Origin of the sequence: Kitasatospora sp. NPDC050463 (assembly GCF_040655255.1) — a bacterium.
GTDB lineage: Bacteria > Actinomycetota > Actinomycetes > Streptomycetales > Streptomycetaceae > Kitasatospora.
Genome location: NZ_JBFAJO010000020.1, coordinates 1 through 57,671, shown reverse-complemented (window position 1 = coordinate 57,671; position 57,671 = coordinate 1). Strand labels below are relative to the sequence as shown.

Annotated in this window: 45 protein-coding genes and 1 tRNA gene (1 of these 46 running past the window's edge); 29 read left to right on the top strand and 17 right to left on the bottom strand. The window is 74.2% G+C overall.

Features of this window, described 5'->3' with window-relative positions; translation table 11 throughout:
• From AB0J08_RS15365 to AB0J08_RS15345, 5 genes are all read right to left on the bottom strand, one after another.
• On the bottom strand, positions 1-164 hold the 5' end (the start) of the coding sequence (locus AB0J08_RS15365; RefSeq protein ID WP_360632892.1) for a PHP domain-containing protein. The gene continues 697 nt to the left of window position 1, outside the view; only the first 164 of its 861 coding nucleotides appear in the window; its start codon is at positions 162-164; the stop codon falls past the left edge of the window.
• A 63-nt stretch (positions 165-227) separates the two neighbouring features.
• On the bottom strand, positions 228-866 hold the full coding sequence (locus tag AB0J08_RS15360; protein ID WP_360632889.1) for a DUF6758 family protein: 639 nt from the start codon (positions 864-866) through the stop codon (positions 228-230).
• Between the two features lie 318 nt (positions 867-1,184).
• Positions 1,185-1,331, bottom strand: a complete 147-nt coding sequence (locus AB0J08_RS15355) for a hypothetical protein (protein WP_360632886.1) — start codon at positions 1,329-1,331, stop codon at positions 1,185-1,187.
• Between the two features lie 402 nt (positions 1,332-1,733).
• Positions 1,734-2,621 carry an alpha/beta fold hydrolase gene (locus AB0J08_RS15350; RefSeq protein ID WP_360632883.1) on the bottom strand — a complete coding sequence of 296 codons (888 nt, stop codon included), beginning with the start codon at positions 2,619-2,621 and terminating at the stop codon, positions 1,734-1,736.
• A gap of 129 nt (positions 2,622-2,750) precedes the next feature.
• A complete protein-coding gene (locus AB0J08_RS15345; RefSeq protein WP_360632880.1) occupies positions 2,751-4,532 on the bottom strand; it encodes a DEAD/DEAH box helicase in 1,782 nt (593 codons plus the stop codon).
• A gap of 718 nt (positions 4,533-5,250) precedes the next feature.
• On the opposite strand from AB0J08_RS15345, the gene AB0J08_RS15340 reads away from it, so the two are divergent.
• A complete protein-coding gene (locus AB0J08_RS15340) occupies positions 5,251-5,979 on the top strand; it encodes a ferritin-like fold-containing protein (protein WP_360632877.1) in 729 nt (242 codons plus the stop codon).
• 24 nt (positions 5,980-6,003) lie between these two features.
• Here the strand turns inward: AB0J08_RS15340 and AB0J08_RS15335 are convergent, their stop codons facing one another.
• The 3 genes from AB0J08_RS15335 to AB0J08_RS15325 all read right to left on the bottom strand — a co-directional run bounded on the left by AB0J08_RS15335 (position 6,004) and on the right by AB0J08_RS15325 (position 7,475).
• Positions 6,004-6,321, bottom strand: coding sequence for a hypothetical protein (locus tag AB0J08_RS15335; RefSeq protein ID WP_360632874.1), 318 nt, complete (start codon positions 6,319-6,321; stop codon positions 6,004-6,006).
• A gap of 131 nt (positions 6,322-6,452) precedes the next feature.
• Positions 6,453-6,680 (bottom strand): DUF3107 domain-containing protein, encoded by a 228-nt coding sequence (locus AB0J08_RS15330; RefSeq protein WP_360632871.1) that lies wholly within the window; start codon positions 6,678-6,680, stop codon positions 6,453-6,455.
• 132 nt (positions 6,681-6,812) lie between these two features.
• Entirely contained in the window at positions 6,813-7,475 is a 663-nt protein-coding gene (locus tag AB0J08_RS15325; RefSeq protein WP_360632868.1) for a TetR/AcrR family transcriptional regulator, read from the bottom strand.
• A gap of 208 nt (positions 7,476-7,683) precedes the next feature.
• On the opposite strand from AB0J08_RS15325, the gene AB0J08_RS15320 reads away from it, so the two are divergent.
• The 5 genes from AB0J08_RS15320 (at position 7,684) to moeZ (ending at position 14,483) form a co-directional block, all read left to right on the top strand.
• Positions 7,684-8,607, top strand: a complete 924-nt coding sequence (locus tag AB0J08_RS15320; protein WP_360632865.1) for an alpha/beta fold hydrolase — start codon at positions 7,684-7,686, stop codon at positions 8,605-8,607.
• Positions 8,608-8,994: 387 nt separating this feature from the next.
• Entirely contained in the window at positions 8,995-10,608 is a 1,614-nt protein-coding gene (locus AB0J08_RS15315; RefSeq protein WP_360632862.1) for a DUF3492 domain-containing protein, read from the top strand.
• The gene (locus AB0J08_RS15310) at positions 10,608-11,834 is read left to right on the top strand and encodes a hypothetical protein (RefSeq protein ID WP_360632859.1); all 1,227 of its coding nucleotides are present in this window, start codon (positions 10,608-10,610) and stop codon (positions 11,832-11,834) included. Before AB0J08_RS15315 ends, AB0J08_RS15310 begins: the two co-directional genes overlap by 1 nt.
• A gap of 195 nt (positions 11,835-12,029) precedes the next feature.
• Positions 12,030-13,052, top strand: coding sequence for an NAD-dependent epimerase/dehydratase family protein (locus AB0J08_RS15305; RefSeq protein WP_360632857.1), 1,023 nt, complete (start codon positions 12,030-12,032; stop codon positions 13,050-13,052).
• Positions 13,053-13,304: 252 nt separating this feature from the next.
• Complete coding sequence (gene moeZ / locus AB0J08_RS15300; RefSeq protein WP_360632853.1) at positions 13,305-14,483, top strand: adenylyltransferase/sulfurtransferase MoeZ; 1,179 nt, start codon at positions 13,305-13,307, stop codon at positions 14,481-14,483.
• 60 nt (positions 14,484-14,543) lie between these two features.
• On the opposite strand, the gene AB0J08_RS15295 is transcribed toward moeZ, so the two are convergent.
• Positions 14,544-17,366 carry a flippase-like domain-containing protein gene (locus AB0J08_RS15295; protein WP_360632850.1) on the bottom strand — a complete coding sequence of 941 codons (2,823 nt, stop codon included), beginning with the start codon at positions 17,364-17,366 and terminating at the stop codon, positions 14,544-14,546.
• A 134-nt stretch (positions 17,367-17,500) separates the two neighbouring features.
• On the opposite strand from AB0J08_RS15295, the gene AB0J08_RS15290 reads away from it, so the two are divergent.
• From AB0J08_RS15290 to AB0J08_RS15275, 4 genes are all read left to right on the top strand, one after another.
• Positions 17,501-17,845, top strand: a complete 345-nt coding sequence (locus tag AB0J08_RS15290; RefSeq protein ID WP_360632847.1) for an MGMT family protein — start codon at positions 17,501-17,503, stop codon at positions 17,843-17,845.
• A gap of 113 nt (positions 17,846-17,958) precedes the next feature.
• A complete protein-coding gene (locus tag AB0J08_RS15285; protein ID WP_360632844.1) occupies positions 17,959-21,276 on the top strand; it encodes an ATP-dependent DNA helicase in 3,318 nt (1,105 codons plus the stop codon).
• A 77-nt stretch (positions 21,277-21,353) separates the two neighbouring features.
• The gene (locus AB0J08_RS15280; protein ID WP_360632841.1) at positions 21,354-24,617 is read left to right on the top strand and encodes an ATP-dependent DNA helicase; all 3,264 of its coding nucleotides are present in this window, start codon (positions 21,354-21,356) and stop codon (positions 24,615-24,617) included.
• A 191-nt stretch (positions 24,618-24,808) separates the two neighbouring features.
• Entirely contained in the window at positions 24,809-26,023 is a 1,215-nt protein-coding gene (locus AB0J08_RS15275) for a PP2C family protein-serine/threonine phosphatase (protein ID WP_360632838.1), read from the top strand.
• Between the two features lie 13 nt (positions 26,024-26,036).
• On the opposite strand, the gene AB0J08_RS15270 is transcribed toward AB0J08_RS15275, so the two are convergent.
• Entirely contained in the window at positions 26,037-27,008 is a 972-nt protein-coding gene (locus AB0J08_RS15270) for an endonuclease/exonuclease/phosphatase family protein (RefSeq protein ID WP_360632834.1), read from the bottom strand.
• Between the two features lie 77 nt (positions 27,009-27,085).
• On the opposite strand from AB0J08_RS15270, the gene AB0J08_RS15265 reads away from it, so the two are divergent.
• From AB0J08_RS15265 to AB0J08_RS15240, 6 genes are all read left to right on the top strand, one after another.
• Entirely contained in the window at positions 27,086-27,724 is a 639-nt protein-coding gene (locus tag AB0J08_RS15265; protein ID WP_360632831.1) for a PadR family transcriptional regulator, read from the top strand.
• 72 nt (positions 27,725-27,796) lie between these two features.
• Positions 27,797-28,570 carry an ABC transporter ATP-binding protein gene (locus tag AB0J08_RS15260; protein ID WP_360632828.1) on the top strand — a complete coding sequence of 258 codons (774 nt, stop codon included), beginning with the start codon at positions 27,797-27,799 and terminating at the stop codon, positions 28,568-28,570.
• On the top strand, positions 28,567-31,449 hold the full coding sequence (locus AB0J08_RS15255; RefSeq protein WP_360632825.1) for an FtsX-like permease family protein: 2,883 nt from the start codon (positions 28,567-28,569) through the stop codon (positions 31,447-31,449). The genes AB0J08_RS15260 and AB0J08_RS15255 overlap by 4 nt, the downstream gene beginning before the upstream one ends.
• 138 nt (positions 31,450-31,587) lie before the next feature.
• Complete coding sequence (locus tag AB0J08_RS15250) at positions 31,588-33,000, top strand: dipeptidase (protein WP_360632822.1); 1,413 nt, start codon at positions 31,588-31,590, stop codon at positions 32,998-33,000.
• An 81-nt stretch (positions 33,001-33,081) separates the two neighbouring features.
• Entirely contained in the window at positions 33,082-34,023 is a 942-nt protein-coding gene (gene nudC, locus AB0J08_RS15245) for an NAD(+) diphosphatase (protein WP_360632819.1), read from the top strand.
• Between the two features lie 278 nt (positions 34,024-34,301).
• Positions 34,302-35,144 (top strand): GntR family transcriptional regulator, encoded by an 843-nt coding sequence (locus tag AB0J08_RS15240; RefSeq protein WP_360632816.1) that lies wholly within the window; start codon positions 34,302-34,304, stop codon positions 35,142-35,144.
• Positions 35,145-35,182: 38 nt separating this feature from the next.
• On the opposite strand, the gene AB0J08_RS15235 is transcribed toward AB0J08_RS15240, so the two are convergent.
• Positions 35,183-35,440, bottom strand: coding sequence for a mycoredoxin (locus tag AB0J08_RS15235; RefSeq protein ID WP_360632813.1), 258 nt, complete (start codon positions 35,438-35,440; stop codon positions 35,183-35,185).
• A gap of 190 nt (positions 35,441-35,630) precedes the next feature.
• Between AB0J08_RS15235 and AB0J08_RS15230 the strand changes: the two genes are divergently transcribed.
• From AB0J08_RS15230 to AB0J08_RS15215, 4 genes are all read left to right on the top strand, one after another.
• Positions 35,631-37,862 carry an ATP-dependent DNA helicase UvrD2 gene (locus tag AB0J08_RS15230; RefSeq protein ID WP_360632810.1) on the top strand — a complete coding sequence of 744 codons (2,232 nt, stop codon included), beginning with the start codon at positions 35,631-35,633 and terminating at the stop codon, positions 37,860-37,862.
• A 304-nt stretch (positions 37,863-38,166) separates the two neighbouring features.
• On the top strand, positions 38,167-38,649 hold the full coding sequence (locus AB0J08_RS15225) for a hypothetical protein (protein ID WP_360632807.1): 483 nt from the start codon (positions 38,167-38,169) through the stop codon (positions 38,647-38,649).
• 219 nt (positions 38,650-38,868) lie between these two features.
• Positions 38,869-39,186 carry a WhiB family transcriptional regulator gene (locus AB0J08_RS15220; protein ID WP_360633045.1) on the top strand — a complete coding sequence of 106 codons (318 nt, stop codon included), beginning with the start codon at positions 38,869-38,871 and terminating at the stop codon, positions 39,184-39,186.
• Positions 39,183-39,581 (top strand): hypothetical protein, encoded by a 399-nt coding sequence (locus AB0J08_RS15215; protein WP_360632804.1) that lies wholly within the window; start codon positions 39,183-39,185, stop codon positions 39,579-39,581. Before AB0J08_RS15220 ends, AB0J08_RS15215 begins: the two co-directional genes overlap by 4 nt.
• Before the next feature lie 87 nt (positions 39,582-39,668).
• Here AB0J08_RS15215 and AB0J08_RS15210 read toward each other — a convergent pair whose 3' ends face one another.
• Both AB0J08_RS15210 and AB0J08_RS15205 read right to left on the bottom strand, forming a co-directional pair.
• A complete protein-coding gene (locus AB0J08_RS15210; RefSeq protein ID WP_360632801.1) occupies positions 39,669-41,042 on the bottom strand; it encodes an AarF/ABC1/UbiB kinase family protein in 1,374 nt (457 codons plus the stop codon).
• A 148-nt stretch (positions 41,043-41,190) separates the two neighbouring features.
• Positions 41,191-42,279, bottom strand: coding sequence for a ThiF family adenylyltransferase (locus AB0J08_RS15205; protein WP_360632798.1), 1,089 nt, complete (start codon positions 42,277-42,279; stop codon positions 41,191-41,193).
• Between the two features lie 255 nt (positions 42,280-42,534).
• Here AB0J08_RS15205 and AB0J08_RS15200 point away from each other — a divergent pair, with 255 nt between their 5' ends.
• On the top strand, positions 42,535-43,263 hold the full coding sequence (locus AB0J08_RS15200) for a M48 family metallopeptidase (RefSeq protein ID WP_360632795.1): 729 nt from the start codon (positions 42,535-42,537) through the stop codon (positions 43,261-43,263).
• Positions 43,264-43,454: 191 nt separating this feature from the next.
• Here AB0J08_RS15200 and AB0J08_RS15195 read toward each other — a convergent pair whose 3' ends face one another.
• The gene (locus tag AB0J08_RS15195) at positions 43,455-44,042 is read right to left on the bottom strand and encodes an NUDIX hydrolase (RefSeq protein ID WP_360632792.1); all 588 of its coding nucleotides are present in this window, start codon (positions 44,040-44,042) and stop codon (positions 43,455-43,457) included.
• Complete coding sequence (locus AB0J08_RS15190; protein WP_360632789.1) at positions 44,039-45,610, bottom strand: zinc-dependent metalloprotease; 1,572 nt, start codon at positions 45,608-45,610, stop codon at positions 44,039-44,041. Before AB0J08_RS15190 ends, AB0J08_RS15195 begins: the two co-directional genes overlap by 4 nt.
• A gap of 269 nt (positions 45,611-45,879) precedes the next feature.
• Here AB0J08_RS15190 and AB0J08_RS15185 point away from each other — a divergent pair, with 269 nt between their 5' ends.
• From AB0J08_RS15185 to AB0J08_RS15170, 4 genes are all read left to right on the top strand, one after another.
• On the top strand, positions 45,880-46,968 hold the full coding sequence (locus AB0J08_RS15185; RefSeq protein WP_360633042.1) for an NAD-dependent epimerase/dehydratase family protein: 1,089 nt from the start codon (positions 45,880-45,882) through the stop codon (positions 46,966-46,968).
• Positions 46,969-47,155: 187 nt separating this feature from the next.
• Positions 47,156-47,596, top strand: a complete 441-nt coding sequence (locus AB0J08_RS15180; protein WP_360632786.1) for a molybdenum cofactor biosynthesis protein MoaE — start codon at positions 47,156-47,158, stop codon at positions 47,594-47,596.
• A gap of 182 nt (positions 47,597-47,778) precedes the next feature.
• A complete protein-coding gene (locus AB0J08_RS15175) occupies positions 47,779-47,967 on the top strand; it encodes a hypothetical protein (RefSeq protein WP_360632783.1) in 189 nt (62 codons plus the stop codon).
• A 42-nt stretch (positions 47,968-48,009) separates the two neighbouring features.
• Positions 48,010-49,092 (top strand): PDZ domain-containing protein, encoded by a 1,083-nt coding sequence (locus AB0J08_RS15170; protein ID WP_360632780.1) that lies wholly within the window; start codon positions 48,010-48,012, stop codon positions 49,090-49,092.
• A 73-nt stretch (positions 49,093-49,165) separates the two neighbouring features.
• On the opposite strand, the gene AB0J08_RS15165 is transcribed toward AB0J08_RS15170, so the two are convergent.
• Positions 49,166-49,729, bottom strand: coding sequence for a PPA1309 family protein (locus AB0J08_RS15165; RefSeq protein WP_360632777.1), 564 nt, complete (start codon positions 49,727-49,729; stop codon positions 49,166-49,168).
• Between the two features lie 249 nt (positions 49,730-49,978).
• Here AB0J08_RS15165 and AB0J08_RS15160 point away from each other — a divergent pair, with 249 nt between their 5' ends.
• The 3 genes from AB0J08_RS15160 to AB0J08_RS15150 all read left to right on the top strand — a co-directional run bounded on the left by AB0J08_RS15160 (position 49,979) and on the right by AB0J08_RS15150 (position 55,471).
• Positions 49,979-52,975, top strand: a complete 2,997-nt coding sequence (locus tag AB0J08_RS15160; RefSeq protein WP_360632774.1) for a UPF0182 family protein — start codon at positions 49,979-49,981, stop codon at positions 52,973-52,975.
• 56 nt (positions 52,976-53,031) lie between these two features.
• Positions 53,032-53,105, top strand: a tRNA-Met gene (locus AB0J08_RS15155).
• A gap of 383 nt (positions 53,106-53,488) precedes the next feature.
• Positions 53,489-55,471 carry a tetratricopeptide repeat protein gene (locus AB0J08_RS15150; protein ID WP_360632771.1) on the top strand — a complete coding sequence of 661 codons (1,983 nt, stop codon included), beginning with the start codon at positions 53,489-53,491 and terminating at the stop codon, positions 55,469-55,471.
• A gap of 7 nt (positions 55,472-55,478) precedes the next feature.
• On the opposite strand, the gene AB0J08_RS15145 is transcribed toward AB0J08_RS15150, so the two are convergent.
• The gene (locus tag AB0J08_RS15145; protein WP_360632769.1) at positions 55,479-55,898 is read right to left on the bottom strand and encodes a Fur family transcriptional regulator; all 420 of its coding nucleotides are present in this window, start codon (positions 55,896-55,898) and stop codon (positions 55,479-55,481) included.
• A gap of 108 nt (positions 55,899-56,006) precedes the next feature.
• Between AB0J08_RS15145 and AB0J08_RS15140 the strand changes: the two genes are divergently transcribed.
• On the top strand, positions 56,007-57,485 hold the full coding sequence (locus AB0J08_RS15140) for a catalase (RefSeq protein ID WP_360632766.1): 1,479 nt from the start codon (positions 56,007-56,009) through the stop codon (positions 57,483-57,485).
• Positions 57,486-57,671 lie beyond the last annotated feature (186 nt).

The window sequence follows — 57,671 nt, the reverse complement described above, 5'->3', positions numbered from 1 at the left end:
GGCAGCGCGCGCACCGCCTCGGCGGCCTCGGCGTGGCCGGCCACCGTGTCGTGGTCGGTGAGCGCCACCACGTCCAGGCCCGCGGCGGCCGCCGCCGCGACCAGCTCGGCCGGGCTGTCGGTGCCGTCGGAGGCGTTGCTGTGGGCGTGCAGGTCGATGCGCACGGAGTCGGCTCCTGGGCTGGGCGGCGGGTGTCGCCCAGGATAGTGCGGGCGCCCGCGGGGCCGTCAGCCGAGCAGCTGGGGGGAGAGCGCACCGCAGGGCAGCAGGTCCAACTCGGCGCCGGCCTCGCGCAGGTCGGTGAGGACCAGCTCGTCGTACATCACCAGGGCCGACTGCTCCGGCCAGGCCACCGCCCAGAGCCAGAGGCCGCGGGCCTCGCCGACGAACACCGCGCGGTCGGCCGGCGCGTCCGGCACGTGGAACATCGGGGTGGGCCGCCCGGCCGCCATCAGCTTGGCGTCGGCGGGCTTGTAGAGGGAGACCGACTCGCCCGGGTCCGGGCCGGACAGGCCCGCGTACCGGGCGCCGAGCCCGACCCCGAGCTCCTCCGCGATCAGTACCAGCTCGCCGAAGCCGCCCAGTGGCGCCGGTCCGGAGCAGGCGACGGCGGTGGCCCGGGCGCCCGAGACGTCGTCGCCGACGTGCGCGATGCCGGTGTAGAGCCACCCGACCGGAAGCGGCCAGGGCAGCCAGACCGGGACCTGGGAACGGGCGACGGCGACGCCGAGCGCCTCCACGCTCGGGGGCAGTACGGGCTGCATCGGGTGCACCGCGCCGTGCCGGTCGCACTGCCAGGTGTCTGAGAACAGACCGGGGGCGCGGACCCGACCGGCGCACCTCGGGCAGCTTGGCTCGCCCCTCATAGCCGACAACGCTCCTCCCTCCGGACCGCCGCGTCAAGGACGGTCACCCGTACGGAGGGCGCGGCGGCACCTGTCGGTGGCGGACGCCCGTCCGGCGCCGGGTGGGCGCGCTGCGGGCGGTTCCCGCTAGGGGATGTCCAGCGGAGGGCGGCGGCAAACGTCGGTGCCGCCGTGCGGGGAACGGCCCCGGACGCACTGACGCCCCGTCATCGGCGATCGCGGTGACGGGGCGTCAGTGCGGTATCGGAACATCCGGATCGGACGATCCCGGCTCTTCGGCGGCGGGTGAGGGCTCCCGGTCGGAGGCGCCGCGCTGGGTCAGACGGTCGGGCACGGACGGATGAGCAGGCGCTCGCCGGTGCGGGCGGCGGCCTGGACGAGTTCGCGGACGGTTTCGGCGTCGGCGATCACGCGGTCGGTGGCGGTGCCGTGGGCGTCGTCCAGTCGGAGGATCTCGAAGCGCATGGGCCTCTCCTTTTCTTGCCCCGTCGGGCGGGGCGGTCGTGGCTGAGTGGGTATCAGCCCTTTCGCGGTCTGCCGGTTCGAACGGTCGACGATCTGCTCAGGCAAAGGGGTCCCCCCTGCTTGCCAAGTGCGTCTGGTACCTCGTGAACCACTGTGTCGTGGTGCTGCTTCCGGGTCGTTGCCCGTCCGTAAAGTCCAGGTTTCGGCGGATTGTCGCCAGCGTCGGCAGTGACGATGATTCCCGGACAGAATCAAATATTACCGCAACTAACGACTTCTGTCCTGTGTGATCCGCCACGCGGGGCATGGTCGCGCGGCCGCGGTGCGGTCTCAGAGGGCGTACGGGGGGCGTACGGGGCGGGACAGGGATGGGGCGGGGCGGCCGCGCGGGGCGGGCCGGGCTCAGCCCCAGAAGTCCGCCAGGGCCTCGGCGGTGGCGGCCGGCCGCTCGGCGTTGGGGGAGTGGCCGGCGTCCTCGATCACCACGCGGCGGGCGCCGAGGCGCTCGGCCATCCGGGTCTGCTCCGGCACCGGCCACGCGTAGTCCCGGACCCCGGAGAGCACCAGCGCGGGCAGCGCGGACGCGGTCGCGGCCAGCTCGTCCACCCGGTCGGGAGCGGCGATCAGATGGGCGCCGGTGGTGGCGAGCGCCTGCGGCACGTTGGCCAGCCAGCGGCGGTGCAGGAACTCCGAGACCTCGGGGGACGGGCGGCGCGCCTCGTCGCCGCCCTGATCCCGCGCCTGCTGGTCCATCTGCTGGAGCACCTGCCAGATCTCCTCCAGGCTCATCGACGGCAGCACGTCGATCAGCAGCTTGGTCCGCTCCGCCTCGCCGGGTTGGATCGAGGCGGGGCCGGTGGACATCAGGGTCAGCGAGCTCCACGGCAGCGGGCCGTCGGCGGTGGCCGCGAGGACGGCCTCCCGGGCCACCTGGCCGCCGAAGGAGTGGCCGAGCAGGTGCAGCGGTGCGGCGCCCTCGGCGAGCACCTCGGTCAGCGCCCGGACGTCCGCGCCCAGGGCGTCGACGGCGTAGGCGGCCGGATCGTCGGGGCCGCCGCTCTCGTGCTGGCCGCGCTGGTCGATCGCGGTCACCCGGTAGCCGGCCGCGGCCAGCGGCTCCAGCAGCGCGATGAAGTCCTCCTTGCTGCCGGTGAACCCGGGGACCAGCAGGGCCGCCCCGCGGACCGCACCCGACGGTTCGGCCCGCAGTGCGGCGAACTCCCCGCGCGCCGTCGCCACCCGCAGGGCGCGCGCGCAGCGGGGGAGAGTGAGGAACGGCGGCGTGCTCATGGGCGATCTCCTGCGGTGCGGCGGGGCGACTGGCCGGTAACCCCGAGCGTAGCCGGGCGGACACGCCGGAGGGGGCAGCCCCGTCCGTGGTGGACGGGGCCGCCCCCTCCGCGTGGTGCGGTGCCGGGATCAGTTCTCCGGCGTCGCCTCGGGGGCCTCGGCGGCCGGGCGGCGGGTGCGGGCCCGACGGCGCGGGGCCGGGGCCTCGGCCGGAGCGTCCGCGCCGGCCTCGGGCGCCGTGGCGGCCTCGGCGGCGGGCTCGGCCTTCGCCTTGGCCCGCGAGCGGGTCCGCTTGGCGGCCGGCTTCTCCTCGGACGCCTCCGAGGACTTCTCCGAGGACTTCTCCGTGATCTTCTCGGCGGCGGCAGCCGGAGCAGCGGCCTCGGCCACCGCGGCGGGCGCCTCGGCCACCGCGGCGACGGCGGTCTCACCGGCGGCGCCGCGCGGGCGGCGGCGACGACGGCGCGGAGCCGCGCCCTCGCCCTCGGCGCCCTCGACGGCGGGAGCCGACGGGGCGTCGACCGCGGCGACGGCCCCGGCGGGCGCGTCGAGCACGGCGTCGGCCTCGACCGTGGAACCACCGCGGGTGCGGCGGCGCTCGCGGGTGCGGCGGGCCGGCTTCTCCTCGACCGCCTCGGCGGCGGGCGCGGCGGCGCGGCCGGCGCCGGTCCGTCCGCCCCGGGGGGCGCGACCGGGGGCGGAGCGCGCACCGCGGCCGCCGGTCTCGCCGAGGTCCTCGACCTCCTCCGCGCCGAGCCCGGCCCGGGTCCGCTCCGAACGCGGCAGGACGCCGGTGGTGCCCTTGGCGATCTTCAGCAGCTCGTACAGGTGCGGCGAGGTGGAGTAGGTCTCCTCCGGCTCGTTGAACTTGAGGTCCAGCGCCTTGTTGATCAGCTGCCAGCGCGGGATGTCGTCCCAGTCGACCAAAGTGACGGCGGTGCCGGAGGCGCCGGCGCGGCCGGTGCGGCCGATCCGGTGGAGGTAGGTCTTCTCGTCCTCCGGGCACTGGTAGTTGATGACGTGGGTGACGCCCTCGACGTCGATGCCGCGGGCCGCGACGTCGGTGCAGACCAGCACGTCGACCTTGCCGCCGCGGAAGGCCCGCAGCGCCTGCTCGCGGGCGCCCTGGCCGAGGTCGCCGTGCACCGCGCCGGCCGCGAAGCCGCGCTGGGTGAGCTGGTCGGAGACGTCGGCGGCGGTGCGCTTGGTCCGGCAGAAGATCATCGCCAGGCCGCGGCCGTCGGCCTGCAGGATGCGCGAGACCATCTCCACCTTGTCGAGCGAGTGCGCCCGGAAGATGTGCTGGGTGGTGTTGGCCACGGTGTGACCGGTGTCGTCCGGCGCGGCGGCGCGGATGTGGGTCGGCTGGCTCATGTACCGGCGGGCGAGGCTGATGACCTGGCCCGGCATGGTCGCCGAGAACAGCAGGGTCTGCCGCTTGGCGGGCAGCATGGTGATGATCTTCTCGACGTCGGGCAGGAAGCCCAGGTCGAGCATCTCGTCGGCCTCGTCGAGGACCAGCGCGCGGACCTTCGACAGGTCCAGCTTGCGCTGCCCCGCGAGGTCGAGCAGGCGGCCCGGGGTGCCGACGATGATGTCGACTCCCTTCTTGAGCGCCTCGACCTGCGGCTCGTAGGCACGGCCGCCGTAGATCGCGAGCACGCGGACGTCGCGGACCTTGCCGGCCGTCTGCAGGTCGTTGGTGACCTGGGTGCACAGCTCGCGGGTCGGGACGACGATCAGCGCCTGCGGGCCGTCGGAGAGCTGGTCCTCGGTGGCCCGGCCGGCGTCGATGTCGGCCCGGACGACGACGCGCTCGATCAGCGGGAGGCCGAAACCGAGGGTCTTGCCGGTGCCGGTCTTGGCCTGGCCGATGACGTCGTGGCCGGTCAGCGCGACCGGGAGGGTCATCTCCTGAATGGGGAAGGGGTGGATGATGCCGACGGCCTCCAGGGCCTCGGCGGTCTCCGGGAGGATCCCCAGGTCCCGGAAAGTGGTCTTGATGGGTTCAGCGGTGGTGGACAGGGTGCTGCCTCTTCCGTGTGGAGGGGCCGAGAGCGAGAGAGCGGCGGGCAGCCGCGCGGCTGCGTTACGGGCCGGGGGCCCTGAATACAGCTGCGCGGACGCACAACCGCGCCGGTCCCTGCGGCCGGCCGGTGCGCGCGGCCCGGTCAAGGGGCGCGTCTCCGGCGGCGTCGGGGATGATTCCCGTGAGGGACCTGCGCGGGACCTTGCGCCGGGCGGCGCGGTCCGCGGCGGCCCTCGCTCGGCCACTGATGCGGTGCCAAGGCTTGAAGTCCAAGCCATGGTCGGAGCCGATCGGCTCTCCGACCGGGCATCCGCGTACGTGAGTACCCGGCTCCCGGTGCGGACACGTCCTGCTGGACGGTGCCACTACGGAGCGGGCTTGCCCGGCGCACCGAGACGGCGGTGACACCGTGCGAGCACTACGGACCTCACTACCACCATACAGTCACGCGACGACTCGAACACGTGACGCGTCTGACATCGCTCGCGCGGGCCCGGTTCGGGGGCTCCCGAGCGGCCCCGCCCGCACCCTGCCGGGGGAGCGGCGGCCGACCGGCGCCCTGCGTGTGCGGGAGGCCGCACCGGACTAAGGTGGCAGGTCATGGAGACCCATGGTGAGACGCAGCAGGACCCGGCCGGCTCGATCGGCGACTGGGCGAGCCGCTCGGCCGATCCGGGCTACCGGGCGGCTGTGCTGGACCTGCTCGGCGCCCTCGCGTACGGCGAACTGAGCGCCTTCGAGCGGCTCGCCGAGGACGCCAAGCTCGCGCCGGGCCTCGCCGACAAGGCCGCGCTGGCCCGGATGGCCTCCGCGGAGTTCCAGCACTACCAGCGGCTGCACGACCGGCTCGCCGAGGTGGGCGCGGACCCGCAGGAGGCGATGCAGCCCTTCGTCGAGCCGCTGGAGCTGTTCCACCGGATGACCGCGCCCTCCGACTGGCTGGAGGGCCTGGTCAAGGCCTATGTCGGCGACGCGATCGCGACCGACTTCTACCGCGAGGTGGCCGTCCGGCTGGACGACGACACCCGCGACCTGGTCCTCGGCGTGATGTCGGACACCGGGCACGCGCAGTTCGCCGTCGACAAGGTGCGGCAGGCCATCGAGGCCGACCCGCGCTCGGGCGGCCGGCTGGCGCTCTGGGGCCGGCGGCTGATGGGCGAGGCGCTGAGCCAGGCCCAGCGGGTCGTCGCCGAGCGGGACGCGCTCTCCAACCTGCTGGTCGGCGGCGTGCAGGTGCAGGGCTTCGACCTGGTCGAGGTCGGCAAGATGTTCAACCGGATCACCGAGGCGCACACCAAGCGGATGGCCGCGCTGGGGCTCGCCTCCTGACGGGTGCCGGCCGGCCGGCGCGGCTCAGGCGTGCCGCTGCCGGCGGTGCGCGCCCGCGCGGTGCGGCCGGTGCCGGTGGGCGGGCTGGCGCCCGGCCGCCAAGTCCGGCCGGGCCAGTACCGAGGTGAGCAGCGCCGAGGCGACCGCCGCGAGCCCGATGCTGGCCGCCGGGAACCGGCCGTCCAGCGTGAAGTGCGTGATCACCCCGCTGAGCAGGGCCGACACCAGGGCCGTTCCGAGCGTCAGCGCCCGGCCGGCCGGGAAGTACGCCGGCAGGGCCAGCAGCGCGGCTGCCCCGACGATCAGGCCGACGAGGGCGAAGGCGATCGACTCGACCAGCAAGGGTGCCTCCCCGGTACGCGGGCGGCGGCCTTCGGACGGCCGCACACCTGTCGCCGTACCCCGGTCCACCCGGCCGTACACGCAGCGGTGCCCCGTTCCCCCGGAGAGGGAACGGGGCACCGCGAAGCAGCTCAGAGCGTGCCGAACCCGACCTTGCGGGCGGCCTGCTCGCCGATCTCCACGTACGCCAGGCGCTCGGCCGGGACGATGACGCGGCGGCCGTGCTCGTCGGTCAGCGAGAAGAGCTTCGTGGTGCCCTCCAGCGCCTTGGCGATCGCGCTCTCGACCTCATCGGCGGTCTGCGAGCTCTCGATCACGATCTCGCGCGGCGCGTTCTGCACGCCGATCTTGACCTCCACGACTTCCGTCCCTCCGGGGTTGCAGCCAGCCACGCGCGGGCACCGGACCGCCTGGGACAAGCGTTCGCGGTGATCGCGCCGTACGGCTTCACCATAGAGCACCGGATCAGTGCCGAGGCGAAGGTCGGCGGATCACTGGTCGGCGGCCTGCGCCTCGCCGGACTCGGCGACGGGGTGCATCGGGAAGCCCTTCAGACCGCGCCAGGCCAGGCTGGCGACCAGCCGGACGGCTTCGTCGCGGGGGATCTCCAGGCCCTGGGACAGCCAGTAGCGGGCGGTGATCTGGGCCAGGCCGCAGACGCCGGCGGCGAGCAGCTTGGACTCCGCCTCGGGGAGGTCGGTGTCCTCCTGGATGACCTTGCTGACCAGGGTCGCGCTGGCGTCCGAGGCCCGCTCCACGCGCTCGCGCACGGCCGGCTCGTTGGTCAGGTCCGACTCGAAGACCAGCCGGAAGGCGCCGGACTCGCTGGAGACGTAGTTGAAGTACGCCTCCATCGTCGCGGCCACCCGCTGCTTGTTGTCGGTGGTCGCGGCGAGCGCCTCGCGGGTCGACTCGACCAGGGCGTCGCAGTGCTTGTCCAGCAGCGCCAGGTAGAGCTCCAGCTTCCCGGGGAAGTGCTGGTACAGCACCGGCTTGCTGACCCCGGCGCGGTCCGCGATGTCGTCCATGGCGGCCGCGTGGTAGCCCTGCGCGACAAACACCTCCTGGGCGGCACCGAGCAGTTGTTCACGGCGGGCGCTTCGCGGCAGGCGGGCACCGCGCGGGCGCTCCTGCGCCTCCTGGATGGCCGTCACGGCGCTCCTCACTTCACGGGTTGTTCGGGGCTGGCAAGATGACCGATTCTACTTTTCGGTAACCGCGTTCGCGCCTGGCGAGCGTGATAAAAGCACCGAGCCCCCTTGTCAGGAGCCCACAATACGGCGCTGACCACCGGCGACGGCAGGGGTGCGACAGGAGCCGGGACAGCCCCGGGGCACCGGCCGCTCACTACCATCGTCCACCATGAGCAGCGCTGAGCAGCAGATACGTCCGGCGACCGGGGAACCCGCAGCGTTCCGTACGGTCGAGGTCCCCGGTGCCGCACTGGCGGTGCACCGGCCCGACGGCGGGGCGGCCGGTGGCCGCGAGCCGGGGCTGTTCGTGCACGGGCTCGGCGGCTCGGCGGCCAACTGGACGGCGCTGATGGACCGGCTGGCCGGCCTGGTCGACGGCGAGGCCGTGGACCTGCCCGGCTTCGGGTACTCGGCCCCGCCCGCCGACGGCGACCTCTCCCTCTCCGGGCACGTGCGCGCGGTGATCGGCTACCTGGAGGCGACCGGCCGCGGCCCGGTGCACCTGTTCGGCAACTCGCTCGGCGGCGCCGTCTCCGTCCGGCTCGCCGCGCTCCGCCCCGATCTGGTGCGCAGCCTCACGCTGATCTCGCCGGCGCTGCCGGAGCTGCCGCCGCAGCGCACCGCCTGGTCGACCGGGCTGCTCGCGGTGCCGGGCCTGCCCGGCCTGCTGCGCCGGCTGCCGTCGAACGGCCGCAGCCCGGAGGAGGCCACCGAGGGGCTGTTGCGGCTGGTCTACGGCGACCCGCAGAGCCTGTCGCCGGAGGCCCGGGCGGAGGCGGTGGCCGAGTACCGGCGGCGGATCGGGGTGCCGCACGCGCTGGACGCGCTGGCCGGCTCGGCGCGCGGGATCGTCTCGGCGTACACCGAGCGGGGCGACCAGGCGCTCTGGCGGCAGGCGGAGCAGGTGAAGGCGCCCACGCTGCTGGTGTACGGGCTGCGCGACAAGCTGGTCTCGTACCGCTCGGCGCGGCGGGCCTGCACGGCGTTCGGGGACGCCCGGCTGCTGGTGCTGCCGGACTCCGGGCACGTGGCGATGATGGAGCACCCGGAGCAGGTGGCCCGGGCGGTGCGGGAGCTGCTGGCGCGGGGCTGAGCGGGGCACGGGCGGGCTCCGGGCGGGGGCCGAGCGGGGCGCGGGCGCGAGGGGCGGTAACGCCCCGCTCCGGGGCGAGGTCACGCCGGTTCACTCGTTCAGGTGGCAACCAGGCAAGTGACCGATGGATTGCCGGAGCCCGGTCCTACCTTTCTGCTGTCGGACCGAACAGGTGTGGGGGAGTGGCGGCCGCCGGAGAACCGGAGCAGCCGGAGGGCAGCCGCGAGCAGGGGGCCGGCGGTCGGTGCGACCGCCGGTCCGGGCCGCGGTGCTGCTGGCCGACCGGACTCCTCCGCCCCGGTCCCGTTCCCGCACCTGCGGGGGCACCCGGGTGCCGATCAAGCCGCTCCAGCCATCCGTCGATCCGCTCTGCTCTGGAGGTCTCCCGTGCGCGTTGCACTGATCACCGAGGGTGCCCGTCCGCACCCGCGGCGTGGCGCCGGCGGCTGGTGCGCCAGGCTCGTGGACGGCTTGGTCGAGCACGACTTCGAGCTGTACGTACTGGCCGGCTCGGCCGGTTCGGGCGTCGCCGAGAGCCCGCGGGGCCGCTGGCTCGGGGTGCACGAGCTGGCACTGTGGGGGCGCCGGGCGGCCGGCCGGCCGCCCGGCGCGCTGCGCGGACGGCAGTACGTCCGGGCGTACGAGGGGCTGGTCCGGGCGCTGGTGATGCCGGGCGAGCGGGCCTCGTTCGGGGCCGGGCTGTACCGGCTGGCGGCGCTCGCCCGCGAGGACGGTGCGCTGCCCGCGTTCCTGGCCTCCGCAGCCGCCCGGCGGACACTGGAGCGCGTCTGGCGCTCGCCCGGGGCGGACACCTCGGCCGGGCAGCCGCTGGTCCGCGACGTACTGGTCGCGGCGGACCTGCTGGAGCAGTGCCTGCGCCCGCTCTCCGCGCCCTGGTACGGCACCGGGCCGGGCGGCCTCGGCTCGGCGGACCTGTGTCACGTGGTGGGCGGCGGCCCGGCGGCGCTGCCGGCGCTCGCGGCCAAGCAGCTGCACGGCGTGCCGTTCGTGGTCACCGAGCACGGCCTGCACCTGCGCGAGCAGTACCTCGGCTACCGCGAGGCACCGTACCGGTGGCCGGTCCGCGCGCTGTTGCTCTCCTTCTTCCGGGCGCTCACCGAGGAGACGTACCGGCAGGCCGCGATACTGACCCCCGGCAGCGCCCACGACCAGCAGTGGCAGCGCCGGTGCGGCGCCGATCCGGCGCGTACCAGGGTGGTCCACGAGGGCACCCCGGCGGTGGCCCGGGCGGCGGCCGGGCCGGAGCCGGCCGCGCCGACCCTGGTCTGGGCGGGCGCGCTGGAGCCGGGCCGGGACACCGAGCTGATGCTGCACGCCTTCGCCCGGGTCCGGTCCGGGCTGCCGGCGGCCCGGCTGGTGATCCACGGTGAGGAGGCCGTCCCGGGCTACCGGGCGCACTGCGAGGCGGTGGCCGACCGGTTGGGGGTGGCCGGGGCGGTGGAGTTCGCCGGCCGGCCGGGCTCGGTGGCGGCGGTCTGGGAGAGCGGCACGGTGGTCGTCTTCTCGGCGCTCTCGCAGCGCGGGCCCCGGCTGCTGGCCGACGCGATGCTGAGCGGCCGGGCGGTGGTCTCGACGGACGTCGGGGTGGCCCGGGAGGTGGTGGGGCCGACCGGGCTGCTCGTCCCGCCGCGCGATCCGCAGGCGCTGGCGGGCGCCTGTCTGGCGCTGCTGCGCGACGCGGAGCGGCGGGCCCGGCTCGGGCTGGCCGGCCGGCTACGGGCGCAGGAACGCTTCGCCGTGGAACCGGTGACCAGTGCGTTCCGGGAGATCTACCTGGAGCTGGTCTCCCAGTGGCCGGCCTTCCCGGCCGCCGGGGCCGGCGGCGCGGCCGGTGAGCAGCCGCGCCCGTTCGCCCGGCCCGCCGAGTACTGGCTGGCCGACCGCCGCGGCGGCGGGAGCGCCGAGCGGCCGGCCGGTGGGGACGAGGGCGAGGACGAGGCGTCCGACGAGCGGTCCGGCGCCCTCGCGGAGGCGGTCTGATGGCCGGCGGCGGGCCGGTCACCGGGGGCGCACGGGCCGCCGGGAGCACACCGGCCACCGGTGGCGGGCCGGTCGCCGGCCCGGCCGGGGTCTGCGGCGACCCGGTCCGGGAGGTGATGGCGGAGCACCGGGAGCTCTGCGAGCGGGCCGTCGATCCACTGGAGATCGCCGTCGGGCTGGAGGAGGCCGGGTGCGGGCAGGAGACGGCCGCGCGCTGCCGGCACGCCGATCTGTTCTCGCTCGCCGAAGAGCTGTACGCCCGGGTGCCGCGCCGTCCGCCCCCGGCGTCGGCGGACGGGTCGGGCGGGCACCGGTCGGGGTGGTGCGGCGGGGCGCTCCGGGCGGCGGCACTGGCGGTGCTGCCGGTCGCGGTGGCCGTCGGGTCGGCCGGCCGGTGGCCGGTGCTGCTGGCGGCCGCCGTCCCGCTCGTGCTGCTGCCGGCGCTGTCCGCCCCCGAGCGGACCGCCGCGGCCGGGCCGTCGCTCCGGGCGCCCGGGGACCGGGCCGGGTTCGGGACCGGGCCGGAGCCGGAGTCGGAGTTCGGGCCGTCCACCGGGGACCGGCCGCTCCCCGCTCCCCGCGCCCGGTGGCGTCGACCGGCCGTGCTCGGCCACGGGTGCGGGGTGGCCGCCCTGCTGCTGCTCCCGCTGGCCGGAGCCGGGGCCGGATCGGGGGCCTCCGGCGGCGCCGGTGACGGCCGGGTGACGGCCGCGCTGGTGCTGGCCGCGGCACTGTCCGCCGGGTCGGCCGAGGGGGCGGCGCGCTGGTTCCGGCACATCGCCCGCGGCCATCTGCGGGGGGCGGGTACCCTCGCCGAGTTCCGGGCCCGGATGCGGCCGGTCCTGCCGGTGGCCGTCGCCCTGCACCTGGCCGTCCTGGCGGTCCTGACCTTCGCCGCCCTCGCGGTGCTGACCGCCGTGGCGCCCCGCCCCGGGCCGGACCGAGGCGGCGGCCTGCTGCACCTGGTGGCCGAGCGGGCCGGGCCCGCCCAGTGGGCGGCGCAGGGCGTGCTGGGGCTGCTGCTGGTGCTGCCCGCGCTGCTGGCCCGGTCCGGTCGGACCGCCGCCGCCGCGCTGGGCGCGCTCGCCGGGCCGGCCGCCGTCGCGGCGCTCCTCGTGCTCGGCCGGTCCGCGCCGACGGCCTGGCTGCTCGGCGGCGGCGCGGTCGCGCTCGCCCTGCCGGCGTACGCCTGGCCGGTGCTCGGCCGGGCCGGCGCGCACCGCTGACCCCCCGATCGCTCGATCTTCCCGTCGTTTCGACCGGGCTGGTTTCAACCCGGCCGGCGCTGATCGCGTAGGACCCGGCCGCTCGCCGAGCGACCGGGCGGCGTGAGCCAGGAATCCCTCCGTTTCGGCGGAGGGAGGATTCAATCTGTCCGCCAGGTCGTACTCCCGACCTCGCTTCGTGGAAGGACACCCCCGATGAGGGTGCTGCTGCTGGGCGCCGACGGCTTTATCGGTCGTCGGGTCACCGATCGTCTGCTCGTGGACCAGGAGTTGCAGGTGACGGTGCTCGGCCGGCGTGACTCGGCCGACATCCGCTTCGACCTGACCACCGGGAGTCCGGGCGCACTCGCCCGGTTCCTGGACGCGGTCGCGCCCCAGGTGGTGATCAACTGCGCGGGCGCCACCTACGGCAGCTCACGGACGCTGATCCGGGCGAACACGCTGGCCGTCGCCACGGTCTGCGAGGCGATCCGGCGCAGCCGGGAGCCGGCCCGGCTGGTGCACGTCGGCTCGGCGGCCGAGTACGGGCCGGTGCCGGGCGGGGTACCGGTGTCGGAGGGCGCCGAGCCGCGCCCGGTCGGCCCGTACGGGGTGTCCAAGCTCGCCGGGACGGAGCTGGTGCTGGCCTCCGGGCTGGACGCGGCGGTGCTCCGGGTGTTCGACGTGGTGGGGCCGGGGGCGCCGACCGCCTCGTTGTTCGGGCGGCTCGCGGAGGGGCTGCGCCGGGCGCTGGAGCGCGAGGAGTCGCAGGTGCGGATGCCGGACCTGTCCGGGTACCGGGATTTCGTGGACGTCCGGGACGTCGCCCGGGCGATCCGGGCGGCGGCGGTGTCGGCGGCCACCGGGGTGATCAACATCGGCAGTGGGCACGCCGTCCGGGCCCGCGAGGCGGCCCAGCTGCTGGTCCGGGCCTCGGGCTTCGAGGGGGCGATCGTGGAGGAGAACCGGCCGGTCCTGCTGCCCGCGCAGGCCGGCGTGCCGGTCGAACACCCCGACCGGCACGGGGATCGGCACGGCGACCGCGATCGGCCCCCGCACCACCCGGGTCACCGGTCCGCGGAGTCGCGGCCGGCCGAGGGGCGGGGCCCGGCGGGCGAGCCGGTGCCGTGGCGTCAGGCGGACGTGCGGACCGCCCGGGACCGTCTCGGCTGGCGGACACAGGTGCCGCTGGAGGAGTCGCTGGGCGACGTCTGGCTGGAGACGGCCTGTCGGGTCTGACCCGCGGGTCCGCCGTGCCGGGGTGCGCCGACGGCCCCGGTGCGGCGGGCCGCGGCGTCCCCGACCGCCCGCCGGACGGCTCCGGTGGGCGGTCCCAGCATCCGATGTCGGCTGTCTCGCCAGTCGGACGAGCTGTCTCGGAATAGTGGGGCGGCATGACACTGTTGGCGTAGCAGAGCCACCTCGGTGGCGTAGCAGAAGCCACTAGAGGTCGGCCCCTGGCCACCTGAACTGACGACCATCGGAGTCCCCGTGTCGCTGCCACCCCTGGTCGAGCCGGCCGCCGAGCTCACCGTCGACGAGGTCCGCAGGTACTCCCGCCACCTGATCATCCCCGACGTGGGCATGGCCGGGCAGAAGCGGCTGAAGAACGCCAAGGTGCTGTGTGTCGGCGCCGGCGGCCTGGGCTCGCCCGCGTTGATGTACCTCGCCGCGGCCGGCGTGGGCACGCTCGGCATCGTCGAGTTCGACGTGGTGGACGAGTCCAACCTGCAGCGGCAGATCATCCACGGCCAGTCGGACATCGGCCGTTCCAAGGGCGAGTCGGCACGGGAGTCGGTCAAGGAGATCAACCCCTACGTGGACGTGATCCTCCACGAGGAGCGCCTCGACAACGACAACGTGATGGAGATCTTCTCCGGCTACGACCTGATCGTCGACGGCACCGACAACTTCGCCACCCGCTACCTGGTGAACGACGCCGCGGTGCTGCTCGGCAAGCCGTACGTGTGGGGCTCGATCTACCGCTTCGACGGCCAGGCCAGCGTCTTCTGGGCCGAGCACGGCCCGTGCTACCGCTGCCTCTACCCGGAGGCCCCGCCGGCGGGCATGGTCCCGTCCTGCGCCGAGGGCGGCGTGCTGGGCGTGCTCTGCGCGTCCATCGGCTCGATCCAGGTCACCGAGGCGATCAAGCTGCTGGCCGGTGTCGGCGAGCCGCTGGTCGGCCGGCTGATGATCTACGACGCCCTGGAGATGACCTACCGTCAGGTGAAGGTCCGCAAGGACCCGAACTGCGCGCTCTGCGGCGAGAACCCGACGGTCACCGAGCTGATCGACTACGAGGCCTTCTGCGGCGTCGTGTCGGAGGAGGCGCAGGCCGCCGCCGCCGGTTCGACGATCACCTCGAAGCAGCTCAAGCAGTGGCAGGACGACAAGGAGGACATCTTCCTGATCGACGTCCGCGAGCCCGGCGAGTACGAGATCGTCAACATCCCCGGCGCGGTGCTGATCCCGAAGAACGAGTTCCTGATGGGCGACGCGCTGGAGTCGCTGCCGCAGGACAAGAAGATCGTGCTGCACTGCAAGTCGGGCGTCCGCTCGGCGGAGGTGCTGGCCGTGGTGAAGTCGGCCGGCTTCGCCAACGCCGTCCACCTCGGCGGCGGCGTGCTCGGCTGGGTGAACCAGGTCGAGCCGCACAAGCCGGTCTACTAGCAGACACGTGCGAAGGGCCCGCCGGAGCGATCCGGCGGGCCCTTCGCACGTCCGCGGGGCCTACAGCGCGCCCTTGCGCTGGAGCACGTTGTAGGAGATCCAGCCGGGCAGGACCGGCAGCCAGAAGGTGAGCGCCCGGTAGAGGAAGACCGCCGGGGTGGCGATCGTCGGGGGCACGTCGGCGACGGTGAGCGCACCGATCAGGGCGACCTCGACCGGGCCGATGCCGCCGGGGGTGGGGATGGCCGAGCCGGCCGCGTTGGCGGTCAGGAAGACCACCGCGACCGCCGAGAAGCTGATGCTGCCGCCGAAGGCCTGCACCGAGGCGTCCAGGCAGGCGGTGAAGGAGAGCGTCAGCAGCAGGATCCCGCCGAAGCCGGTGACGAGCTTGCTGGGCGTCTGCATCAGGTCGAGCATCCGGGGCACCACGCCGAAGAACAGCGATCGCAGCCGGTTCAGCACGAACCGCCGCAGCGGTGAGACGGCCGCGACCACCAGGGCGAGCACGGCGGCGGTCAGCACGCCGATGATCACCGCGCGGGAGGCGGAGAGGTCCCCGTTGGTCTGGCTGCCGGTGATCAGGCCGAAGCTGAACAGCAGCAGCAGGTGGCCGGTCAGGCCCGCCAGCTGGGAGGCGCCGACCGAGGCGACCGCCTGCCCGGAGCGGATGCCGGCCTTCTGCAGGTAGCGGGTGTTCAGCGCGATGCCGCCGATCGCGGCCGGCGCGACCAGCTTCACGAAGGAGCCGGCCAGCTGCGCCGCCACGGTGCGCCGGAACGGCAGCTTCTCCGGGACGAAGCCGGTCAGGCTCATCGAGGCGGCGACGTAGCTGAAGGCGGCGGCCGCGAGCGCCACGGCGGCCCAGGCCCAGTCCATCTGGGAGAGCTTGAGCTGGGCCGGCTTGATGGTGGTCAGCGCGAGGTAGGCCGCGAAGGTGAGCGCGATCACCATGATCAGGCTCTTCGGCTTCAGCCGCTCCAGCTTGGCCGTCTCGGTCGGTGCCTCGGGGGCGATCTGGAGGATCTGGCCGCGGATCCGGCTGAGCAGGTCCTCGCCGGCCACCGCGATGTCCTCCTCGGCCTGCTGCTGGGTGCGCTCGCCGGCGGCCACCTGTTCCAGTGCCTGGGCCCGGGCGGCGGTCTTCCGCTCCTTGGTGAGCTTCTTCAGGTCGACCCTGGTGGAGCGGCTCAGCCCGACCGGCTGCAGCAGCGGCAGCGCCTGCGCGACCCGGTCGGCGCCGAGGACGGCGTTGGCGGTGGCGACCGCCCGCTCCGGGCCGATCCGCAGGGCGAAGGTGGTGAGCAGCTGGGCGACGTCGATGCGCAGCGTCAGGTCGGTGGCGGCGATGTCACCGCCGGAGAGGTTGACCAGACAGGCCGCCTTCTCGTCGACGACCAGCAGTGACTCGCCGGTGAGCCGGCGGTGGGCGATCCGGCGCTCGTGCAGGGCGGCGACGGACTCCCAGAGCGAGGCCATCACCTGGTCGGTGACCTCCGCGTCCGTGAGGTCGTCCAGGATCCGGCCCTCGACGTTCTCGTAGACCAGGATCGCGGCGTCGGGGCCCAGCTCGGAGGTGGCCACCAGTTGCGGGGAGTGGGCGCCCGAGGCGGCGGCCGCGTAGGCGATCAGCGCCTCCTGCTCCAGCGCCTGGCGCAGCGACTGCGGGCTGCGGCGGACGGCCACCGAGCGCAGCCGCAGCCGCCGCCAGGCGCGGTAGAAGAAGCCGGAGGCCTGCTGCTCGCGGTCGATGATGTGGACGTCCAGCGGCGGGCCGCTCTGCTGGGCGACGTAGTAGCGGCGGGTGCCGCCGGGGGCGTCGGGGGCGCGGTGGGCGCTGGCCGGGGTGAAGCCGACCTTGCGCAGGCCGATCATCAGGTGCTGGCCGGTGGGCCGGATGTTCGGCGAGCCGATCGCGTACAGCGTGCCGTAGGCGACGGACCAGCCGATCAGCACGGTGAGCAGCAGCGACAGCGGGGTGGTGTAGCCGCCGAGCAGTTCGGTGAGCCCGCTGAAGACCACCACCACCCAGAGGGCGACCCGCCAGCGCGGCCGGCTCGACATGCCGACCGCGGTCATGTAGGCGATCACCGGAGCCAGATAGCCGTGCACCGGGTCGGTGAGGGTGCCGTTGCTGTCCAGCGGCAGCCGGGTGAGGGCGTCCCGGATGTGCTCGGAGGCGCCCTCGGCGACCCACCAGTCGATGCCCAGCGAGACGCCGTAGGCGAGCACCGAGGCGAGGACGCCGTCGGCGACCCGCAGGCCGTCGCGTTTGATCAGCCGCTCGACCGCGAAGGCGAGCGGGACGGCGAGCACCGCGACGCTGGAGACCAGGCCGGTGATGGTGGAGAGCACCGGGGAGAAGCGCGGTGCGTTGGAGGCGATGTCCAGCTCGATGCCGGTGGTGGTCGAGGTCGCCACGCCGGCCAGGACGAACACGGAGACTATGCCGAGGACGCCGGCCAGGAAGCGGATCAGGTCCGACGGGCGGTGCGCGCGGGCGGCGAGCAGCGGCTCGTCGACGTCCAGGTGCGGGGTGTCGTCCAGCGACTCGTGCCCGTCGTGCTCCTCAGGTTCCTCAGGTTCCTCGGGCTGCTCGTGTCCTTCGGGTACCGGGTACGGCTCGGGTGCGGGGGTCGGCTCCGGCTGCTGGGCCGGGACGCCGGTCGGGGCCGGCCCGGCCGCGGGCCGGGGCACTCCGGCCCCGGGGGCGGTACCCGGGGCGGCCTCGGGTTCGGTCGGCTGCGGGGTCTTGATCGTCCGGTCCTTGATCAGGGAGACTTCCGGTGACGGTGTGGCGGCGGGCTCGCCACCGGGGCCTGCGGGCACGGAGTCGCAGGACTCGTCGGAGCCCTCGTCCACGCCCACGTCAGCCGTCCCGGTCATCTGGTCTTGTCCTCGTATCACCACTCACCGCCCCGAAGATGGTGGCATGCCGCGGCGCCCCGTGCTGGACAGGGGCCGGATCGGGCGCGGCGGGTCGTTCGTACCGGGCCCAGGGTCGGACCTCGTGAGGAAGAATGCCGCAGGTGACGGACGCTACCGACGACGCCGGCCCGGGCGAGCTGCCACCCTTCGCCGAACTGGTGCTCGACCTGACCGAGCGGATTCCACCCGGCCGGGTGATGACCTACGGGGACGTTGCCGAGTACCTCGGCCAGGGCGGCCCCCGGCAGGTCGGCCGGGTGATGGCCCTCTACGGCGGCTCGGTGCCCTGGTGGCGGGTGGTCCGCGCGGACGGCCGGTTCCTGCCCGGGCACGAGCAGCGCGCCCTCACCCGGTACGGCGAGGAGGGCACCCCGCTGCGCGAACTCGCCGACCCGCCCCGGATCGACCTGAAGCGGGCCCGCTGGGACGGCCGGTAACGCCGAACCGGGTGCGAGGACGGGAATGACGGGGCAGGATCGTAGGCTCGATACGGACGGGCCCCGCCGCGGGCCCGTCCGCCGTTGCCCGAAGCACGACCCCCAGGACGTCCGTGAGCTCCCCCTACCGTCTGGTGCGCAGCCCCCTCACGCTCCCCACCCCGCCCGTACTGGACGAGTACCAGCGGGCCGTGGTGGAGCACGCGGGCGGCCCGTTGCTGGTGCTCGCCGGGCCCGGGACGGGTAAGACCACCACGCTGGTGGAGGCCGTCGCCCGCCGGATCGAGCGGGGTACCGACCCCGAGCGGATCCTGGTGCTGACCTTCAGCCGCAAGGCCGCGATGGAACTGCGCGACCGGATGTCCGGCCGCCTCGGCGCCTCGGCCCCCGCCCCGCAGGCCACCACCTTCCACTCCTTCTGCTACGCCCTGCTCCGGGCCCACCAGGACCCGCAGGACTACGCCGAGCCGCTGCGGCTGCTCTCCGGCCCCGAGCAGGACGTCATGGTCCGCGAGCTGCTGGCCGGCGGTGCCGAGGACGCCCGGAACGGCCGGGGCCGGATCGGCTGGCCGCTCGACCTGCGGGCCTGCCTGACCACCCGCGGCTTCGCCGACGAAGTCCGCGCCGTGCTCGCCCGCAGCCGGGAGCTGGGCCTCGGCGAGGCCGAGCTGCGGCGCTTCGCCGAGGGGGTGCAGCGCCCGGACTGGGCGGCCGCCGCCCACTTCCTGGCCGACTACCTGGACGTCCTGGACCTGCGCGGGGTGCTCGACTACGCCGAGCTCGTCCACCGCGCGGTGCTGCTCGCCGAGCGCCCCGAGGTGGGCGAGCGGCTGCGGCAGCGCTACGAGGTGGTCTTCGTCGACGAGTACCAGGACACCGACCCCTCGCAGGTCCGGCTGCTGCGCCAGCTGGCCGGCGGCGGGCGGGAGCTGGTCGCCGTCGGCGACCCGGACCAGTCGATCTACGCGTTCCGCGGCGCCGACATCAACGGCATCCTGGACTTTCCGCAGACCTTCCGGCAGGCCGGCGGCGCTCCCGCCGACGTCAAGGTGCTGCGGGTCTCCCGCCGGTCCGGTGCCGTCCTGCTCGCCGCCTCCCGCGAGCTGGCCCGGCGGATGCCGATGGGCCGGCTGCCGGCCGACAAGCTCGCCCAGCACCGTGCCCTGCTGCCCTCCCGCGAGGGCGGCCGGGTCGAGGTGTACACCTATCCGACCCCGGGCACCGAGCTGGACTCGATCGCCGACCTGCTGCGCCGCGCCCACCTGGAGGACGGCGTGCCGTGGGGCGAGATGGCCGTGCTGGTCCGGGCCGGCGGCCGGTCCATCCCCGGCGTGCGGCGGGCGCTCGGTGCGGCCGGCGTCCCGCTGGAGATCGACGGTGACGACCTGCCGCTGCGCGAGGAGCCCGCCGTCGCCCAGCTGCTGCTCGCCCTGCGGGTCTGCGCCGAACAGGCCGCCCGGGACAGGAACGACCGCGAGTCCGCCCCCGACCCGCTCACCACCGAGCTCGCCCACACCCTGCTCACCGGCCCGCTCGGCGGCCTGGACGGCTCCGACCTGCGCCGCCTCGGCCGGGCCCTGCGCGAGGAGGAGCGGGCCGCGCTGCGCGCCGACGGGCCCGGCGCCGCGGTGCCCCGCCCGGCCGAGGAGCTGATCCGCGAGGCCCTCGCCGAGCCCGAGCGGCTGATCGCCCTCGACCCCTCGCACGCCCGGCGCGCCCGCGACCTCGGCGTCCTGCTGCGCAAGGTCCGCGAGCGCCTCGCCGGCGGCTGCACCGCGGAGGACGCGCTCTGGGAGCTCTGGGACGGCAGCCGGCGCTGGCGCGAGCGCCTGGAGCGGGCCGCGCTGCGCGGCGGCGCCGCCGGCCGCAACGCCGACCGGGACCTCGACGCGCTCTGCGCCCTGTTCGAGACCGCCGCCCGCGCCGAGGAGCAGGTCACCGGCCACCGCAGCGCCCTCGACCTGCTCGCCGAGCTGGAGGCCCAGGACATCGCGGCCGACACCCTCACCGTGCGGGCCGTCCGCCCCGACGCCGTCCGGCTGATGACCGCGCACCGCTCCAAGGGCCTGGAGTGGCGTTTGGTCGTGGTGGCCGGTGTCCAGGACGGCCTCTGGCCGGACCTGCGCCGCCGCGGCTCGCTGCTGGAGGCCGACCGGATCGGCCGCGACGGCCTCGCCGAGCCGCTCTCCCCCGGCGCCCTGCTCGGCGAGGAGCGCCGGCTCTTCTACGTCGCCGCGACCAGGGCCAAGGAGCGGCTGATCGTCACCGCCGTCAAGGCACCCGCCGACGACGGTGACGAGCCGTCCCGCTTCCTGCGCGAGCTCTACCGCGAGGACGTCGACCCGAGGACCGGCAAGGTGGTGCGCCGCACCCCGCCGGTCACCGTCGAGGACGTCACCCACCGCCCGCGCCGCCCGCTGTCCGTCGCCGCGTTGGTCGCCGAGCTGCGCGCGGTCACCGTCGACCCGGCCCGGTCGCCGGAGCTGCGCCGTGCCGCCGCCGAGCGGCTCGCCACCCTGGCGCTGTCCGCCGACGAGGACGGCCTGCCGCTGGTGCAGGCCGCCCACCCCGACCGCTGGTGGGGCCTGGACGACGCCACCGCCGCCGCCGAACCGCTGCGCAGCGCCGACCTGCCGGTCCGGCTCTCCGGCAGCGGCCTGGAGCAGCTGGAGAACTGCTCGCTGCAGTGGTTCCTGGACAAGGAGGTCAAGGCGCGCGGCGCCGGTTCGGCCGCCCAGGGCTTCGGCAACGTGGTGCACGCCCTGGCCGACGAGGTGGGCTCCGGCCGCACCCCCGCCGACCTCGCCGTGCTGATGGAGCGCCTGGACACGGTCTGGGACGCGCTGGCCTTCGACGCGCCCTGGAAGTCCCAGCAGGAGAAGACCGAGGCCCGGGCCGCCCTGGAGCGCTTCCTCAACTGGCACGTCCTGCAGCGCGGCCGGGACGTGGTCGCCACCGAGCACGGCTTCGACGTCACGCTGGACGTCGGCGGCGTCTCGGTGCGGATCCGCGGTTCGATGGACCGGGTGGAGAAGGACGAGGCCGGCCGGGCCTACGTGGTGGACTTCAAGACCGGCAAGGAGGCACCGACCGACAAGTCGCTGCCCGAGCACAAGCAGCTCGCGGTCTACCAGCTCGCCGTCCGGGCCGGGGCGCTCAACGAGCTGCCCGGCTTCGACGGCCGCGTCCCCGACCCTGGCGGCGCCGAGCTGGTGCAGCTGCGCAAGCCCGACAAGGCCGTGCCGGACTCGCCCAAGGTGCAGCGGCAGGATCCGCCGGACGGCGAGCCGTGGATCGAGAGCCTGCTGGCCGACGCCGCCGGGCGGGTGCTCGCCGAGCACTTCGTGCCGCAGACCGGCGCCGGCTGCGACCGCTGCTCGTTCCGTCGCAGCTGCTCGGCCCAGCGCGACGGCGCGCAGGTGGTGGAGTGAGCGCGGGCGTGTGGGGGTTCCCACAGTGGGCCGGGCGAGGGGCCCGGACTGTCGGCGGTGCCCGTTAACGTTGCGGGGTGACCGCCACGCTCAGCCACCCCGACCAGCTCAAGGAGCTGCTGGGCATCCCGTTCAACCGGGAGCAGATGGCGGCCATCGGCGCTCCGCTGGAGCCGGCCGTGATCGTGGCCGGGGCGGGCTCCGGCAAGACCACGGTGATGGCGGCCAGGGTGGTCTGGCTGGTCGGCTCCGGCGCCGTCCGGCCGGAGGAGGTGCTGGGCCTCACCTTCACCAACAAGGCCGCCGGGGAGCTCGCCGAACGCGTCCGCGCGGCGCTGCGGCTGGGCGGGCTGGGAGAGCTGGGCGGGCTGGCAGGGCCCGCGGCCGACGGCCGGGGGAGCGTGGCCGAAGCGGCCTGGGAGCCGCTCGGCGAGCCGGAGATCTCCACCTACCACGCCTTCGCCGGCCGCCTGCTCAAGGAGCACGGCCTGCGGATCGGCATCGAGCCGGACGTGCGGCTGCTCGCCGACGCCACCCGCTTCCAGCTCGCCGCCAAGGTGCTGCGCACCGCGCGCGGCCCCTTCCCCGCCCTCACCGGGACCTTCGCCAACCTGGTCGCCGATCTGATCGCGCTGGACAGCGAGCTCGCCGAGCACCTGGTCGAGCCGGAGACGCTGCGCGCCTTCGACGAGGAGCTGCTCGACACCCTCGCCACCACCAGGCTCACCAATGACGACCTGCGGGCCGTGCCGGTCACCGCCCGGGCCCGGCTGGAGCTGCTGCGCCTGGTGGAGGAGTACCGCCGGCGCAAGGCCGCCGCGGGGCTGATGGACTTCGGCGACCAGATAGCCGCCGCCGCCCGGCTCGCGCAGCAGCGCCCCGAGGTCGGTGAACTGCTCCGCGGCCAGTTCCGGGTGGTGCTGCTCGACGAGTACCAGGACACCTCGGTCGCGCAGCGGCTGATGCTCGCCGGCCTGTACGGCGCCGGTCCCCGGGGGCGGGGCACCGGCCACCCCGTCACCGCGGTCGGTGACCCCTGCCAGGCGATCTACGGCTGGCGCGGCGCCTCGGTCGCCAACCTGGACGACTTCCCCCGGCACTTCCCGAAGGCCGACGGCTCCGACGCGGCCCGCTACTCGCTCAGCGAGAACCGCCGCAGCGGCGGCCGGCTGCTCGCCTTCGCCAACGGGCTGGCCGAGCCGCTGCGCGCGATGCACGAGGGCGTCGAGGCGCTGCGCCCCGCACCCGGCGCCGAGCAGGAGGGCTACGTCCGGGCCGCGCTGCTGCCCACCCACGCCCAGGAGATCGACTGGCTGGCCGACTCGGTCGCCCACCTGGTCCGCACCGGCACCGCCCCCGGCCGGATCGCCGTGCTCTGCCGGGGCGGCGCGGCCTTCCCCGACATCCACGCGGCACTGGTCGCCCGGGAGGTGCCGGTCGAGGTGGTCGGCCTCGGCGGCCTGCTGCACCTGCCCGAGGTGGCCGACCTGGTGGCGACCTGCGAGGTGCTGCAGGACCCGACCGCCAACGCGGCGCTGGTCCGGCTGCTGATCGGCCCGCGCTGGCGGATCGGCCCGCGCGACCTGGCCCTGCTCGGCCGACGCGCCGCCGAACTGGTCCGCACCGCCCGGCCCGAGGGCGTCGAGGCGCTGGCCGCCGCCGTCGCCGAGGCCGATCCGACCGAGGTGGTCTCGCTGGCCGATGCGCTGGAGACCTTCCTGGACCCCGCCGACCAGGGCGACGAGCTGCCGTTCTCCGCCGAGGCCCGGGTGCGCTTCGCCCGGCTCGCCCGGGAGCTGCGCGAGCTGCGCCGCTCGCTCGCCGAGCCGTTGATGGACGTCTTGCACCGGGTGCTCGCCGTCACCGGCCTGGAGGTCGAACTCGCCGCCTCCCCGCACGCGCTGGCCGCCCGCCGCCGGGAGACCCTGCACGCCTTCCTGGACGTCGCGGCCGGCTTCGCCGATCTGGACGGCGACCCGGGCCTGTCGGCCTTTCTCGGCTTCCTGCGCGCCGCCCAGGAGTACGAGCGCGGTCTGGACAGCAGCCTGCCCGGCGGGGAGGACACCGTGAAGGTGCTCACCGCGCACAAGTCCAAGGGCCTGGAGTGGGACGTCGTCGCCGTGCCCGGCCTGGTCAAGGGCGCCTTCCCGTCGTCCGGCGCGCGCGAGCGCTGGACCAGCACCAAGCGGGTGCTCCCGCACGCCCTGCGCGGGGACGCGGCCACCCTGCCCGATGTGCGCGGGGGGTGGAACAGCAAGTCCATGGCGGGCTTCAAGGCGGCGCTCGCCGAGCACTCGGGCACCGAGGAGCTGCGCCTGGGCTACGTCGCCTTCACCCGGCCGCGTTCGCTGCTGCTGGCCTCCGGGCACTGGTGGGGCCCGAGCCAGAAGACCGTGCGCGGCCCGTCCGACTTCCTGGAGGCGCTGCGGGCGCACTGCGAGCAGCCCGGCGCGGGCGAGCTGGAGCACTGGGCCGAGCAGCCGCCGAAGGGCGCCGAGAACCCGGCGCTGGCCGCGCCCGTCGAGCGGCCCTGGCCGCTGCCGCTGGATCCGGCCGCCCAGCAGGCCCGCCGCCGGGTCGCCGAGGTGGTGCACCGCCGCCTCGCCGGGCAGCCCGCCCCCGAACCGGAGCCGATGGCCGCCGAGGACCGCCGCCAGGTCGAGTCCTGGGACCGCGACCTCACCGCCTTGGTCGGCGAGTTGGAGCGGTCCCGGCGCAGCGTGCGGGAGGTGCCGCTGCCCGCCGCGCTCTCCGCCACCCAGCTGCAGCGGCTGGCCGCCGATCCGGACGGCTTCGCGCGCGACCTGGCCCGCCCGATGCCCCGCCCGCCGCAGCCCGCCGCCCGCCGGGGCACCCGCTTCCACGCCTGGGTGCAGTCCCGGATCGAGCCGCTGATGCTGATCGAGCCGGGCGCGCTGCCGGGCGCGGACGACGACGGCATCGAGGACGAGCAGGATCTGGAGCGGCTCAAGGAGGCGTTCCTGCGCTCGCCGTACGCGAGCCGGACGCCGTTGCGGGTCGAGGCGCCGTTCCAGCTGGTGCTGGCGGGCCGGGTGGTGCGCGGCCGGATCGATGCGGTCTACCGCCAGGGTGACGGCCGGTCAGAATCGGGCGGCGCGTCACGCTATGAAGTGGTGGACTGGAAGACGCACCGCGAGGAGACCGCGGATCCGCTCCAGCTCGCCGTCTACCGGGTCGCCTGGGCCGAACAGTTGGGCGTTCCGCTGGAGCAGGTCACGGCGTCGTTCCTGTACGTCCGCAGCGGTCGGGTCGAACAACCCGCAGGACTTCCCGACCGAAAAGAGTTGGAACGGCTCCTGATCGGGAACAGTGAAGAATGAGTCACGGAGAGCATTCAAGTCATCACGGCAGCGGGCGAAACCTGTGTGTAGTGCACGTTTCGTGCCTATTGTGGGGTCGGTAACCGGTCAACCCCCGTGCTCCGGCCGCCAGCGAGGCCCGCATTCCCCAACCCTCAGTCATCACCGCAGGTGCCCACGGGCACCGGCGTCTTCTGCTGGAGAGACCGAAGTTGAGCGCGACCGGATGGATCAGAGAGCGGTTCGCCGGGCCGACCCCGGGGGCCGCTCCGGGCACGACCGGCACCTGGCCGAGGACGGCGCTCGCGCTGCCGTTCATCGGCATGGTGCTGGTCGTCGCCCTCGACTACGTCAGCAACACCGAGGTGACGGTCGAGCCGGCCCTCACCGCCGTCCCCGCGCTGGCCGCCGTGGTCAGCCGCCGCACCTGGTACCCGCTCGCCATCGGCCTCTGCACCGAGGCCGTGGCCTTCCTGATGGCCGCCTACAGCGGCTCGCTCGGCGAGTCCGTGCACAGCGCCACCGTGTTCGCCGTCGTGCTGGTCGCCGCGATCGGCTGGGTCAGCGCCACCCTGCGGCTGCGCCAGGAGAAGGCGCTCGCCGACGCCCAGTTGGTCGCCTCGATCGCCCGCCGGGTGCTGCTGCGACCCGTTCCCGAACGGGTCGGCACCGTCCGGGCCGCCGTCCACTACGAGGCCGCCGCCGCGCACGCCAGGATCGGCGGCGACCTCTACGAGGTGGTCAACACCCGGCACGGGGTCCGGGCCGTGGTCGGCGACGTCCGGGGCAAGGGGCTCGGCGCGGTGGAGACCGCCGCCGCCGTGCTCGGCGCCTTCCGCGAGGCCGCCCACCAGGAGCCCGCGCTGGACCGGGTGGCCGGCTGGCTCGCCGTCAGCCTCGACCGGGCCCTGCACGAGAACGACCACCCCGGTGTGGAGGAGGAGTTCGTCACCCTGGTGCTGATCGGGGTCCGGCCCGACGGCATCGCCGAGATCGTCAACTGCGGCCACCCCTCGCCGCTGCTGCTGCGGGGAGCCGAACCGGTCCGGCCGCTGGAGCTCGCCGAGACGGTGCCCCCGCTCGGTGTCCTCGACCCGGTCGACGTCCGGCCGCCCGTGCACGAGGTCCCGCTGCGGCAGGGGGACCGCGTCCTGCTCTTCACCGACGGCGTCATCGAGGCCCGCGACCGGGCCGGGGTCTTCTACCCGCTCGCCGAGCGGCTGCCGCACTGTGCGGACGGCCGCCCGGCGGACGTCCTGCAGCGCCTGCACGAGGACGTGGTCCGCCACGTCGGCCGCCAGCTCGGCGACGACGCGGCGATGCTGCTGCTCCAGTACGACCCGCCCCCGGCCGCCGGCCAGGGGGACTCCCGCGACCCCGCGTCGTCCCGGCTGCCGCACCAGAACGGCGCGTTGACCCGGCACTGAGGCGCGACCGCCGTCAGAGCGTGACCGCCACCACCAGCGGGCGGTGGTCGGACACCCCCGTCCGCGGGGCGGCCGCCGGGCCGACGGCACCGCGCGGCACGCCCATCGCCAGCACGTGGTCGAACTGCACGGCCGGCCGGTGCGAGGGGTAGGTGGGCGTGCGAGCCAGGTCGTACCAGCCCTGGAGCCGCGCCCGGGGCTCCCGCACCCGCCGCCGGCGCGGCTCGATCAGCGCCGGCCGGGCCCGCCGGGCCGCCCGCAGTTCGCGCACCCGGGCCCGGGGTGCGGTCCGATCCAGCGCGGTGGCCCCGCCCAGCACTGTCCGGGGCACCGCGCCGATCAGGTTGAAGTCCCCCAGGACCAGGTACGGCTGTGGCAGGTCGGCGATCCAGCGCCGGATCCCCGCCAACTGCGCCATGTTCCAGCCCGGCACGAACGACAGGTGCGCCGCCACGACGGTGAACGGCCCGCGCTCGCCCTCCAGTACGGCCGCCAGCGCTGCCCGCGGCTCGTCCGGGACGGGCGTGAGCCCGCGCCGCCCGGCCACCCGCAGCGGCAGTCCGAACGGCGCCGGGGCGAACCTGCGGGCCCGCCAGTGCAGCACCGGCAGCCGGGTCAGCAGCGCGGTGCCGTAGGAGGGCGGTGCGTCGTCGCCGACCTCGTTCGGCCCGTACACCTGGAGTCCGGCGGGCACCGAGGGCTCCGGCACCCAGCCGGCCACCGGCGCGGGGCGTCCGTGCAGCGCGGCGGCGAACCGCCAGTCCGCGGCGCCCATCGCCTTGGCGGCGACGGCCGCCTGGTCGGTGCCGCCGGAGCGGGCCTGGTAGCGGTCCACCTCCTGGATCGCGAGCACGTCGGCGTCCAGCGCGTCCACCGCCGCCGCCAGGGGCTCGCCGGCGTCGGCGGGGTAGGGCCGCGGAGCGCCGTCCGGGGCGAGTGGCTGACCGTGCAACAGATTGAAGGTGGCGATGCGCAACTGGCTCACACCGCACGACGGTACCCGCTCGTCGGGGGAGGGGCGCGGCTTGAGCCTGCCGGGCATACCGGGTATACATACTCGGTATGTCCATCCGTCACGGTCTGCTCGCCCTGCTCGACCAGGGCCCGCGCTACGGCTACCAGCTGCGCACCGAGTTCGAGGCACGCACCGGCGCCACCTGGCCGCTCAACGTCGGCCAGGTCTACACCACCCTGTCCCGCCTGGAGCGTGACGGCCTGGTCGAACCCGCGGGGGAGGACGACGAGGGCCACCAGTTCTACGCCGCCACCGAGGCCGGCCGGACCGAACTGCGGGCCTGGTTCGACACCCCGGTGCCCCGGACCAATCCGCCCCGCGACGAGCTGGCGATCAAGCTGGCCATGGCGGTCACCGTCCCCGGGGTGGACGTACCCGCGGTCGTCCAGGGGCAGCGCCGCCACAGCGTGAAGGCGCTCCAGGACTACACCCGGCTCAAGGCCCGCGCCCTGACCGGCGAGGCCCGCCCCGGCGGCTCCGGCCAGTCGGCCGGCCCCGGCGCCGACCTCGCCTGGCTGCTCGTCCTCGAACAGCTGATCTTCCAGACCGAGGCCGAGATCCGCTGGCTCGACCACTGCGAGACCCGGCTCGCCAAGCACGCCGAGATCGAACAGGCCCGGGCCGCCGAGGCCCACCGGTCCGAGCCCGTGGCCGAGCGGCCCGGGCGGCGCCGCACCAAGGCCTGAACTCCGTACGACCTCACGAACCACGGCCCGGCCGCCGACCGCGACCCCGGGCCCAGAACAGCAGGGGGAAGCGTGTCCCACACCGATCCGAGCAGGCGCGGCACCGAACCGGTGCTGCACCTGGACAACGTCACCCGGGTGCACGGCCAGGGAGCGGCCGAGGTGCAGGCCCTGCGCGGGGTGGACCTCAAGGTGCACCCCGGCGAGTTCGTCGCCGTGATGGGCCCCTCCGGCTCCGGAAAGTCGACCCTGCTGACCCTCGCCGGCGGCCTGGACACCCCCAGCGACGGCCGGGTGCTGGTCGAGGGCGTCGCGCTGGGCGGCCTCAGCCGCAAGAAGCTCGCCGAGGTCCGCCGGCGTTCGGTCGGCTACGTGTTCCAGGACTACAACCTGATACCGGCCCTCACCGCCGCCGAGAACATCTCGCTGCCGCGCGAACTCGACGGCCTCTCCGGCCGCGCCGCCCGCCGCGAGGCGCTGGCCGCGCTGGAGGAGCTCGGCATCCCCGAGCTCGCCGACCGCTTCCCCGACGACATGTCCGGCGGCCAGCAGCAGCGCGTCGCCATCGCCCGCGCGCTGATCGGCGACCGCCGCCTCGTCCTCGCCGACGAGCCCACCGGCGCCCTCGACTCCACCACCGGTGAATCCGTCCTCGCCGTCCTGCGCGCCCGCTGCGACGCCGGCGCCGCCGCGATGATGGTCACCCACGAACCCCGGCACGCCGCCTGGGCCGACCGCGTGGTCTTCCTCCGGGACGGCCGCATGGTCGACGAGAGCATCAGCCAGGACGCCGGCAGCCTGCTGGTCTCCGCGGCCAGCAACGCGAAGGGCCCGGTGGCGGAGTGAGGCTCAGCGCCTGGCGGGTCGCTCTGCGGATCGCCCGCCGAGACGCCCTGCGTGCCAAGGGCCGCAGCGCCCTCGTCGTCGCCATGGTCGCGCTGCCCGTCCTGGGCGTCACCGGCGCCGACGTGGTCTTCCGCAGCGCCGAACTCGACCCCGGCGAGCGGATCGTCCGCACCATGGGCCAGGCCGACGCCGAGGTCCACCTCCTCGAACGCGGCTCGATCGTCCTCCAGGCACCGGACCCCGACGAGTCCATCGACCTCAAGAGCGCCGACGACGCCAAGCCGGCGAACGGACAGCCCCAGCAGACGCCCGAGCAGCGCCGCAGCCTCGACACCGCGCCCGCCGACCTCGTCACGCAGCTGCTCCCGGCCGGCGCCACGCTCGTCCCGCTGCGCCAGGGCCCGTACACCCCCACCAGCACCGCCGAGGGCCTGCTCAGCGTGCAGACCGTCGAGGCCGACCTCGGCGACCCGGTCTGGAAGGGCCGGATCGACGTGGTCGAGGGCCGCGCCCCGAGCGCCGCCCACGAGGTCGCCGCCACCCGGGACTTCCTCGACCGCTCCGGCCTCAAGGTCGGCGACCGCACCTCGCCGCGTGGCCTGGAGGCCACCCCCTTCACCATCACCGCCGTCGCCGAGTACCCCGGCGACCTGCGGTCCACCGGGCTGATCGCCCGCCCCGGCGGGCTGGTCGACCAGCTGATGAAGCTGCCCGGCGCCGACCGGGGCATGGGTCGCTCCGAGGTGGGGGAGACCACCCGTTGGCTGGTCAAGCTCCCCGCCGGGGCCGTGATCGACTGGCCCAAGGTGATGGAGCTCAACAAGTACGGCTTCACCGTCGCCTCCCGCAGCGTCCTGCTCGACCCGCCGGCCCGCTCCGAGGTGCCGCTCTACGCCCAGAAGAGCCACGACGGCGAGAGCACCCGGTACCTCGACCGGACCTCGATCGTCATCCTCGCCACCGTCATGGGCATGGCGCTGCTGGAGATCGTGCTGCTCGCGGGCCCCGCCTTCGCCGTCGGGGCCCGGCGGTCCCGGCGCCAGCTCGGACTGCTCGCCGCCGGCGGCGGTAACCGGGCCGACGTCCGCGCGGTCGTCCTCGGCGGCGGCGTCGTCCTCGGCGTGACCGGCGCGGCCCTCGGCCTGGCCCTGGGCGTCGGCCTGGTCGCGCTGCTGCGCACCCGGGCCGAGAACTACGCCGGCGAGCGCTTCGGCCACTTCGACCTCCAGCCGGTCGACCTGCTCGGCGTCCTCGCCATCGGCCTGGTCACCGGCCTGCTCGCGGCCGTCGTCCCGGCCGTCCAGGCCTCCCGGCAGGATGTCGTCGCCGCACTCACCGGCCGCGACTCGCTCAAGCCGCCGAGCCGCAAGCTCGCCCTGCTCGGCCTGCTGATGCTGGCCGGCGGCGCCGCGCTCGCGCTGCTCGGCGCGACCAGCGGCTTCGGCAACCGAAGCACGGCCGTGCTCGGCGGTTCGATGATCGCCGAACTCGGCATGGTCGCCCTGACGCCCTACCTGGTCGGCCTGTTCGGCCGGATCGGCCGCTGGTTGCCGCTCGGCCCGCGCCTCGCGCTGCGTGACTCGGTCCGCCACCGCGGGCGCACCGCCCCCGCCGTCGCCGCGGTGATGGCCGCCGTCGCCGGCTCCGTCGCCGTCGGCATCTACACCGCCAGCAGCGACGAGCAGAGCCGGCGGGAGTACGTCGCGGCCGCCCCGGCCAACGCGGTCACGCTGAGCAGCGGCTGGGGAGCGGCCGCCGACGGCAAGCTGCTGCCCCAGCTGCGCGCCGCCGTCGAGACCAACGTCCCCGACCTGGGCCCCCGTGCCGACGTGCAGAGGGTCGGCCTCCAGGGCGACTGCGAGCCGATGCACGGCAACTGCGGCTACGTCGGCACCAAGATGCCGCTGGAACGGCGCTGCCCGCTGTTCGAGAAGGACAGCGACTCCATCCCCTACGCGGAGTCCGTCCGGCTCCGCAAGGAGGACGCGCGCTGCAAGGACAACGGCTCCTACTGGGTCAACCCGTTCAGCGCCGTGACCGCGGGGGACGCGACCCTGCTGCACAACCTGTTCGGCGTGACCGACTCGTCGGCCGCCCAGGCGCTGGCCGCGGGCAAGGCCGTCGTGTTCGACCCCCGGTACATCAAGGACGGCAAGCTCATCGTGAGCGTGACCGAGCCGCAGGCCCAGGAGAGCTCGCAGTCGGGGCCGGTTCACGAGGCGCCCAGCCGGGAGATCACCGTCGACGCCGTGCTGGCCGGGACGGTGACCCCGACCGCCGGTCAGGTGGTGATGAGCCCGGACGCCGTCCACCGGCTCGGGCTGGGCACGAGCGACGCCGGCTCGGTCTGGCTGCCCGCCCGGGCGCCGTCCGACGGCGCGGAGCAGAAGGCGGCGGGTGCGATCGAGAAGCTCGCCGACGGCACCCGGTTCAGTGTCGAGCGCGGCTTCCAGTCCGACCACGACCTGGTCAGCCTCGGCCTGACCGCCTTCGCCGCCCTGGTCGCGCTCGGCGCCGCCGGCATCGCCACCGGCCTCGCCGCCGCCGACTCGCAGCGCGACCTGACCACCCTCGCGGCGGTCGGCGCCGCACCGCGGATCCGCCGCAGCCTCTCCGGCTTCCAGTGCGGGGTGATCGCCGCGATGGGCACGCTGCTCGGCGTCGTCGCCGGGGTGGTGCCGGCGGTGGCCCTGCGCAAGGTGGAAGGCGTGGCGGTCTCCTACCCGGGCATGTCCCCGGAGGAGGCGGCCGACCGCAGCGTCGTGGTCTTCCCGTGGCTCAACGTCGGCGTCACCGTGGTCGTCCTGCCGCTGCTCGCGGTGGCGCTGGCCACGCTGCTCACCCGCTCGCGGATCTCGCTGCTGCGCCGCTCCGGCTGACAGCGCGCTCCCCGTGTCCCCGTCACCCCCGGCCGTCGCCCCCGTGCGGCCGGGGGTGACGGACGTTACAGGCCCTCCGGCGCCCGGGGGCCGGACGGCCGGGGCGGGCACCCACACGGGCGAACTAAAGTCGTCCGTATGACGAGAACCCCGGACAGCGTCGTCCGCTCCTTCATCGACCGGCACCAGGCCGCGTTCCTGGCCGATCTCTCCGACTGGCTCGGCATCCCCTCGGTCTCCGCCGACCCCGAGCGGGCCGGCGACGTCCGGCGCTCCGCCGAGTGGCTGGCCGCGAAGCTGCGCGAGACCGGGTTCCCGGCGGTGGAGGTCTGGGAGACGGACGGCCTGCCGGCGGTGTTCGCCGAGTGGCCGTCCGGGGACTCGTCCGCGCCGACCGTGCTGGTCTACGGCCACCACGACGTGCAGCCGGCAGCCAAGGAGGACGGCTGGGCGACGGAGCCCTTCGAGCCGACCGTGGTCGGCCGGCAGCTGTTCGCGCGCGGGGCCGCCGACGACAAGGGGCAGGTGTTCTTCCACACGCTCGGGGTCCGCGCCCACCTGGCCGCCACCGGGCGGACCGCGCCGGCCGTCAACCTCAAGCTGCTGATCGAGGGGGAGGAGGAGTCCGGCTCGCCGCACTTCCCCGCCCTGGTCCGCCGCGAGGCCGAGCGGCTGGCCGCCGATGTGGTGATCATCTCGGACACCGGGATGTGGTCCGAGACCACGCCGACGGTCTGTACCGGCATGCGGGGGCTGGCCGACGCCCAGATCGACCTCCACGGCCCGGACAGCGACATCCACTCCGGTTCCTTCGGCGGCGCCGTCCCCAACCCGGCGGCGGTGGCGGCCGAGCTGGCCGCCGCGCTGCACGACGAGGACCGCCGGGTGGCCGTCCCGGGCTTCTACGACGGCGTGATCGAGCTGACCGCGCGCGAGCGCGAGCTCTTCGCCGAGCTGCCCTTCGACGAGGGGCAGTGGCTGAAGGTCGCCAAGTCCCACGGCACCCTCGGCGAGGCTGGCTACTCGACCCTGGAGCGGGTCTGGGCCCGGCCGACCGCCGAGGTGAACGGCATCTGGGGCGGTTACACCGGCCCCGGCGGCAAGACCATCGTGCCGTCCTCGGCGCACCTCAAGCTCTCCTTCCGGCTGGTGGCCGGTCAGGAGGTGGAGCGGGTCCAGCAGGCCGTCCGGTCCTGGGTGGCGGCGCGGGTGCCCGAGGGCATCCGGTACGAGCTGGAGTTCCCCGGCGCCACCCGGCCGTGCCTGACCCCGCTGGACCACCCGGCGCTGCGGTCCACCGTCCGGGCGATGGAGCGGGCGTTCGGGCAGCGGATCCTCTTCACCCGGGAGGGTGGCTCCGGTCCGGCCGCCGAGCTCCAGGACGTGCTCGGCGCGCCGGTGCTCTTCCTCGGCGTCTCGGTGCCCTCGGACGGCTGGCACTCGGTCGACGAGAAGGTCGAACTCGACCTGCTGGCCAAGGGCGTGGAGACGACCGCCTACCTCTGGGCCGACCTGGCCGAGAACTGGCGGCCGGGCGGCGGGGCAGCGTGAGGGCCGCGGGGCGCCTCCCGCGGCCCGTCCTGGCAGACAGACCACTCATCCGGATGATTCATCACGTGGGGATGGAACGAAGTGAGCACCGTGCCTGAGACCGAACGCCCGCTGCACCTGGCACTGGCCCGGGCCGGGGTGGACCGGGCGGCCCAGCACCGGTTCGACGAGCCCTGGCTGGCGGCCGCCTGGAGCCACCCGACCACCAAGGTGCTGCCGATCGCCGGCGGCGAGGTGTTCGTGGTGGACACCGGACAGGGCACCGAACTGGTCCTGCTGCCCTCGTTCGAGGCGCCGCAGACCGGCGACCGCTACTTCCTCGGCACCGACGAGGACGGGGTGTCGTACTTCGCGATGGCCGGTGAGAGCCTGCCGGGGCGCCTCGACGGCGACGCCCGCCCGGCCGGGCTGCGTGAGGTCGGGGCGATGCTCTCCGACCGGGACGCCGGGCTGCTGGTGCACGCCGTCGCGCTGGAGCACTGGCACCGGCTGCACAGCTTCTGCTCGCGCTGCGGGCACCCGACCGAGAAGGCCGGTGCCGGCCATGTCCGGCGCTGCACCTCCTGCGCGGCCGAGCACTACCCGCGCACCGACCCGGCGGTGATCATGATGATCACCGACGAGCAGGACCGCTGCCTGCTCGGCCGGCAGGCGCTCTGGCCGGAGGGCCGCTGGTCGACCCTGGCCGGTTTCGTCGAGCCGGGGGAGTCGATCGAGCAGGCGGTGGTCCGCGAGGTCTTCGAGGAGGCCGGGGTCCGGGTCGCCGAGGTCGGCTACGTGGCCAGCCAGCCGTGGCCGTTCCCGTCCAGCCTGATGCTGGGCTTCATGGGCAAGGCCGATCCGGACGGGACGACGATCACCGTGGACGGCGAGGAGCTGGCCGAGGCGCGCTGGTTCTCCCGGGAGGAGCTGCGGGCCGGAATGGCGGCGGGCGAGATCCTGCCGCCGTCCGGGATTTCGATCGCCCGTCACCTGGTCGAACTCTGGTACGGAGAGCCGCTGCCCTCGGCGGCGCGCTGGTAATTCCGACAATGGGGGGCGTGCGGCTTATTGCCGTGCGCCCCCAATTTCGTTTCGTGCCCTCCGCCGCTCTGGCCGGCTGCCCGCCTGAAGCGGCCGAACGGGTGACCGGAGCCGATTTCCCCGCTGGTCGGACGCGCTGATGTTCGTATCCGGAGGGGCCCCTTCCCGCCGCTTCCGGCTCGGGTCCGGCGCCCGCTCCGGGCCCGCCGTCGCCGATCCGGGGCGACATTGTCGGAATCGCCTGAAACCGGGTCACCCCTCTCGCTACATTCACTCGGGTGACAATCCCACGGGGCACCACCCAATCCCCCAAATACCAGCGCCTCGCCGCCGATCTGCGCCGCCGGATCGCCGAGGGCGAGTTCACCGCCCAGGCCGCGCTCCCGGTCGAGAGCGAACTGGAGCGCCAGTACGGGGTCGCGCGCAACACCGTCCGGCTGGCCGTCGACGTCCTGGTCAACGAGGGCCGGCTGGTCCGCCTCCAGGGCAAGGGCACCTACCTCCGGGAACACCCCGTCCTGGACCACCGCGCCTACGGTCCGACCCCGGCGGCGCCCGCGCCGCGGGACTGCCTGGCGGTGCCCACCGCCGTCTACCTCGGCGAGGCCGCCGACGCCGGCCGGGAGCTCACCGTCGACTTCGAGATGATGATCGTCCGGGCCCGGGGCGACATCGCCGAACGGCTCGGACTGCGGCCCGGGGAGGCCATCGTGGTCCGCCGCCAGCTGCGGCTGCTGGACCGGGAGCCGTACTCGATCGAGGAGAGCCACTACCGGGCCGGCCTCGCGGCGGGCACCCCGCTGATGGAGCCCGACCAGATCGACGGCGGCGACGAGGCGGTGCTCGCGCTGCTCGGCCGCACCGAGATCGGCGCCGTGGACCACCTGGTGGCCCGGATGCCCGGCCCCGAGGAGGCGCAGTGGTTCCAGGGCGGCCCCGGGGTGCCGCTGATGGTCCAGACCCGGGTGACGTACGACCGGCGCGGTCCCGTCCGGGTCATCGAGACCCGGTACTCCGCCGACCGCAGCCGGCTCGTCTACAGCGTCGGCGAGCTCGCCGCGCGGGCCCTGCTGCCCGCCCCCGCCGCGCCGGTCGACCCGGCCCGGGCCGACGCCCCCTGAGGGGCGCGCCGGCCCGGACCGCGCCGGCGTACCGCGGGTCAGGCCGCCAGGGCCTTCTTGACCTGCATCAGGCTCGGGTTGGTCATCACGATCTGCTCGCCGCCGCGCTCCGGCGTCACCAGGACGGTCGGCACGATCTGGTTGCCGTCGTTCACGGACTCGACGAAGGACGCCGAGTTCGGGTCCTCCTCGATGTTGATCTCGGTGTAGCCGATGCCTTCACGGGTCAGCTGGCTCTTGAGTCGGTTGCAGTACCCACACCAGGTCGTGCTGTACATCGTCACGCTGCCGGACATCGAGGGGCTCCTTCGGGAAGTGGGCGTGCGGTCTGAGGGAGGAACGTCCGTCACGCATCGGTCATTCCGCGTGCGCCCGGCGTGAGATCGACCTCGCACGCCCGAGTGCGCACCGTTCATCCTGCGATCGCACCGGGCCTGTGGACAAGCCCGCCCCCGGTTGTCCCACCGGGCTGAGAGGATGGAACGCATGCAGGAAGACCTCTTGAGCGGCAGCCCGTTCGACGACTACCGCGCCGCGTCCGGCCCCGACGCGGTGCTCGCCGGGCTCGACCCGGAGCAGCGGGCCGTCGCCACCGCCCTGCAGGGGCCCGTCTGTGTGCTCGCCGGCGCCGGCACCGGTAAGACGCGCGCCATCACCCACCGGATCGCCTACGGCGTGCGCAGCGGCGTCTACCAGCCCGCGCAGGTCCTCGCCGTCACCTTCACCGCCCGCGCGGCGGGCGAGATGCGCGGCCGGCTGCGCCAGCTCGGCGCCGAGGGCGTCCAGGCCCGCACCTTCCACGCCGCCGCGCTGCGCCAGCTCCACTACTTCTGGCCGCGCGCCGTGGGCGGTCCGGTGCCACAGCTGGTGGAGCGCAAGGTCCAGCTGGTCGCCGAGTCCGCCGCGCGCTGCGGGCTGCGGGTCCAGCGCACCGAGCTGCGCGACCTCACCGCCGAGATCGAGTGGGCCAAGGTCTCCCAGATCGGCCCCGACGACTACCCGGCCGCGGTGCAGAAGTCGGGCCGCGAGGCCCCGCGCGACCCGGCCGAGACCGCCCAGGTCTACCGGGTCTACGAGGAGACCAAGAGCCGCCGCGGCGTCATCGACTTCGAGGACGTCCTGCTGCTGACCGCCGCGATCCTGGAGGACCGCCCGGACATCGCCGACCAGGTCCGCGCCCAGTACCGGCACTTCACCGTCGACGAGTACCAGGACGTCTCCCCGCTCCAGCAGCGGCTGCTCGACCAGTGGACCGGCCCCGCCGCCGGCAGCCTCTGCGTGGTCGGCGACGCCAGCCAGACCATCTACTCGTTCACCGGCGCCACCCCCGACTACCTGCTGAACTTCCGCACCCGCCACCCCGGGGCGACGGTGGTCAAGCTGGTCCGCGACTACCGCTCCACCCCGCAGGTCGTCCACCTCGCCAACGGCCTGCTCGCCCAGGCCCGCGGCGAGGCCGCCCGGCACCGGCTGGAGCTGATCTCGCAGCGCGAGGCGGGCCCCGAGCCCGTCTACACCGAGTACGAGGACGAGCCGACCGAGGCCGAGACCACCGCCCGCCGGATCAAGGAGCTGCTGGCGGCCGGCGTGCGGGCCAGCGAGGTCGCGGTGCTGTTCCGCACCAACGGCCAGTCCGAGGTCTACGAGCAGGCGCTCGCCGACGTCGGCGTCTCCTACCAGCTCAAGGGCGCCGAGCGGTTCTTCGAGCGGCCCGAGGTCCGGGACGCCGGCGTGCTGCTGCGCGGCGCCGCCCGGGCCGCCTCGGACCCGCTCACCGACGGCACCCCCGGCCTCGCCGCGCAGGTGCGCGCGGTGCTCGCGACCCGGGGCTTCACCGCCGAGCCGCCGGCCGGCTCCGGCGCGGTGCGCGAGCGCTGGGAGTCGCTGGCCGCGCTGGTCCGGCTCGCCGAGGACTTCGAGCGCACCCGCACGGCGGCCGGCGAGCCGACCGACCTGGCCGCGTACGTCGCCGAGCTGGACGGCCGGGCCGCGGCCCAGCACGCGCCCGCCGTCGAGGGGGTCACGCTGGCCTCGCTGCACGCCGCCAAGGGCCTGGAGTGGGACGCCGTCTTCCTGGTCGGCCTCACCGAGGGCACCATGCCGATCATCTACGCCAAGACGGACGAGCAGGTCGAGGAGGAGCGCCGGCTGCTCTACGTCGGCGTCACCCGGGCCCGCAGGCACCTCTCGCTCTCCTGGTCGCTCTCCCGCTCCCCGGGGGGCCGGGCGAGCCGCAAACCGACCCGCTTCCTGGACGGACTGCGGCCCAACTCCGGCGCGCCGGGCGCGCGCGCCGGGGGTCGGGGCGGGCGCGGTGGCGTCGAGCCCGGCGAGCGCTCCGCCGGGCGCCGGGCGCGCGGTCCGGTCCGCTGCCGGGTCTGCGAGCGGGTGCTCACCGAGGCGGTCGAGCGCAAGCTGCGCCGCTGCGAGAGCTGCCCCTCCACGATGGACGAGGCGCTGTACGAGCGGCTGCGCGACTGGCGCGCCGGGCAGGCGAAGAAGCAGGGCGCCCCGGCCTACGTCGTGTTCACCGACGCGACGCTGATGGCGATCGCCGAGGACGTCCCGGGGACCACGCAGGAGCTGGCGGTGATCTCGGGGGTCGGTGCGATGAAGCTGGACAAGTACGGGGCCGCCGTGCTCTCGTTGTGTGCAGGGGAGGAGCTCGCGGAGGATCCGGTCGACGTCGAGGACGGCGATCCGGGCGAACCCGCCTGAGCCGGTCCGGGGTCTTCTCCGGGGCGGTCGGAGCCGATACCCCGGGGCAGTTCGGAACCCGTCGGGAAACTCGCCGGAAAAATAGTTTGCGCGCCGTACCGGGAGCGCAATAGCCTGCCGGAGCGGTCAAGGGGACGCGAACGCACGGGGTGACGCCTGTGCCATGTCCTCCGGTGCCCGACAGCTTCTCTGCCACATCAGCTTCATCCGCACCACGCATCACCTGCACCGCCTAGACAGACATCCGAACAGTTCGGAGCCCGGGAGACCAGGCTCCGCGAGACGCCGAGAGGAGGCGAAGACAGTGGAAACCATCATGATCACCAAACTGACTGGCCAGACCGTCGTCGCTACCTCCCTGCGTGCCGCCCGCCTGCGGGCTCTCGCCGAGCTGGGTGGAACCGGTCTGGGTCTCGAAGCCACGGGTGCCTCCGTCGCTTCCGCCGTCTCCGTCGCTCCCGTTGTCAGTGGTCTTGGACACACTGGCCTCTGCGGCGCGGATATCGCGGGCGGTATTGACGGCACCTCTGTCGAGACCGGTCTGTCCCGTGGCTGGGCGTCCGTGAGCACGTCGCGTTCCCTGCGTGACGAGCGACCGACCCAGGCACCGAAGGCAGCCGTAGCCGCCGCCCTGCATGGCGGCTATGCGCAGGTCATCGGTGCCGGAAACGCCCAGAAGCAGAACGAGCAGCAGATCAACAAGCAGGCCATGGCCGCCTTCACCGGCGCCACGGCCATCCGGATGCGGGCCTTCCGCGGGCCTGAACCCTGGAGAGAACGAACCTGAGGAAGTCTCAGGTCGGCACCTCCAGGGCCGCGGAACCCGTCACACCGGGATCCGCGGCCCTTCTGTTTTGTCCGGTACGCAAGACCACCCAGGCCCCCCGGGGCCTCCGGCCCAGCCCCACCAGTCAGCTGAGCCGGACCCACTGAAAAGACGAGGAAGACGCCCACAGTGTCCACGGTCATCACGCCGCCCATCCCGTCCGTACCGCAGACAAGCCAGATCACCCCGGCCGACCAGGCCGACCCTCCGGAGGTTTCCCTGATGCAGATCACCACCATCGACCAGGCCGAGGCGCTCGGTCTCCCCATCCCGTGCCGCGCCTTCGACCCGGAGGTCTTCTTCGCCGAGACGCCCGCCGACGTCGAGTACGCGAAGTCCCTCTGCGGCACCTGCCCGGTCAAGGACGCCTGTCTGACCGGTGCGCTGGAGCGGCGCGAGCCGTGGGGCGTCTGGGGTGGCGAGCTCTTCGTCCAGGGCGTCGTCGTGGCCCGCAAGCGGCCGCGTGGCCGTCCGCGCAAGACCGAGGTCGCAGCGTGAACCCCGCGCTCGGAGCCAAGGCCGTCCGCCGGGGAGAGCAGCCCCCGCTGGACAGTGCCCTTCGCCGCTCCGTGCGGATCGCCGCCGCCAAGGCTGACGCAGCCCGCACCGTCAACTTCCCTACGTCGCACCACGAGCAGGACCACGACATGACCGCCGCCGCCATTGATCCGACCGTCCGCGCCGAGCAGACCACTGAACTTCAGATCCAGAACAGGACCCTTGAGATGCAACTCCTCCACGAATCCCTGGCCCGTGCCCATATGCAAGACCGCTTGCAGGAGGCCGAGCACGAACGGCTCGTCACCCGGGTCGTCCGGGCCCGCCGGCTCAAGCTGAGGGCCGAACGGGCCTCGCTGCGGGCCCGCAAGGCCCTCGCCGTCGCGCTGATGTAAGCGCGCCGGGCCGGATCACACCCCCGTCGTGCCGCAGGCCGCCCCCCGTCCCGGGGAGCGGCCTGCGGCCGTTGCTGTGGGGGCCCGTCAGAGCTTCTTCGCGGCCGCGCGCTTCCTCGGCCCGGCGGCGGGACGCTCCTCGAACTCCGGGAGCCACCGCTGCATCTCCGCCCGGAACGGGGCGTTGGCGCCCAGCTGGCAGAGCACGCCGATGGTGCTCAGCGTGACCCGGTGGATCAGCAGGTACGCCGGGGGCAGGTTGAGCTGCTTGCCCAGGTTGTAGGCGGGCGAGCGCGGATCGGCGATCCGCGCGGCCTGGGCACGCATCCAGGCCCGGGTGAAGTGGAAGGTGTCCACCGCGGCCGGCTCGATGATCGGCACCAGGTAGTCCAGCACCGCGTCCGGGTCCAGCTCGATCGAGGGCTTGACGAAGCCCTCCTCGCGCAGCATGTCCAGCACGCCCGCCGCGTCGCCGGCCAGGGCCATCCGCAGCGAGGCCCCGATCGGTGCGGGCAGCCCGCCCGGCAGCCGGTCGACGGTGCCGAAGTCCAGGACCCCGAGCCGCCAGCCGGCGACCGGACCGTCGTCCTTCAGCAGTCGGAAGTTGCCCGGGTGCGGGTCGGCGTGCAGCAGACCGGTCCGGGACGGGCCGGCGAACAGGAACCGGGCCAGCAGGTGTCCGGCCCGGTCGCGCTCCTCCTGGGTGCCGCCCGTGATCACCTCGGCCAGCGGGGTGCCGCCCATCCACTCGGTGATCAGCACCTGGTCGGCCTGCGCGACCACGCCGGGCACCCGGATGTCCGGGTCGTCCGCGAACTCCTCGGCGTGCCGGCGCTGGGCCTGTGCCTCCAGCTCGTAGTCCAGCTCCTCCGCGACCCGCTCGCGCAGCTCGGTGATCAGCGGCTTGATGTCGAGACCGGGGATGAGCGGGCCGAGCAGCCAGGCCACCCGGCTCAGCTGTGAGAGGTCCGCCAGCAGTGCGTCACCCGCGCCCGGGTACTGGACCTTGACGGCCACCTCGCGGCCGTCGTGCCAGACGGCCCGGTGCACCTGGCCGATCGAGGCGGCGGCGGCCGGCCGGTCGTCGAACTCCCGGAACAGCTCCCGCCACCCCTCGCCGAGCCGCTGGGTGAGCGCGGTGTGGACCGTGCCGGCGGGCATCGGCGGAGCGGCGTCCTGCAGCTTGGTCAGGGCCGCCCGGTAGGGCCCGGCGACCTCTTCGGGCAGCGCGGCCTCGAAGACGGACAGCACCTGCCCGAACTTCATCGCCCCGCCCTTGAGCTCGCCCAGGACCTTGAAGAGCTGGTCGGCCGTGGCCTGTTGCAGCTCGGCCGTCACCACCTCGGCCGATCGCCCGCCGATCCGCCTCCCCAGCCCGAGGGTGGCCCGGCCGGCCATCCCCAACGGCAGGGCGGCGAGCCGTGCCGTGCGGGTCATTGCCTTGCGCGGAAGATCGCTCACCCGGGCCTCCAATCCACACGCCCCCGGCACCCCACGACCGGGGGCCGACCATCACTACGCCATTGTGCCCGCTCGCCGACCCGGCCCCGGCACCCTTTTCCGACCCGTCGCCCAGTGGTTCCGGCGCCGTCCCCCGTCGACCGGGTGGTCAGCCCGGCGGCGGCTGTGGTTGCCAGAGGCAGCCGCAGTCGGGGTGGCCCTTCAGCCGCAGCCGGCGCGGCATGCCGTCGACGGCGGAGAGCTCGCACCAGCCGTCGAGGCTCGGCGGGCGGCCGCCGTCCAGGTAGACCTGGGCGTGGAGGGCGGCGAGGCCCGCCACCGCCGTCGCCAGGCCGGTGTCGCAGGCGGGGGTGCGGGCGCGGCCGGGGCCGTCGTCGGCGAGCTGGGCCAGGATCCGCGGCCAGGCCGGATCCTCGTCCTCGCGGGCCAGAACCAGGCAGTGGCCGCAGGCCGAGACACCCGGTACGACGAGCGGCCCGACCACGCCGAACTCCTCCACCACCCCGACGTAGAGGTGCGCCACCCCGGCCCGGAGCAGCTCCCTGGCCTCGGCCGCACCGCCGGCGAAGGCGCCGCTGCCGTCCCGGGGCGCCAGCACCACCAGGTCGGGGTGCCGCTCCGGCCGGCGGCGGGTGTCCGGGGCGGTGCGCCGGGCCGAGGCCCGTTGGAGGGCCTCGCGGGCGGCGGTGGACCGCAGCCGCCCGACGTCGCCGGGCGGCAGGCCGGCGGGGGAGCAGTCCCCGGGCCGGACCCGGCCGGTGTCGGTCACCGTGACCGCCCCCGTGCCGCCGGCCGCCAGCACGGCGGCGAGCGCCGCCCCGACCCGGCCGGCGCCGCGCACCTCGACCCGGTGGTCGGCGCGGCGGGCGAGGACGGCGGGGGCGGTGCCGGGGCCGGAGTGCACCAGCGAGAGCGAGGCGAGGTCGGGGCCGAGCAGCTCCCGGTGCGGCTGCGGGAAGCGGGCCAGCGCACTGCCCGCCGCGTCGGCGTCGTCGAGCAGCCCGGCCTGCTCCAGTTCGTCCAGCAGGGCGCCGGCCGGCTCGCGCCCGAGACCGGCCCGTTCGCCGGCCTCCAGCAGCGCGGGTCGGTCCCGCGTCCCGTCGAGCAGGCCGAGGAAGTCGCAGCGGGCCCGGTCCGCGCGTTCGAGCACTCCGGCGTACTGGCGGACGGTGCCGAACTGCAGGGTCTCGGAGTCCCGCCAGCTGCGGGAGAGGGCGGGCTTCAACAGGAGGCGCACGGCGGTTTCCCTTCCGATCGTTTCCGGACGGCCGACGCCAGCCTGCCCGATCGGAGCGGCCGCGTGCTCCGCGTTGTCCACAGGCACGGGCACATGATCGAATGATCCGTTCGCGCACCCTGTGGATAACCTGTCGTCCGGTCCGGAGTCGTATTCCGGACACTCTCCGGCGACCTTTCGTTCCCGATCACTCCACGAAAGATTTCGGCCATGGCAGCGGACTTCTGTCAGCGGTACCGGGTAACGTCGTGTGCCATGGCAGCCGAACGGGACTCCCATCCCCCGGCGTCGCGTCGGCGTGCCCGTGCAGCCTCCGGGTCCCAGATCGCGACGCCCAGCACGCGCGGGCGCCCCGACCAACAGTCGACCTCGGCGCCGCCGCCGCCCCCTCCTCCGTCGGACACGCACGCCGAGCCGCCGCTGGACCGCTCCCGGGTGGAGGTCCGGCGCAGTGCCCGGCGCAGCCGCACCGTCTCGGCGTACCGCGAGGGCGACCGCACGATCGTGCTGATCCCGGCCCGGATGTCGCACGCCGAGGAGCAGCGCTGGGTCGCGCAGATGCTGGAGAAGCTGGCCGCCCAGGAGAGCCGCCGGGTGCTCGGCGACGACGCCCTGGCGGCCCGGGCGCGCGAGCTGTCCGCCGCCTACCTGGGCAACCGCGCCCAGCCCCTCCAGGTCCGCTGGGTCACCAACCAGAACTCACGCTGGGGCTCCTGCACACCGAGCGAGCGGACCATCCGGCTCTCGCACCGGCTGCAGGGCATGCCGGAGTACGTCGTCGACTACGTGCTGCTGCACGAGCTCGCCCACCTGCTGGTGCCGGACCACGGCCCCTCGTTCTGGGCGCTGCTGGAGGCGTATCCGCGAACGGAGCGGGCGCGCGGCTACCTGGAGGGCGTCGTCTCGGCGGCCCGGCTGCCGCACATCCCGGGCGCCCGGCACGCGGGCCCGCCGGAGGCCGCCCCGACGGGATCCTGCGGCTGACCGGAGCGGTGGTCGCCGGTGCGGGCGGATCCTGGCCGAACGCCGAACGCCGAACGCCGAACGCCGAACGCCGAACGCCGAACGCCGAACGCCGAACGCCGAACGCCGAACGCCGAACGCCGAACGCCGGACGCGCGGCACGGAGGGGGCGCGGGCCACTGCGGCCCGCGCCCCCTCCGTGCCGTCGCGCCTCAGCCGGTCAGTTCCCGGGCGCGCGCCACCAGGTCGCGCACCGAGTGGTCGGTCAGCTCCGGCAGCCCGTCGAAGTCGAACCAGCGCAGATCCAGCGACTCCTCGCTGATCAGGGCCTGGGCGCCCGGCGGGGCCACCGCGATGTACTGGACGTCCAGGTGGGTGTTCTCCGGCCGGTCCTTGCCGGTGCAGCGGACCTGGTGCCGGTCGAGCTTGGCCGGCACCGGCACGCCGTCGGTGGCCAGCAGGACGAGGTCCGGGATGCCCGACTCCTCGGTGGCCTCGCGCAGCGCGGCGGCGGCCAGGTCGCGGTCGCCGGGCTCGCAGTGGCCGCCCATCTGCAACCAGAGGCCGACCTTGGGGTGCAGGGTGAGCAGCACCCGCCCGGCGGCCGGGTCGACGACGGCCGCGCTGGCGGTGATGTGGGCGGGCAGGCAGGAGCGGAAGAGGCCCTCGGGCTGCTCGGCCAGGTGGTCCAGGTAGTCGCGGCGCAGCCGCTCCTGGTCCGGGCCGGCGGGCCGCCAGCCGCTCAGGGTGCGGACGGCGTCCGCGTGCAGCGCGGACGCGCCCGTCTCGGTGAGCGTCATGCGGTGGGCTCGCCCTTCCCGTCCTCGTCCTCGTCCTTCTTCGCCAGGTCGGGCTCGGAGGGCTGGGCGGGCTTCGGGGCCGCCGACGGTCCGCCCGCGGCGGCCTCGCCGAGCAGCTTGTCGATCGCGTCGAAGTCCAGACCGCCCTCCTGGTCGCCGGCGGTGTCCCGGTGCACGAAGGCGTCCGGGTCGTCCAGGTCGGCGGCGGTGGGGAGCATGTCGGGGTGCTGCCAGAGGTCGTCGCGGCCCTCGATGCCCCGGGCGTCGGCGAGCAGCGCCCAGAGCCGGGCGGCGTCGCGCAGCCGGCGCGGGCGCAGCTCCAGGCCGACCAGGGTGGCGAAGGTCTGCTCGGCGGGGCCGCCAGCCGCGCGGCGGCGGCGGACGGTCTCGCGCAGGGCGCCGGCCTGCGGCAGGTGCGGCTCGGCGGCGGCGTGCACGACGGCGTCGACCCAGCCCTCGACCAGTGCCAGCGCCGTCTCCAGACGGGCGAGCGCGGCCTTCTGTTCGGGGGTGTCCTCGGGCTGGAGCAGACCGCCGGCCAGCGCCTCCTGGAGCGCCTCGGGGTTGCTCGGGTCGAGCTGGCCGACGAGCTCCTCCATCCGGGAGGTGTCGACCTTGATGCCGCGCGCATAGGCCTCGACTGCGCCGAACAGGTGGGCGCGCAGCCACGGCACGTGGGCGAAGAGGCGCTGGTGGGCGGCTTCGCGCAGGGCGAGGTAGAGCCTGACCTCGTCGGCGGGCACGTTCAGGCCGTCGCCGAACTCGGCGATGTTCTGCGGCAGCAGCGCGGCCTTGCCGGCCGGGGCGAGCGGCAGGCCGACGTCGGTGGAGCCGACCACCTCGGCGGCGAGCGCGCCGAGCGCCTGGCCGATCTGGCTGCCGAACATGGCGCCGCCCATCGAGCGCATCATGCCCATCAGCGGGCCGGCCATGGCCTGCATCTCCTCGGGCAGGACGCCGCCCATGGCGGTGCCGACCCGCTCGGCGACCGGGTCGACGAGGTCCTTCCAGACCGGCAGGGTGGCTTCGATCCACTCGGCCCGGCTCCAGGCGACGGCGGTGCCGGCCCCGGAGGGGAACTCGGTGACGCCGTCCAGCCAGAGGTCGGCGAGCCGGACGGCCTGGGCAACGGCGGAGCGCTCGGAGGCGCCGACCGACCGGTCCTTGGACTTGCCCTCGACGGGCTCGGCGACGACGGTCTGGCGGGCGATGTCCTTGGCGAGGTCCCAGTTCACCGGGCCGCCCTCGAACGACAGCATCTGGCCGAGCTGCTGGAAGGCGGCGCCGAGGTCGTTGGGGTTGAGACCGCCGAACATCGCGGCGAAGGGGTTGTCGCCGCCGGGTCCAGCAGGGGTGCCGGGCGCGCCGGGAGCACCGGGCATCCCCATGCCGAAGAGCGCGCCGAACGGGTTCCCGCCGAAGCCGAACGGCTGGGGGCCGCCCTCCTCGCCGCCCTGGTCCTTCTTCTTCTGCTCGTCGCCGGGTCGGCCCTTGCCGTCCTCGGGCTTGGCCTTGCCGTCCTCGGGCTCCTCTGGCGGAACGCCGAATCCGAAGGGAAGGTCGCTCACGGGGTCCTCGATCCGGTCGGCCGTCATGCGGGTGGTGGCGGAATTTCGGCCCGCCCGGGGCGGTCGGCGGAGTGGGGAAACTCGCGGCCGGTGGGCGGCTCCCGAGCGGCTGGCCCGCGCCGGGTGCACCGCCGGGCCTTCGCCTCGGGCAGGATGGACGTACGTGACACACGTACGTACGCACATAAGCTAACCGTGGAGGATGGCCGGTGAGTTCCCCGCCTTCGGACGTTCGCTCTGGGCTGACCGGAGGAGAGGACGCCCCGGACATCACGGCGTCGCCGCCTCCAGCCTACGGCGGAAGGCCACTGACCGTGGCCGTCACCGGCGCCGCCGGTGTACTCGGCGAGCGTGTCGCCGCCCGCCTCGTCGCCTCGCCGGGGGTGAAGAAGGTCCTCGCCGTGGACGACCGGCGGGGTGAGGTGCCGGGCGTGCAGTGGCGCGTCCTGGACGTCCGCGACCCGGCGGTGGCCGAGCGGCTCGCCGGTGTGGACGTGGTCGTCCACCTGGCGATGGACCTCGGGATGGAGTCCGACCCGCGGGCCCGCAGCGCCTACAACGTGCGCGGCGCGCAGACCGTGCTGACCGCCGCGGCGGCGGCCGGGGTGCACCGGGTGGTGCTCTGCACCTCCGCGATGGTCTACGGCGCGCTCGCCGACAACGAGGTGCCGCTGGCCGAGGACTCCGAGCTGCGGGCCACCGAGGAGGCCTCGCTGGTCGGGGACCTGCTGGAGATCGAGCGGCTGGCCCGGCGGGCCCCGCGGGCCCACCCCGGACTGCAGGTGACCGTGCTGCGTCCGGCCGTGGTGGTCGGGCCGGGCGTCGACACCGTGCTGACCCGGCACTTCGAGGCGCCCCGGCTGCTGGTGGTGACCGGGTCCCGGCCGTGCTGGCAGTTCTGTCACGTGGACGACCTGGCGGCGGCGCTGGAGTACGCGGCGCTCGGGCTGGTCGAGGGCGAGGTCACGGTCGGCTGTGACGGCTGGCTGGAGCAGGAGGACGTGGAGCGGCTGTCGGGCATCCGGCGGATGGAGCTGCCGGCCTCGCTGGCGCTGGGCACCGCCGCCCGGCTGCACCGGCTCGGGCTGACCCCGGCTCCGGCCGGGGACCTCGCGTACACCATGTACCCGTGGGTGGTCTCCGGCAGCCGGCTGCACGAGGCGGGCTGGCGTCCGACGCACACCAACGAGCAGGTGCTGGCCGAGCTGCTGGCGCAGGTCTCCGGGAAGCACGCGGTCGCCGGGCGGCGCCTCGGCGGCAAGGAGGCCGCCACCAGTCTGGGCGCGGCCGGGGCGACGGTGGCGCTGGTCGGTACGGCCGCGCTGGTCCGGCGCGCGCGCAAGCGGCGCCGCTTCTGACCCTTCGACGGCCGTGGACGGCAGGGCCCGCCCACGGCGTCCGCGGGCGCCCCGCGGCGTCCGCCGGGCCGGCAGGGCCCGCTCCGGACGGTTTGCCGCCGGTCCCATTTCTCACGATGCGAAATTCTCCAATCGTGATACGGAACCCTCTTGCCGGAAGACGCCCGGGATGGGGAATCATGGGGTCATGTCCGAGAACCTCGACCCCATCCGCCTGCTCGCCGTCCGCGACACCCCGCTCTCGCTCGACGAGGTGTACGAGGCGGTCGGCGACGACGCCGCCGGTGGTACGACCGTCTTCGTCGGGACGGTCCGGGACCATGACGGCGGCAAGTCGGTCGCCGCGCTGGAGTACAGCTGCCACCCCTCGGCCGAGCAGGAGATGCGCCGGATCGCCGAGAAGATCGTCGCGGAGTTCCCGGTCCGGGCGCTCGCCGCGGTGCACCGGGTCGGCCGGCTGGAGATCACCGACAAGGCCGTGATCGTCGCCGTCTCCTGCGCCCACCGGGGCGAGGCGTTCGCCGCCGCCCGCCGGCTGATCGACGACCTCAAGCACGAGGTGCCGATCTGGAAGCACCAGGTGTTCTCCGACGGCGAGGAGGAGTGGGTCGGCGCCGGCGGCTGCTGACCCACCGGGACACCGTCGACGCGCAGGCGCGCCGGGCCCTCACTCGAACGGGTCCGGACCGCTGCGCCGAATACTCCCTGGCAGTGAGCCGATCGGCCGTGCCGTAACCCGGACGGCGCCACCCGCGTTGTCCGCCGGGGTGGTTAATCTGCTCATAGACACGACGAGCTGGGAGTACTGACATGGCTGCGCTCGCCTGGTTGATCATTCCGGTTGTCGCCGCACTGTTCGCCGCCGTGTGGGCGGGCTGGGCCCAGCGGGCCCCGAGAGCCACCGGCGACCCCGCCTCCCTCGCCGAGCACCGGCGCTTCATGGCCGCGATGGAACGCACCACCGCCGCCGCCGCCCCGGGTGAGGATCCCGGCCGGTAGCCCGACGGGCGTACCGTCAGCCGCGTCCCGTACTGTCGAGGCATGCCACGCCGCTCTGCGACGATGCTCGCCGCCACCCTGCTGCTCATAGCGCTGCTCTGCGCGTCGGTGCTGATGAAGGTGCCGTACACCGAGATGAGCCCGGGGCCGACGTACAACACGCTCGGGGTGCAGGAGAAGACGGGCACGCCGGTGATCACCGTCACCGGCCACGAGTCGTACCCGGTGAGCGGGCACCTCAACATGACCACCGTCCAGGTCACCGGCGCCAAGTACGAGCCGAGCCTGGTCAACGCGGTGGTCGGGTGGCTCCGTGACGACGTGCTGGTGGTCCCGCACGACAACGTCTACCCGAAGGGCCAGACGGACGCCGACGCCAAGCGGCAGAACGCCGAGGAGTTCGCGCTCTCCGAGGACCACGCGCGGACGGCGGCGCTGACCCAGCTCGGCATCCCGGTCGGTAACGAGCTGATCGTCCAGTCGGTCACGGCCGGCGCTCCGGCGGAGGGCAAGCTGCACGCCGGCGACCGGATCGTCGCGGTCGACGGCACCCCGGTCGCGGACGCGGACGCGGTGGCCAAGGCCGTCACCAGGCACCAGCCCGGCGAGACGGCCGTCTTCACCGTGGTGCCGATGGTCAAGGACGCCGGCAAGGCCGATCCGGCGGCGGCCCGCACCGACATCGCCGTCCCGACCGTGAAGTCCCCGGACACCGGCGCCGCGATGGTCGGCATCCGGCCCGGGATCCGGCACACCTACCCGTTCCAGATCGACATCGGCCTCCAGGACGTCGGCGGTCCGAGTGCGGGCCTGATGTTCTCGCTGGGCATCATCGACAAGCTGACACCCGAGGACCTCACCGGCGGCAGGTTCGTCGCGGGCACCGGCACCATCGACGACAGCGGCTCGGTCGGCCCGATCGGCGGGATATCGATGAAGCTGATCGCGGCCCGGGACGCGGGCGCCGAGTACTTCTTCACCCCGGCCGCCAACTGTGCGGAGGCCGGCAAGAACACCCCGTCCGGGCTGACCCTGATCAAGGCCGAGACGCTGGACGGCGCGCTGAAGTCGCTGGAGCAGGTCCGCAGCGGGCAGACCGCCGCGCTGCCGTCCTGCGCGAACTAGCCGGCGACCGGCCGGTGGCGGGGTCGCGCCGCCGGCTCCGGACGGGACCGCCCGGAGCCTGCGACGCGGACGGCTAGGCGAAGGTGGCGAGCAGCGCCTCGGTCAAGCCCGGGACGAGGTCGGGACCGGTCAGCACCTCGCGCGCGACGTCCTTGGAACGCAGCCGCAGGGCGATCTCCTTCTTGCCGTCGCGCAGCACGGCGGCGGTGATCCGCACCTCCTCGCGCTTGGGGTGGTTGGCCACCCAGTCCGCGAGCTGGGCGTCGGAGGCGTTGCGCGGGCGGGACTGCTCGGCGCCCGGCGGCAGCATCAGCCGCTCGACCACCAGGGCGCAGCCGGCCACCGCGTCGGGCCAGGCGATGGTGGCGAGGAACTTGTCCAGCTCCATCCCGGCGGGCAGTTCGTCCTGCTCGACCGGGGTGAGGCCGGCCTCCGGACTGTCGGAGAGGCCGAGCTGCTCGGCGATCCGGGGATCGGCCTTGCGCAGCTTCGCGCTGTCCACCAGGGCGAACAGCCGGGCCGGGAGGTCCCAGCCGAGGGTGGCGGCGTACTCGTCGATCTCCAGCGCGGCCCGGGTCAGCGGGGTCGCGGCCGGGAGCTTGGAGACGTCGTCGGGGGAAGGGGAGACATCGGACATGCCTCAATCCTCACACGGCGGGCGGTCCGGGCGGTGCCACCCGCGGTCCGGCACGGGCGGCCGGGACGGGTTCGCCCCGGCCGGTGTCCGACCGGTGGCGTCCGGTGAGCGGACGGCCGGCCGGCGGCGGCCTGGGAACGCCGGAGTAACCGTCTGCTAACGGCGGGAACTCGGCTAAAGCCTGGTTAAGTTGCACTGACGACCGATCGATTCCAGACGACACAGCTGAGGTGCCCCGTGGTATTCCAGATGCCGGAACGCTCAGGGCCGGGATTCCGGCGCAGGGTAGGCCCGCCCTCCCGGCGGGCGCGGGTGGCCCTGCTGACCCTGGGCGTACTCGCGGTGCTCTTCCTGCTGTTCGTCATGTTCGCCGGATTCTGGACGGACTGGCTCTGGTTCAAGTCGGTCCACTACTCCTCGGTGTTCACCACCCAGCTCTGGACGAAGGTCGGCCTGTTCGCCGTCTTCGGCCTGCTGATGGCGCTGGTCGTGGGCGCGAACGTCTGGCTGGCGCACCGGCTCCGGCCACCGCTGTCGGCGATGTCGGTGGAGCAGCAGAGCCTGGACCGCTACCGGGCCGGCCTGGCGCCGTTCAAGCGCTGGGCGCTGATCGGGATCTCGCTGGTGATCGGCCTGGTGGCCGGGGCCGCGGCCTCGGGCCAGTGGCGGACGTGGCTGCTGTGGACCAACGGGACGTCGTTCGGCGTCAAGGACCAGCAGTTCGGCATGGACGTCTCGTTCTACGCCTTCGAGCTGCCGTTCTACGAGTTCGTGCTCGGCTTCGCGTTCAGCGCGGTGATCGTCTCGCTGCTGGCCTCGGCGCTGGTGCACTACCTGTACGGGGGCCTGCGGCTGCAGGGCCCGGGCCGCCGGGCCAGCGCCGGCGCGCAGGGCCACCTCGCGGTGCTGCTCGGCGTGTTCGTGCTGTTGAAGGCGGTGGCGTACTGGCTGGACCGGTACGCGCTGGCGGTGAAGACCGGTTCGTACAAGAGCGTCACCGGCTGGACCGGCCTGCGCTACGTGGACGCCAACGCGTTCCTGCCGGCCAAGACCATCCTGTTCTTCGTCGCGATCATCTGCGCGGTGCTGTTCTTCCTGACCCCGATCCGCCGCACCTGGGCGCCGGCCCTGATCGGCCTCGGGCTGATGGTGCTGTCGGCGGTGCTGATCGGCGGGGTGTACCCGGCGATCGTGCAGCAGTTCCAGGTCAAGCCGAACGAGCAGGCCAAGGAGACGCCGTACATCCAGAAGAACATCGACGCGACCCGGCAGGCGTACGGGATCGCGGACAGCCAGACCACCCAGTACACCCCGCAGGGTTCGACCACCGCGGAGGCGCTCAAGCCGGACGCGCAGACCATCGCGGACATCCGCCTGCTGGACCCGAACGTCGTCTCGCCGACCTTCCAGTCGATCGAGCAGCAGCGCTCGTACTACGCCTTCCCGGCCACGCTGGACGTGGACCGCTACGGCAAGGGCGAGGGCGCCCAGGACACCGTGATCGGCCTGCGTGAGCTGGACCTCAACGGGGTGCAGCGCAACTGGATCAACGACCACTTCAAGTACACCCACGGCTACGGCGCCGTGGTGGCCAAGGGCAACCAGGTCAACGACAAGGGACAGCCGGTCTTCACCGAGTCCGGCCTGCCGGCCACCGGTTCGCTGGGCGACTACCAGCAGCGCGTCTACTACGGCGAGAAGACCGGCACGTACTCGATCGTCGGCGGCGCCAACCAGGAGATCGACTACACCACCGACTCGGGTGAGAACAAGCAGTACCAGTACACCGGTGGCAGCGGCGTCTCGCTGGACAACCCGATCACCCGGGCCGCGTACGCGGTGAAGTTCGCCGAGCCGCAGATCCTCTACGCGGGGGCGATCACCGACGGCGCCAAGGTCATCTACGACCGGACGCCCAAGGAGCGGGTGGAGAAGGTCGCCCCCTGGCTGTCGATCGACGCCGACCCGTACCCGGTCGTGCAGCCCGGCCCCGACGGCAAGCCCGGTCGGGTGGTCTGGGTGCTGGACGGCTACACCACCTCCGACGGCTACCCGTTCTCCTCCAAGACGACGCTGGGCACGGCCACCAAGGACTCGCTGACCAACCAGCGCGGTGAGCTGCTGACCGCCGCCAACCAGGTCAACTACATCCGCAACTCGGTCAAGGCCACCGTGGACGCGTACACCGGCGAGGTGACGCTCTACCAGTGGGACGAGAACGACCCGGTGCTGAAGACCTGGATGAAGGCGTTCCCGGACACCGTCAAGGCCAAGGCCGACATCCCGGGCACGCTGATGCCGCACCTGCGGTACCCGCAGGACATGTTCAAGGTGCAGCGCGACCTGCTCGGCCAGTACCACGTGACGGACGCCAACTCGTTCTTCAACGGCAGCGACATCTGGCAGATCCCGGTGGACCCGACCAGCGACACCAAGCAGCCCCAGCCGCCCTACTACCTGACGGTGCGGATGCCGGACCCGGCGGTCACCGCCGCCAGCTTCTCGCTCACCAGCACCTTCGTGCCGAGCGGTCGGGAGAACCTGGCGGCCTTCATGGCGGTCAGCGCCGACCCCGGGCCGGACTACGGGAAGATCCGGCTGCTCAAGGTGCCGGGGGACAGCAAGACGCTCGGCCCCAACCTGGTGCAGTCGCAGTTCAACTCGCGCCAGGAAGTGGCCCAGCAGATCACCCTGCTGAAGAGCGGCGGTGACTCCGAGCTGGAGTACGGCAACCTGCTGACCCTGCCGGTCGGCGGCGGCCTGCTCAACGTCGAGCCGGTGTACGTGCGCGGACGCGGTGCCAAGTACCCGACGCTGCAGAAGGTGCTCGCGGTCTACGGCAACGACAACGTGGCCTTCGAGAACACCCTGGAGGAGGCGCTGAAGAAGGTCTTCGCGGGCGCCGCCCCGGCGACCACGCCGACCGCGCCCACCGCCCCGGGGACGCCGACCAGCCCGACCACGCCGACGCCCACCCCGGGTACGCCGACGCCGGGGGGCACGGTCACGCCCGAGCTGCAGAAGGCGATGACGGACGTGCTGAAGGCGCAGAGCGACCTCGACGCCGCCGCCAAGGCCGGCGACTGGGTGGCCGTCGGGCAGGCGCAGAAGGCGCAGAGCGAGGCGGCCAAGGCCTTGGCCGGGGCCCTGCAGAAGGCCGGACTCGCGCCGACGGCCGCTCCCTCGGCGGCCCCGACCCCGTCGGGCTCACCGGGTGCCACCCCGGCGCCGAGCACCGGCCCCTGAGCTGCGGTAACCGATTTCAGTCCCACCCCGCGCCCGTGCTATGGTTTGTCTACCGACGCGGGGTGGAGCAGCTCGGTAGCTCGCTGGGCTCATAACCCAGAGGTCGCAGGTTCAAATCCTGTCCCCGCTACTCAGTAGCACAGAGGCCCGGAGGATCATCCTCCGGGCCTCTCGCGTTTTCCTCCGAGGGCTGCGCGGGCCCCTCCGGTACTATCGACCGTCGCCACCGACGCCGGAATCGGGGTTTGTGGGGCCCGAGTGTCGGGAAATCGACAAAGCGCCGAAGCAATTTCGTCGGCTTCGGTTCCGCGCCGCCGAATTCGGCCGGGGCAGGTGTACGCGGGTTGCGGGTGATGCGACGATGGGACACACGGGGGACACCGCACGGCTGCTGACCAGCCGTCGGTGCCGGCGCGCCCCGTGGGGACCCCTGCGGCCGGAGGCCGGGAGCGGGTCCGTCCGGCCGCGGGCCGGGGGAGGATGCCGCGACACTCTGGGGGAGCGGGAGTCGGCATGAGGCTGATCGGCAAGAACGGGCCAGGAGCCAAGTCCGCAGCGACCACCGAGGCGGACACCGAGGGCTGGGCCGAGAGTTCCGAGGAGCACCCCGGCGCCCTGCCCGCCCAGCGCACCGGCGGGCTGACCGAGCGTCGGTCCGGCGGCTACGGCCCCGACAGCCTGGTGCACGTCTCCGCCCGCCAGTTCACCGCCGCCATCGGTCCGTACAGCGCCACCACGGAGGACGAGGAGGGCGAGGAGGGGCGCGACCGGGCCGGGCTCGACTCCGCCGGTTTCGACTCCGCCAGTTTCGAGAGTGCGCTGGCCGCCCGCGAGCAGGCCGCCCTGGAGGCCCGGCACCGCCAGGCCGCCGACGACGGGGACCCGGACGCCGCCAGCCGGCTCGGCACCCTGCTGCTGCGCCGCGGGGACCTGGAGGACGCCGAGCCGTACCTGCGCGCCGCGGCCGCCGCCGGGCTGCGCGCGGCTGCCAACAACCTCGGCGTGCTGCTCCACCAGCAGGGCCACCGCTCGGAGGCCGCCCAGTGGTGGCGCCAGGCCGCCGTGGCCGGCAGCGCGCCCGCCGCGCACGCGCTCGGGCTCCAACTGCGGGACCAGGGCGAGGAGGAGGCCGCCGAGTACTGGCTGCACTTCGCCGCCGACCACGGCCACCCGCTCGGCGCCTACGCGCTGGGCGACTTGATGGAGCACCGGCGGGACGTCCGTGCCGAGCGCTGGTTCAAGGTCTCCGCCGACGCCGGGCACCGCGAGGCCGCCTACCGGCTGGCCCGGATGCGCGAGGCCGCGGGGGACAAGGAGACCGCCGAGACCTGGTACCGCACCGCCGCCGCCCGCAGCCACGCCCGCGCCGCACTGCGGCTCGGCGTGCTCCTGGAGGAGCGCTCCCGCGTCGACCACGCACTGCTGGACGAGGCCGCGCGCTGGTACCGGCAGTCGGCGCAGAACGGCGAGCCGCGGGCGGCCTGCGCGCTGGGCTTCCTGCTGCGCGACTCCGGGGACCTCACCGCCGCCGCCGAGTGGTGGCAGGAGGCCGCCGAGGCCGGGGACGGCAACGCCGCCAACGCCCTGGGCGCGCTGCACGCCTCGCGCGGCGAGGCGGCCGAGGCCGAGCGCTGGTACCGCAGCGCGCTGGACGCCGGCGATCAGAACGGCGCCTTCAACCTCGGGCTGCTCTGCGCCGGGGCGGGCCGCGACCAGCAGGCCGAACAGTGGTACCGCCGCGCCGCGTACGCCGGGCACCGGGAGGCGTGCAACGCGCTGGCCGTGGTGCTGCTCCAGCGCGGCGACGAGTCGGGCGCCGAGCCGTGGTTCTCCAAGGCCGCCGAGGCCGGCAGCGTGGACGGCGCCTTCAACCTGGGCGTCCTGCACGCCGGGCGCGGGGACCACCGGCAGGCGCAGGAGTGGTACGCGCGCGCCGCCGCCGAGGGCCACGGCGAGGCGGCCCTCCAACTGGCGGTGGTCCAGGAGCAGCGCGGCAACCTGGCCGGCGCGCTGGAGCGCTACCGGCAGGCGGCGGCCGGCGGGTCGGCCGAGGGCGCGTTCCGGCTGGCCTCGGTGCTCGACCGGCGCGGCGACGCGGACGCCGAGGCCGAGCACTGGTACGCCGTCGCGGCCGACGCCGGCCACCGGCGGGCGCAGGTGCGGATGGGCGTGCGGGCCGCCGAGCGCGGGGCGCTGGAGATCGCGGAGAGCTGGTACCGGCGGGCGGCCGGGGCGGGCAGCCGCAGCGCGGCCTTCAACCTGGGCCTGCTGCTGGCCCGGCAGGACTGCGAGGCCGAGGCGATGCTCTGGTACACCCGGGCCGCCGACGCCGGGCACGGCCGGGCGGCGCTGCGCCTCGCCCTGCTGGCGCTGCGCCGCGGGGAGCCGGTGCAGGCGGAGAACTGGTGCCGGCGGGCCGCCGACCACGGCCCGGCCGAGGTCGCGGAGCGGGCCGGTCGTCTGCTGGGCGCGCTGCACGCGGAGTTGAGCGCGTAGCGCTCGCTCAGGGGCCGGTGGTACAGCCGGGGCAGAGGCCCCGGTAGGTGATCTCGGCACCGGAGACGGTGAAGCCGAACCGCTCGCTGTGGGGCAGGCCGGCCAGGGGGTCGCCCTGGGGATGGACGTCGCGGATGGCGCCGCAATCCGAGCAGACCAGGTGCTGGTGGGGCCGGTGCGCGTTGGGGTCGTACCGCTTGGCCCGGCCGTCGGTGGCGACCTCCAGCACCTCGCCGAGGCAGACCAGCTCGCCGAGCGTGTTGTAGACCGTCGCGCGGCTGATCTCGGGCAGGCGTTCCACGGCCCGGGCGTGCACCTCGTCCGCCGTGAGGTGGACGTGCTCCCCGTCGAGGACCTCGGCCACGACCCGGCGCTGCGAGGTCAGCCGCCACCCACGTCCGCGAAGTCGTTCCAGCAGATCACTCATGCGTACAGGATAAGTGAAGCTCTGACTTTGGTTCCAGTGTTGACTTAGACAAAGTCCAAGTTAGGATCGAGCTGTTGTCACGACCGGATCACGCGGAGGCACCCCCTTATGACCACCCAGGACGAACTGCGCCCCATCCTCACCACGGAGGCGGGTGCCCCCGTCGCCGACAACCAGAACACCGAGACCGCCGGCATCGGCGGCCCGGCGCTGATCCAGGACCAGCAACTGTTCGAGAAGCTGGCGCACTTCAACCGTGAGCGGATCCCGGAGCGCGTGGTGCACGCCCGCGGCGCGGCGGCGTACGGCACCTTCACGGTGACGGCCGACGTCACCGCCTACACCCGGGCCAGCTTCCTCGCCGAGGTGGGCAAGCAGACCGAGACCTTCCTGCGGTTCTCCACCGTGGCCGGCAACCTCGGCTCCGCCGACGCCGTCCGCGACCCGCGCGGTTTCGCGCTGAAGTTCTACACCGAGGACGGCAACTACGACCTCGTCGGCAACAACACCCCGGTGTTCTTCATCAAGGACGCCACCAAGTTCCCGGACTTCATCCACACCCAGAAGCGGGACCCGTACACCGGCTCCCAGGAGGCGGACAACGTCTGGGACTTCTGGGGCCTGTCGCCCGAGTCGACCCACCAGGTGACCTGGCTCTTCGGCGACCGCGGCATCCCGGCCAGCTACCGCCACCTCGACGGCTTCGGCTCGCACACCTACCAGTGGCAGAACGAGGCCGGCGAGTACTTCTGGGTCAAGTACCACTTCAAGACCGACCAGGGCATCAAGAACCTGACGGCGCAGGAGGCGGCCCTCCTGGCGGGCGAGGACCCGGACAGCCACCAGCGCGACCTGCGTGAGTCCATCGAGCGCGGCGAGTTCCCGAGCTGGACGGTCAGCGTCCAGATCATGCCGGCCGCCGACGCGGCCCAGTACCGCTTCAACCCCTTCGACCTGACCAAGGTCTGGCCGCACGCCGACTACCCGCTGGTCGAGTTCGGCAAGCTGGAGCTCAACCGCAACCCCGACAACGTCTTCGCCGAGGTCGAGCAGTCGATCTTCTCGCCGTCGCACTTCGTGCCCGGCATCGGCCCGTCCCCGGACAAGATGCTCCAGGGCCGCCTGTTCGCCTACGCGGACGCCCACCGCTACCGCGTCGGCATCAACGCCGACCACCTGCCGGTGAACCGCCCGCACGCCACCGAGGCGCGCACCAACAGCCGGGACGGCCACCTCTACGACGGCCGCCACGGCCGCCGCAAGAACTACGAGCCCAACAGCTTCGGCGGCCCGGTGCAGACCGGCCGCCCGCTCTGGGCCGCCACCGCGGTCACCGGCGCCACTGGCACCCACGAGGCGCCCTCGCACGCCGAGGACGACGACTTCGTGCAGGCGGGCAACCTGTACCGGCTGATGGGCGAGGACGAGAAGCAGCGGCTGATCGCCAACCTGGCCGGCTTCATCGCCAAGGTCTCCGCGGACCGCGAGGACATCGTCGAGCGGGCGATCGAGAACTTCCGCCAGGCCGACGCCGACTACGGCCGCCGGCTGGAGACGGCGGTCCGGGAACTGCGCAAGCAGAAGTAGCGGTACCCCGATGAGCCGCGGGCCCGGAGACCGGATGACCGGTCACCGGGCCCGCACGCATCTTCGCCCGCTCGCCTCCGGGCCGCTTGATCCGGCGCCGACGGTCGGCGCTCCGTCGCTCCTTCGTCGCTCCGTCGCTTCTCCCTTTCGGCACCGGCGCGGCCCTTCGGCTCGGGGCGGGTTCGG

Coding starts and splice junctions, on each gene's coding strand:
- AB0J08_RS15360 (WP_360632889.1), bottom strand. CDS start 866: ATGAGGGGCGAGCCAAGCTGCCCGAGGTGCGCCGGTCGGGTCCGCGCC.
- AB0J08_RS15355 (WP_360632886.1), bottom strand. CDS start 1,331: ATGCGCTTCGAGATCCTCCGACTGGACGACGCCCACGGCACCGCCACC.
- AB0J08_RS15350 (WP_360632883.1), bottom strand. CDS start 2,621: ATGAGCACGCCGCCGTTCCTCACTCTCCCCCGCTGCGCGCGCGCCCTG.
- AB0J08_RS15345 (WP_360632880.1), bottom strand. CDS start 4,532: ATGACCCTCCCGGTCGCGCTGACCGGCCACGACGTCATCGGCCAGGCC.
- AB0J08_RS15340 (WP_360632877.1), top strand. CDS start 5,251: ATGGAGACCCATGGTGAGACGCAGCAGGACCCGGCCGGCTCGATCGGC.
- AB0J08_RS15320 (WP_360632865.1), top strand. CDS start 7,684: ATGAGCAGCGCTGAGCAGCAGATACGTCCGGCGACCGGGGAACCCGCA.
- AB0J08_RS15310 (WP_360632859.1), top strand. CDS start 10,608: ATGGCCGGCGGCGGGCCGGTCACCGGGGGCGCACGGGCCGCCGGGAGC.
- AB0J08_RS15305 (WP_360632857.1), top strand. CDS start 12,030: ATGAGGGTGCTGCTGCTGGGCGCCGACGGCTTTATCGGTCGTCGGGTC.
- AB0J08_RS15295 (WP_360632850.1), bottom strand. CDS start 17,366: ATGACCGGGACGGCTGACGTGGGCGTGGACGAGGGCTCCGACGAGTCC.
- AB0J08_RS15290 (WP_360632847.1), top strand. CDS start 17,501: ATGCCGCAGGTGACGGACGCTACCGACGACGCCGGCCCGGGCGAGCTG.
- AB0J08_RS15265 (WP_360632831.1), top strand. CDS start 27,086: ATGTCCATCCGTCACGGTCTGCTCGCCCTGCTCGACCAGGGCCCGCGC.
- AB0J08_RS15250 (WP_360632822.1), top strand. CDS start 31,588: ATGACGAGAACCCCGGACAGCGTCGTCCGCTCCTTCATCGACCGGCAC.
- AB0J08_RS15235 (WP_360632813.1), bottom strand. CDS start 35,440: ATGTCCGGCAGCGTGACGATGTACAGCACGACCTGGTGTGGGTACTGC.
- AB0J08_RS15230 (WP_360632810.1), top strand. CDS start 35,631: ATGCAGGAAGACCTCTTGAGCGGCAGCCCGTTCGACGACTACCGCGCC.
- AB0J08_RS15200 (WP_360632795.1), top strand. CDS start 42,535: ATGGCAGCCGAACGGGACTCCCATCCCCCGGCGTCGCGTCGGCGTGCC.
- AB0J08_RS15195 (WP_360632792.1), bottom strand. CDS start 44,042: ATGACGCTCACCGAGACGGGCGCGTCCGCGCTGCACGCGGACGCCGTC.
- AB0J08_RS15180 (WP_360632786.1), top strand. CDS start 47,156: ATGTCCGAGAACCTCGACCCCATCCGCCTGCTCGCCGTCCGCGACACC.
- AB0J08_RS15175 (WP_360632783.1), top strand. CDS start 47,779: ATGGCTGCGCTCGCCTGGTTGATCATTCCGGTTGTCGCCGCACTGTTC.
- AB0J08_RS15170 (WP_360632780.1), top strand. CDS start 48,010: ATGCCACGCCGCTCTGCGACGATGCTCGCCGCCACCCTGCTGCTCATA.
- AB0J08_RS15165 (WP_360632777.1), bottom strand. CDS start 49,729: ATGTCCGATGTCTCCCCTTCCCCCGACGACGTCTCCAAGCTCCCGGCC.
- AB0J08_RS15160 (WP_360632774.1), top strand. CDS start 49,979: ATGCCGGAACGCTCAGGGCCGGGATTCCGGCGCAGGGTAGGCCCGCCC.
- AB0J08_RS15150 (WP_360632771.1), top strand. CDS start 53,489: ATGAGGCTGATCGGCAAGAACGGGCCAGGAGCCAAGTCCGCAGCGACC.
- AB0J08_RS15145 (WP_360632769.1), bottom strand. CDS start 55,898: ATGAGTGATCTGCTGGAACGACTTCGCGGACGTGGGTGGCGGCTGACC.
- AB0J08_RS15140 (WP_360632766.1), top strand. CDS start 56,007: ATGACCACCCAGGACGAACTGCGCCCCATCCTCACCACGGAGGCGGGT.